The sequence below is a fragment of the Bradyrhizobium sp. SZCCHNRI3052 genome, from assembly GCF_032484895.1.
Classification (GTDB): domain Bacteria; phylum Pseudomonadota; class Alphaproteobacteria; order Rhizobiales; family Xanthobacteraceae; genus Bradyrhizobium.
The window spans coordinates 113938-171078 of the sequence record NZ_JAUETW010000005.1; the positions used below are offsets into that span (position 1 = coordinate 113938).

Consider the following 57141-nt stretch of genomic DNA (forward strand, 5'->3'; position numbering starts at 1 on the left):
TGCGCCGTCGCTCGAACGGCTCGTCGCCGATGCCGAAAAACTCGCCGGCAAGAAGATCGATGTTTCCATCGACGTCTCCCAAGTCTCCAAGCTCGACACGTTCGGCGCCTGGCTGATCGAGCGGCTGCGCCGCAGCTTCACGACCGGAACCGTCGAGGTCCGGATCGATGGGCTCTCTGCGAACTACGCCAGCCTGGTCGACGAGGTTCGACGCGTCAGCACCGCGCCCAATGGCGACGCGACGATGGTGACCATCACCGGCATGCTCGGCCAGATCGGCCTCAGTGTCGCCGGCATCTTCGGCACGATCGCCGCGCTGATCGACATGCTCGGCGCCGTGATCGTCGCCAGCGGCCGGGTCCTCATTCATCCCCGCAGCTTCCGGCTGACCTCGACCATCCATCATCTCGAGCAGGTGTGCTGGCGCGCGGTGCCGATCATCGTGCTGATCACCTTCCTGATCGGCTGCATCATCGCTCAGCAGGGCATCTTCCATTTCCGAAGGTTCGGCGCCGACATCTTCGTCGTCGACATGCTCGGCGTGCTGGTGCTGCGCGAGATCGGCGTGCTGCTGGTGGCGATCATGATCGCGGGCCGGTCGGGTAGCGCCTACACGGCCGAGCTCGGCTCGATGAAGATGCGCGAGGAGATCGACGCGCTGCGCACCATGGGCTTCGATCCGATCGAGGTCCTGATCCTGCCGCGCATGCTCGCGCTGGTGATCGCGCTGCCGATCCTGGCCTTCCTCGGCGACATCGCCGCGCTCTATGGCGGCGGGCTGGTGGCCTGGTTCTATGGCGGCGTCGATCCCGAGGCCTTCCTGCTGCGCCTGCGCGATGCGATCTCGATCGATCATTTCAAGGTCGGGCTGCTCAAGGCGCCGGTGATGGCGGCGGTGATCGGGATCGTCGCCTGCGTCGAAGGACTGGCCGTGCAGGGCAGTGCCGAGTCGCTGGGGCGCCACACCACTTCGTCGGTGGTGAAGGGCATCTTCTTCGTCATCGTGATGGACGGCGTGTTCGCGATCTTCTTCGCCGCGGTCGGGATGTGAACTGAGATGATGCAGGAGGTCGCCGATCCGATCATCCGCGTGCGTGACGTCACCGTGCAGTTCGGCAAGACGCGCGTGCTCGACGGGCTCGACCTCGACGTCAAGCGCGGCGAGATCCTGGGCTTCGTCGGTCCCTCCGGCGCCGGCAAGTCGGTGCTGACGCGCACCATCATCGGCCTCGTGCCGAAGCTGTCGGGCAACATCGAGGTGTTCGGCGTCGATCTCGACGCCGCCGATCGTGCCGGCCGCCGCGCCGTCGAGCGGCGCTGGGGCGTGCTGTTCCAGCAGGGCGCGTTGTTCTCCTCGCTCACGGTGCGGCAGAACATCCAGTTCCCGGTCCGGGAGTATCTCAAGGTCTCGCAGCGTCTGCTCGACGAGATCATGATCGCAAAGCTGGTAATGGTCGGATTGCGGCCCGATGTTGCTGATCGTTTCCCGAGCGAGCTGTCGGGGGGCATGATCAAGCGCGTGGCGCTGGCACGCGCGCTCGCGCTCGATCCGGAGCTGGTGTTCCTCGACGAGCCGACCTCGGGGCTCGACCCGATCGGCGCCGGCGATTTCGACGAGCTCGTCCGGACCCTGCAGCGCACTTTGGGACTGACGGTTTTCATGGTAACCCATGATCTCGACAGCCTGTATACGGCGTGCGACCGCATCGCCGTGCTGGGCGACGGCAAGATTATCGCCGCGGGATCGATGGCCGACATGCAGGCCTCGGAACATCCGTGGCTCCGACAGTATTTCCACGGCAAGCGTGCCCGAGCCGTGATGGGGTAGCGCGACGCGCCCCAGGGACGATTTTTGTGAGCGGGAGTGGGGACTGCCGCGACAAAGTTGATGGGGTGGGTGCCGCTGTCCGGCGCCAACCGACAGTGCACGGAAGCGGGGGCCGGATGACCGCCGCGACGTGCCGGTACCGGAGTTGGTAATGGAAACGCGGGCGAATTACGTCCTGATCGGGTCGTTCACGCTGGCAGTGATTGCCGCGGCGATCGGGTTTGTCCTCTGGTTTCAGAGCCTGCACACGACCAAGCAGCGCAGCCCGCTGCGGGTCGTGTTCGAGGGGCCGGCCGCGGGTCTGCGCAACGGCGGCAGCGTCAACTTCAATGGTATCCGGGTCGGTGAGGTCATCTCGGTCAAGCTCGACAATCCGCGCCGCGTCGTCGCGCTGGCGATGGTCGAGAACAATGCGCCGATCCGCAAGGACACCCTGGTCGGGCTCGAGTTCCAGGGCCTGACCGGCGTCGCCGCGATCTCGCTGAAGGGCGGCGAGGAGGCTGCGCCGCCGCCGCCGCTCGACGAGGATGGCGTGCCGGTGCTGCGTGCCGATCCGACCCGGCTGCAGGACGTGACCGAAGCGATCCGAGCCACCTTGCAGAACATCAACAAGGTCGTCGCGGACAACCAGGACGCCGTGAAGAACTCGATCAAGAATCTCGAGGTGTTCACCCAGTCGCTGGCCCGCAATTCCGAGCGCATCGATGGCGTCATGAGCCGCGTCGACGGCATCATGGGCAAGGCCGATACCCTGATGCTCGGTCTCAACACGCTGGCCGGCGGCAAGGATGGCGGCGAGCTGCTCCTGACGGTGAAATCGATTCGGGAGCTCGCCGAGGATCTGGACAAGCGCTCCGGCGCGCTGATGGCCGATGGACGGCGTACGCTGTCCGACATCAGCCGCGCCGTGAACAATTTCGACCGCAATCCGACCCGGGTCCTGTTCGGGGCCAGCAACGCCAGCCCGAGCAACGCCCAGGCCTCGCAGCCCGCGCCCGCGGCGCCGGCGGCGACGGGGCGGCGGTGACGCGAGCGAGTTGCGAATAGGGAAGTAGCGAATAGGGGCGCGCGGCAGCGGACTGCGCTCCATCGCTGTCGCTATCCACCGCTGCTGGCTGGCTACGGAGCACGTCGCACGCCGTTGTGCCGGCGATGCGGGGCCCGGAACGGCCAAAGCCGAAAGCGCCTTCATTGCATCTCTAAACGCGAAGCGGAGGCCTCGTGGCCTCCGCTTGTTCTTCTTGTCGCAGCGCTGGTTCTACTGAACCCTTCGCTACTCGCTACTCGCTACTCGCTACTCGCTACTCGCTACTCGCTACTCGCTACTCTCCCATTCGCTCCCATCACGCCAGCCTTCCGGCGGCGTGGGCGAGCAGAGTGTAGACCAGCCCGGTCTCCGAGGTGAGCTGGGCACGCAGCGCCTGCGGATTGCGGTCGTCGCGTGCGACCTCGTCGAGCAGCCGCTCGAACTCGGTGATGTAGCGGTCCACCGTCTGCTTGAAGGTGCGGTCGGCGCGGTACTTGCGGGCGACCTCGTCGAACGCCTTCTGGCCGGCCGGGGTGTAGAGACGCTTGGAGAACGCCTTGGTCTCGCCGCGCTGGTAACGGTCCCACATCTCGGCCGCGAGATTGCGGTCCATCAGCCGGGCGATGTCGAGCGACAGCGACTCCAGCGGATTGCCCGACTGCTGCGCCGGACCGCGGCCACGCGGCGGCTGGGGCTGGCCGGCGGTGCTGTTGTCGGCCCGGTTGAGCAGGTCGGACAGCCAGTTGTCGCTGCGCTGATCGGCGACCGGACCCATCGGCGGCGCCTCGACCCGGCGTGGCTGCGGCGGCGGGGCCGGCGGCTGCATGCCGAGATCCGGCGGCGGCAGGTTGGCGACGCTGGTCGCAGCCGGCTCGCGCAGGCGCATGTCCGGCCGGCCGCCGACGGCTGCGGCGACGATCGGCTCTTCCTGACGGATCACGGCCGCTGGCGCCGCGACCGCGGCGGGACGCGACGCGCTGACCACGTCGAGACCGCGGCCGTGATGCGCGACGATCCGGTTGAGCTCGGCCAGCGCCTCGATCTGGTCGACGATGACCTTGCGCATCTGCGCCGTGCTCTCGGCGGCCTCCTGCGGCATCTCCAGCACGCCGCGGCGCAGCTCGTTGCGCGTCGCCTCGAGCTCGCGATGCATCTCGGCGGTCATCTGCTTCATGCTCGACACCAGCGTGGCGAACTTCTCCGCCGACTGCTTGAACATCGCATCGGCTTCCTGCGTGCTCTGCTGGTAGATCTCCTGCATCTGCGACGTGGTGAGGCGGCGTTCCTCCTCCGCGTTGGCGCGGATGGCCTCGAACTGGCGGCTGAGCGCGGTCGAGCCGGCCCCCGCCGTTTCCGCCACGACCCGGGCGATGTCGCGGGCGCGCTCCTCGGCGGCCGCCAAGGACTCGTCGAGCAGGGTGGTGAAGCGCGTCAGACGCTGGTCGAGATCGGCGGTGCGCAGATCGATGGTGGTGACCAGCGATTCCAGCGTCGTCTTGCGATCCGAGATCGAGACGGTCGCATCGCGGTTGCTCTGCTCGACGATGGCCGCCGCCTCGATCAGCGCCTTGCCATGCGCGTCGAACTGGCCGGACAGCGAATTGAGATCCTCCAGCGCCCGCGAGGTCTTGGAGTTGAACACGTTGAGCTGGTCCTCGAGCGTCTGCGTCGCGGTGCCGTTGCGCGCGGTGACGTCGTTCATCGCGGTGACGAAGTCGGCCACCCGGGTGACCAGCGCCCGCTCCAGCGAGTTGAGGTTGTCGTGGGCGCCGGTCAGGACCTCCTGCAGCAGGATGTTGCCCTCGCGCAGACGTTCGAACAGGGCGACCGTATCGGTGCGCAGGATCTTGCTCGTCTCCTGCATCTCGGTGACCGCGGCCACCGAGACCTGGCGCGACTGCTCGATCGCCGCGCGCGAGGCCTGCTCCAACTCCTTGAGCGACTTGGTGATCGCGGTGGTCGCGAGCTCTCCCGCCGAGGTGATGGTGCGGGCGACCTCGGAGCCGTTGCCATTGACGCTCTGGGCGAAGTTCTGGCCGCGGACCTCGATCGCCTTCAGCGCGTCGGTGGTGACGCGATCGATCTCGATCGTGAGCTGGTTGGTCTTCGAGTTGAGTGCCTCCACAAGGGTGCCGCGCTTGCCGTCGAGCATCTGCGACAGCCGCTCGCTCTGCTGCTGCACATAGGTGACGATCTCGTCGGTCTTGCCGGTCATGGCCGAGCCGAACGAGTTGCCGGCGGCGAGCACCGAGCGCTCGATCTCGGTCGAGGTCGACTTGACCCGCGTGGAGACCTCGTTGGAGGCGGCGACGAGCGCGCTCTGCGCATTGAGCGCGCTGCTCTGGATCGCATCGGTGGTGTTCGCCGCGACGGAATTGATGACGCGCTCGATCTCCGACGACATCGCCTTGAGCTGGCCCGCGGTGTCGGTGGAGGTGGCGGTCAGCAGGTTCTGTGCCTCGCGCGCGCCGCCGACGATCACCGCGACCGTCTCGGTCGTGGTCGTCGTCAGCACCGCCTGGGCTTCGCGTGCGCTGCCGACCAGGGTGGCCGCGGTGTCGGCCGACGTGGCGGTCAGCGACATCTGCGCCTGGCGCGCGCTGTTGAGGATCGAGGTCGCGGTATCGGCGCCGACGGACGACAGCGTCCGCTCGACGTCGACGGCCAGCGACTTGACGTGCTCGGTTGCTTCCGTCGAGGCGGTGACGAGCTTCGACTGGACGTCGCGGGCGCTGTCGACGATCGCTGCGGCGGTGCTGGTTCCGACCGCGGCGAGCGTGCGCTCGACGTCGGCCGCCAGCGACTTGACGTGATTGGCCGCTTCGGACGAAGCGCTGATCAGCGTGCTCTGCGCTTCCCGGGCGCCGCCGGTGATCGTTTCCGCGGTGGTCGTCCCCGCGATCGACAGCGAGCGCTGGACGTCGACGGTCAGCGCCTTGACCTGTTCGGCCGCTTCGCTCGATGCCGCGAGCAGGGCATGCTGGGCATCACGGGCGCCCGCCGTGATGGCTTCGGCGGTTTCCGTCCCGGCACTGGTCAGCGAGCGCTGCACGTCGGCTGCGAGCGACTTCACGTGCTCGGCCGCGTTGGAGGAGGCGGACACCAGCGTGTTCTGGACCTCGCGTGCACCGGCGAGGATCGAGGCTGCCGTGGCCGAGCCGGCGGCCGTCAGCGCCTGCTCGACGTCGACGGCGAGCGACTTGACGTGGGTGGCGGCATCGGAGGAGGCGGACACCAGCGTGTTCTGGGCCTCGCGCGCACCGGCGAGGATCGAGGCTGCGGTGGTCGAGCCTGCCGCCGTGAGCGTGCGCTCGACGTCGGCCGACAGCGACTTGATCTGGTCGGCGGTCTCGCCGGAGGCCGCGACCAGCGTGGCCTGGGCCTCGCGCGCACTGGTCAGGACGGCCTCGGCCGCGCTGCTGCCTGCGCTCGACAGGGCACGCTCGACCTCGGCGGAGGTGTTCTTCAACTGCGATCCGACGTCGGTCGAGACGTTGAGCAGCGCCTGCTGTGCCGAGCGGGCCCCGGTCTGGATGGTCTCGCTGGTGTTGACCACGAGGTTGGTCAGCGCCCGCTCCGCATCTTCCACATGCGACTTGATGCTGGCGGACAGCAGCTCGGCGCGGGTCATCAGTTCGTCGCTCGCCTGGCGGCCGCTGCTCTCGATGCGGCCGGCCACCGCCTCGACGCGCGAGCCGAGCAGGTCCTCGAACTGCGACACGCGATGGTCGATGTCCTTGGCGATCGAGCCGACGCGGGTCTCGATGCCCTGATGGATGTCCTGGAAGCGCGCGGTGACGGCTTCGGTCAGCTCGTAGCTGCGGCCGTCGATGATGTTCGACAGGCTGTGGATGCGCTGATCGATCGCTTCGAGCGCCTTGTCGGTGCCGTCGGTCAGCGAGGAGGTCAGAATGTTGAGGCGGGAATCGATCGACTGGATCGCCTGCGCCGAGCCGTCGGTCAGCGAGGAGGTCAGCACGGTCAGCCGCGAGTCGATCGCGTGCAGCACCTGCGCAGCGCCGTCGGTCAGCGAGTTGGACAGAGTGCCGAGGCGGCCTTCGATCGTCGAGGTCACCGAGGTCGCACGGTTGTCGAAGTTCTCCTCGAGCGACTTGAGGCGGCCCTCGACGCTGTCGTCGAAGGTCTTGATCTTCGCATCGAGCGAGGTGTCGAGGGTGGTGATGCGGGCCTGCAGATTGGTCTCGAACTGGTTCAGCCGCTGATCCAGCGTCGCCGTGATCTCACCGCTGTTGGACGACAGCCGCGTATCGAACGTATCGACATAGGACTTGAGATTGTCGGAGATTTCCTGGGTCCGCTGGCCCATGCGCTCGACGATCTCGCCGCCATAGGTCTTCACCGTGCGGTCGAATTCGGTGATGTGCCGGGTGATCAGCGCGCCCAGCGTCGAGCTGTCGCGTGCGAAGCGCTCGGCGAGCTCGGTGCCCTGGTTCTTCACCAGCTCGTCGAAGGCGCTGATCTGGATCGACAGCGTGTCGTGGGTGCTCTCGGTCTGGCTGACGACCTTGGCGACCAGCGAATTGACGGTCGCATCGAGCGACTCGCTCGCCTTCTCGCCTGACGTGACGATGTGGCCGGACATGCGCTGGCTCGCCTCGTCGATCTTGGTGACAAGATCGCCGCTGCGCAGCTCGAGCTCCAGCAGGAGGGACTCGCCGGACGCCTTGAGCTGGTCGTGAACCTGCTCGGTTCGCACCGAGATGCCGTCGACGATGGCCGCCGTGCGCTGCTCGAACTCGCTGGTGATGCGGTCGATGCGCTCGTTGAGCATCTCGTGGACTCGGTCCGACAGGTCGGCAAACTCGTCGTGGACGTGGCCGGTCTTGAAATTGAGGCTGGTGGTGAGCCGCTCCGAGGCGTCGAGCACGGCGCGGGTGGTCTCGGCGCTGGCCTCTTCGAGCCGGTCGAGCAGATCGCCGCCGCGCTCGCCGAGCGCGAGGATCATGTTGTCGCCGGCGTTGCCGAGCGCGGCCGTGATGTGGGCGCCGCGCTCTTCCAGCGCGCCGGTGATGCTCTTGGCGACCTCGTCGACCCGCGAGGCGATTGCGTCCGAGATCAGCGCGATGTCGTGGCGAAGGTCGATCTGGACACCCGAGATGGCGCTCCGGACCTGCTCGGCCTGGCCGACGAGGTTGTCGCGCTGATGGGCGATGTCCTGGAGCAGGGCGCGGATGCGCACCTCGTTGTCGCTGTAGGCGCGCTCGAGCGCCGCAACCTCGTTGGCGACCAGCATCTCGAGCTCGCCGGCACGCGCGATCGCGCGCTCGACGCCGTCGCCCATCGCCGCGACCTCGCGGCGGATGGCCTGGCCGACGGTCACGATGGAATCGCTGACGGCGCCTTCCGGCTCGGAGAAGCGGATCGCGACCTGCGCCATCGACTGCGCGATCATGCGCAGCTCCTGGCCGCGCCAAGCGAGGCTCGCGAGGAAATAGAACAGCAGAACCGGGGCAAAGAACACTGCGGCGAGGCCTGCCATGACCAGCACGCCGCCGCTCTGGCCGATCAGGGTCTGCAAAGCGGGCAGGAAGCCGATGGTCAGCAGGACGCAGCCGACGATCCAGATGCCTGCAAAGGCGGTTGCCAGCGTGTAGACGCCGCGTGACGGGCGGCCCTTTTGGATCGCCTGCAGCAATTGGCCGATGGTCTCGCGGTCGTCGTTGGCCGGGCGGCGCGCGGCGAGCGGCGGCGGCTCGATCTCGTCAAGGCTGCTGCGGTCGATGCCCGGACGCGAGTCGAACGAATCCAGACTGGACACGCCGTTCGGCATGACGGGCGGAGCCCCGTCGGCGTGGACCGAGCTCTGCGAGTCCGTGGGCGCGGACGAATCGCTGATGTTCAAAGCCTCCTGAATGGCGGACAGCGCAACTTCAGTCGGGTCTTTGACCTTTTTCGGAGTGTTCGCCATGTTGAGTCCGAGCCCTCGTCTTAATTTCGATCCGGCGAGCCGCGTACGAGTGCCCTCTCGCAACGCTCGAACCGGACGTCATCCCTCGCAGGCACCAGGGGTGGCAAATTCCGCCAGGTGACCCACTCCATCCGGGCATCATCCTATTGGCTGTGCCTGTTGAAAGAAATGGCCGTGGTTAAGAGATTCTTAATCATCGTTAACAGCAGCCGCCGTTAACACTCTAGAAGTTCTGCGAATTCCCGTTTCTGCCGTGATTGGGGCGGAGCCGGGCCCAAATCGCGGCAAACCCGCGGCAATTGGGCCGGTAACAATGCATTAACCATTGTCGTGCTTGGCTTACCACAGGCGCGCGCGGCGCGCCCGGACCGGATTGCCGCCATGATTCCCGACCTTTCACGGATCGAATGGATGCCCTCGCCCCCGCTGGTTCCCGATGACGGGCCGATCAGCCTGGACCTGCTGCGCCGGATGACGCTCGGCGACAGCGCGCTCGAGCGCGAGGTGCTCGCCATGTTCTCCAGCCAGGCCGTCCGCCTGCTGGAGCGGTTGCAGGTGATGCCCGAGGACGCCGCCACCGTCGCCCACACGCTGAAGGGCTCGGCCCGCGCCGTCGGCGCGCTCGACGTCGCCGACGCGGCGGAAGGGCTCGAAGCGGCGCTGCGGGCGGGCGACCCCGCCGATGCGCTGGCCTGGCTCGGCACGGCGATCGCGCAGGCCCGCGCGGCGATTTCGGAGATGCTCGGCGCGGCCTGAGCGGCCGGCGGCAGCACTAGCGCGGAGCGGAGCGGTCCGTTATAGGACAGCCCGACCTCATTCCCTGCGCAGCACGAGCACACATGGCCAAGATCACCTTTGTCGACCATACCGGCGAATCCAGAACCGTTGAGATCGAGAACGGCGCGACCGTGATGGAAGCGGCGATCCGTAACGCCATTCCCGGCATCGAGGCCGAATGTGGCGGCGCGTGCGCCTGCGCGACTTGCCATGTCTATGTCGACGAAGCCTGGCGCGAGAAGGTCGGCCCGCCGACCCCGATGGAAGAGGACATGCTCGATTTCGGCTACGATGTCCGGCCGAATTCCCGTCTTTCCTGCCAGATCAAGGTCTCCGACGAACTCGACGGCCTCGTCGTCTCCACCCCCGAGCGTCAGGCCTGACCGTTCGCCTCGCGCCCTCATCGTCGCGCTTCGGCTGATCGCCGCCAGGCCTATGCCGGCGGCGCGATCGCCATGCCGCGGCGGACCCAGGGCTGTAGCGCAGCAACGAGATTCGGCGTCAGCGGCGCCGGTTTGCGCGTCACCTCGTCGATCAGGACCATGACCGCGGTGGCCGACGCCACGCAGCGCCCGTCCGAGAACACGACCTGCTCGCAGGTCACCGACGTGCGCCCCAGCCTCACGACCCCCAGTCCCAGCTCGATCGTGCCCGGCCAGCGCAGCTCGGCCCGGAAATGCATGTCCAGCCGCACCATGATCCAGGCCAGCCCGTCCTGGGTCAGGCCATGGCGCGGGTCTTTCATCAAGGTCACCCGGCCGGTCTCGAAATAGGTCGCGTAGACCGCATTGTTGACGTGCTGGTTGGGATCGAGGTCGCCGAAGCGGACATTGTCCGTCAGCCGGTAGGGAAAGTCCTCCAGGCGTGGCGCGTGATCGCGGCGGGCCGTCTCTGTCACCGATTGATCTCCATCATTCATGTCCCCTTCAAACCCGGCTAAGCCCACCGCTGCAAGCCGCGCGCGAGGCAGGGGCGGCTTTTGTGCCTTCCCTGCGACCACACCAATGGCTACAAATTCGGAACCGCCATCTGCCGCCATCCGTCGAGCGGCGCCTCCAACGAGAAGAGCGACATGAGCGAAGCGATCAAGACCGATGTGCTGATCATTGGCGCGGGCCCTTGCGGACTGTTTGCCGTTTTTGAACTGGGGCTGCTCGACATCAAGGCGCATCTGATCGACATCCTCGACAAGGTCGGCGGCCAATGCGCCGAGCTGTATCCGGAGAAGCCGATCTACGACATTCCCGGCGTGCCGATGGTGACGGGGCAGGGCCTCACCGATCAATTGATGGAGCAGATCAAGCCGTTCAGTCCGACCTTCCATCTCGGCGAGATGGTCGAGAAGGTCGAAAAGATCGGCGATCCCGGTTTTCGCGTCACCACCGATGCCGGCAAGGTGTTCGAGTGCAAGGTCGTGGTGATCGCGGCCGGGGGCGGCTCGTTCCAGCCCAAGCGCCCGCCGGTGCCGGGCATCGAGGCCTATGAAGGCACCTCGGTATTCTATGCCGTGCGCAAGATGGAGCAGTTCCGCGACAAGAATGTCGTCATCGTCGGCGGCGGCGACTCCGCGCTCGACTGGACGCTCAACCTGCACCCCATCGCGAAGCGCATCACGCTCGTTCATCGCCGCGACGACTTCCGTGCCGCGCCCCACAGCGTCGAGCAGATGCGCGCGCTCGTCGCCGGCGGCAAGATGGATCTGCGCATCGGCCAGGTGACGGCGCTCGAAGGCGCCAATGGCCAGCTGTCGGCTGCGACGATCAAGGGCAACGACAACGCGGTCGAGACCGTCCCCTGCGAGATGATGCTGCCATTCTTCGGACTGACGATGAAACTCGGTCCGGTTGCCGAGTGGGGCCTCGCGCTCGAGCACAATCTCATTCCGGTCGAGACCTCTGCCTTCGAGACCTCCGTGCCCGGCATCTTCGCGATCGGCGACATCAACACCTATCCCGGCAAGATCAAGCTGATCCTGTGCGGCTTCCACGAGGGCGCGCTGATGGCGCAGAAGGCGCACCGCTACGTGTATCCGGAGAAGCGGCTGGTGTTCCAGTACACGACGTCGTCGTCGAGCCTGCAGAAGAAGCTCGGCGTCAACTAATTTGTCGGCGGTATGGAACCTTCCGCCGCCGGACCAACTCAAATGTGAAGAAATGTTTCCTGCGCGTGCCGGTTTCACCGGCGCGCCAGACCTGTTATGGGGCTGGAACGATGCATGAAACGGCCGTACTGTGCGGCCATTCATTTTGTGACTTGGTCAAGGTGAGATGATGATGCGCAATGCGTTTCCCCGACTTCGGCTGGTGCCTGGTGTGACGAAGCTCGCGATCGGCGCGCTCGTCGTTGCCGGTGCTCTGCTGACGCGGCCTGCGCTCGCGGCTGAGCCGACCGCGGCCGGTCTGTGGCAGAAGGTCGAGGATGGCAGGCCCGTCGGCTGGTTTCTCTTCATCGACCACGACGGCGTGTTCGAGGGCGTGATCGCCAAGACGTTTCCGCGTCCCGGCGACAATCCGAACGAGGTCTGTTCGAAGTGCAGCGATGACCGCAAGAATGCGCCGGTGCTCGGCATCTCCTTCGTGCGCGACATGAAGCGCGAGGGCCTGAAATACGAAGGCGGCAACGTGCTCAATCCGCGCGACGGCAACATCTGGAAGGCCAATATGCGGGTCAGTCCGGACGGGCAGACGCTGATCCTGCACGGCTATCTCGGCATCTCGCTGTTTGGCAAGGACGAGACCTGGACCCGCCTGCCGGACAGCAACATGGCGCAGATCGATCCTGCGATCCTCGCCAAATATCTGCCCTCGCAGGCGACGACGGCAACCGGCCCCGCCACCAAGCAGGCGCCTCCGATGATGAAGAAGCCGGCTGCAGTCAAGTAGACTGCTTCCGAACTGCGACCGTCCTCGCTCCTGGCCGACAAGGGATCGCGATCTCGGACACCGCGTCGGCGAAGAGCTTGATCCAGACCAACCGCACCAACCGCGTGGTCGAGGACAAGGTCTCCATGATCATTCGAGCGTTGCTTGCCGGTGATCGTGCAGGCCATTGGCCGCAGCGGTCGGAATTCGACGAGGGAGCGATGCTGATGCTGCGTTGGATCATCGCGGGGAGCGCGGCCATCTCCATGATCCCGATCGCCGCTGCTCAGACCTATGAGTCCAATTATCCTGTCTGCCTACAAAGGTGGGAATGGGGTGGTAGCACCTATGTCGAATGCACCTATACGTCCTGGGATCAGTGTCGAAGGGCAGGCCGGGGCCTCGCGGCCATGTGCGTGAACAACCCATATTGGGTACAAGGACAATCAGGATCGCTTGGCGGTGGTCGCCGTCGATTTGCGCGCTGAGCGTTGGGACGTCGAGGCCGACACGTTCTTTCGAGGCGGCCCGGCTCTCCATCCGCTCCCAACTCCCCATGAGGCTCTGCAATCTCGCCGCTCCACAGCCTTTGTTCCTGAGCGCCCGCTCACGGAGGGCGTCCCGAAAGACGGTATGCGGAGCGGAGCGCTTCAGGCCGTTCTTCCTCTGCGATCCCTACCCGAATGGCCGACTACTGCCTCACCATGCCCGCCGGCGGCAGCGGCTGGCTGGTGACGTTGGGCTCGGCCGCATCGAGGTTGAGCACTTGCGCCGCGGCCGGAAAGGCGGCGTCGGCCATCGCGGCATGGCCCTCCGCCGTCGGATGCACGGCGCCGCCATAGACCGCGGACAGCACGCCCCAGCTCGCATCGTGGATGTCGGAGGGCTGCATCGCCGCCGGCAGCCCTTGCGGATAGGTCATCGCCGAGAAGTAGCTGTCGTTGGCATCGCGGATCCAGCGCGCGCGCGGCAGATAGGGACGATACTCGCTGGCGCCGCGGCCGCACAGCAGCGGCTCGTTGGCGGCGCTGACGATGTTCGGATCGAAGCTGGCGCCGTCGGCCGAAAAGCATTCGCGGTCGAACGGCGGATCCTGCGTCGAGCGGGCGCAGAAGCCGTGATCGGCAAACGCGGCCTGATGCGCATCGACGAAGGTCATGCGGTCGGCCTGCGGATCGCGGCACAGGACTCCCGCGGTACATTGCGCCAGCCCGCGCAGTGACGGCAGGAACTCGTTCTCGACGAAGCCCGCGACCTTGGCGAGCCGCTGCGGATTGGCATTGAACGATGGGTGGACCTCGAAACCGGCCGGACCACCCGGGCAGGGCGTGCCGGGGCCGCTCAGTGCCGGGTTGCCGTAGGAGGTGTAGATGACGTGCGAGAGGTCGCCGACCAGCGGCTTCAGCGCCTCGCGCAGCTTGGCAAAACCCTGCGGCAGGTCGCGCGCCAGCTCGCTGCGCGATTCCTCGACCGAGCCGATCACGCCCGAGCGCTTGAACAGCGTGCGTTCGGTCGGCGTATCGACGATGACGTCGGCGACGAGACCGGAGAAGTTGATGTCGTTGGCGCCGATCGACAGCAGAATCAGATCGAGCTTGCGGTCCGGCTGGCGACGCTTGGCCGCGGTCAGCGCCTCGCGCAGCTCGCCGAGCTGGCCGTTGACGCTGCCGGCGCAGGTGGTCGCGGCGCGGCCGGGCGTGCATTCGCGCGCGCGCTGGCTGCCGAACAGGCCGTCGGCGATGGTGGCGCCGGTGCAGGCGAGCGGCAGGTAGGTGACCGCGACGTGCGGATAGCGCACCGCGAGCGCCAGCGCCGTGCGGGTCTGGTAGCTGTAGAGCGAGCGATGGCAGGCCGCGTTGAGCCAGACCGCGCTGTGCTTCTGCCAGTTCTGCAGCGTGTCCGGCGCCTCGCAGGCGCGGCCGCCTTTGAAGCCGGCCCGGCTCGGCCGATAATATTGCGCGGTCGGGCCGCCGAGATAGGAGCGGAAGCAGAAGCCGTCGTCGGCGAGCGCGATCGGGCGGTCGGGATTGCCCTCGCCGGAGGCGATGCTGTCGCCGAGGCCGGCGATCAGGATGTCGCGGACCTGGATTCCGGTCGACACCTGCTGCGTGCCTTCCGGGCTGGCGACATCGACGGATGCGACGGTCTGGCGGCCGTAGCGGACGCGCAGGTTGACCGGTTCGGCGCAGTCGAATGTCGAGGTCTGCGGCCCGTCGCCGTCGTCGAACGACCACGCGCAGGTGGCGCCGACCGGGACCGGGCCGGTCAGGCGCACGGTGATCGGATGGTCGATCGGCGTGAGATAGCTTTCCTTGACGTTGTCGCGCGTGCACGGCTCGTTGATGCGGCCGGCGAGGTCGATGCAGAGCCGGTTGACGACGTTCCGGGCCCAGCCGCGGCCGTCGCTCTGCACCGCCAACGCCTGCTCGGCGGCGAGAATGGAGCGGTCGCGCGTGCTCTCGGTATGCAGCAGGAAGTCGCGCTCCTCCCGGAAGAGACGGAAGCGGTTGCGCACCTCCCAGCTGATCTGCAGCGGCGCTGCGCCGAACTGCGCGGCCGCCTCGGTGGCGGCGAGAGGGGCGAGCAGGCCGGCCAGGACGCAGGCGGCGAGCAGCGGACGAAGGGGCATTCGGGTCATGCGCAAGGATTCACGTCAGGGATGGGGCGGAAATAAGAGGATCGCACGCGAGTTCAACCGGTCGAGGGTCGAACCGTCGCGTCATCCGCGAGACGATTGCTGCTCAGCGCTGGGAGTGGCGCTTGATGCGCTGGGGAACCGCGGCGGGCGCCGTGGCCGCGGCGCGCTTGGCGGCGACCTCGTCCTCGCAGGCTGAGTTCAGCCGGCGCCGCTCCTGCCACGGCTTCACGACGTTCAGCCAGAGTTCCCTGATGCCCATGATGGAGATCGCCGTCGCGAACGGGATCACGAAATACAGCACGCGGAAAACGAGCAGGGTGGCCAGCAACTGCTCGCGCCCGAACTGCGGCAGCGCCACGAGCATCGCGGCATCGAACACGCCGATGCTGCCGGGCGCGTGGCTGGCGAAGCCGAGCAGGGTGGCGAGGATGAACACCACCGACAGCGACAGGAAATCGATCGGCGGAGCGGCGGGGACGAGGAGGTACATCGCCAGCGCGCAGAAGCCGAGGTCGACCACTCCGATCAGGATCTGCACGAGCGTGAGCTGCGCCGAGGGCAGCACCACCTTCCAGCCGTTCTGGCCGAGCTGGCGCCGGTTCTTGCCGGCGGTCAGCCAGCCGAGATAGGCGAAGATCGCCCCCAGGATGCCGATCGCGATCAACTGGTTCACCGCCGGGGGCAACTGGTCCATCGCGGTGGCGGCGGCCGGATGCAAGGTCATACCGATGCCGAGTACGAACAGATTGCCGAGCCAGAAGGTCAGGCCTGACAGGAAGCAGATCTTGGCGACGTCGATCGCGGACAGGCCGTAGTCGGAGTAGATCCGAAACCGGATGGCGCCGCCGGTGAACACGGTGGCGCCGATGTTGTGGCCGATCGAATAGCTGGTGAAGGCGCTCATCGCCGCGATGCGATAGGGCACGTGTTTCTTGCCAATCGTTCGCAGTGCAAAATAGTCATAGAAGGTCAGCGTGCAGAACGCGCCGACCACACACAAGGCCGCGAGGGCGATGTGACCGGGCGGGATTTCGGTGAGCGCGGTCAGGATGACGCCGGCATCGACGCCCTTCAGCGTGCGCACGAGTGTCGTGATCGCGAAGGCGATGATCGCAAGGCTCGCTGCAATCCCCAGCCGCTTCCAGCCGATCCATTTCTTGAAGCCACGCCCAAGCGTGGTCAGCAGGCGCTGCATTCATCCTCCCGGCGGGGCGGTACTAGATCTTGGAAAAGAGGCGAAACCATTGATCGATGGGGCGGGCAATTCGTGACAGCCTGTTCCTTATGCTAAAATGCGCGCCTTGTGCAGTCCTTGACACAGCTCAGCTCCGACCCATGCGGCGCGGGTCTGTCACACTCCGGTCACATAGCTGGCGGCCCGTCCGCCTCAATTCGGTCCAACTGGTCGCCCGCGCGGTTCACGAGAACCCTCGCCCCTGCGGTTCGGCAGGGCCGGTACGCCGGAACAACCGCCGTAGCCGCCGGTTAGCGCACAGCGAACATGGCGACGATCGGTCGGGGGAGGGACCTGCCATGTTCCGAACCGAGAGGACGTGAAACAAATGGGACTGTTCACCAAGGACATCAAGACGATGAACGATCTGTTCGTTCATCAGCTGCAGGACATCTATTACGCCGAGAACCAGCTCGTCAAAGCGCTGCCGAAGATGGCGGACAAGGCGACGGATCAGAAGCTCAAGCAGGGTTTTCTGACCCATCTCGACGAAACCAGGACGCATGTGAAGCGGCTCGAGCAGGTGTTCGAGATGCACGGCATTGCGCCCAAGGCGGTCGACTGTCCGGCGATCGACGGCATCATCGAGGAGGCCGAGGAGGTCGCCGGCGAGGTCGCAGACAAGACGGTGCTCGACGCCGCCCTGATCAATGCCGGTCAGGCGGCGGAGCACTATGAGATCACCCGCTATGGCAGCCTGATCGCCTGGGCCAAGCAGCTCGGCCGTAGCGACTGCGCCGCCGTGCTGCAGAAGACGCTCGACGAAGAGAAGGCGACCGACATGAAGCTGACCAAGCTCGCCGAGAGCGGCGTCAACCTGCGTGCTGCGAGCTGATCGCGTCACCAGAGCCGATGAGACAAAACGCCGCGCGGACATCCCGCGCGGCGTCGTCGCATCCGGATGCCGCGCGTCAGCTCTTACGCAACGCGAAATTGGCGCCGCAGAACGCCATCAGGGCGCCGAGGCAGAGCGCGGCGAGGCCGGCCAGCACACCCGAGGCCGATGGCACCGGGCTCGGGCCGGAGATCGCTTGGCCGATGCCGGCCAGCATCAGCACGCCGACCACGACCAGGAAGTTGCGCATCCGCTGCGGGATCTCGCCCGATACCGCGCTGTGCATGATGTTGGCGATGAAATAGCCCGAGGAGAAGCCGACGGTGGCGATCAGCCACCAGGCGATCGCCGATCCCGCCGGCATGAAGGCGCCGCTCTCGGTCTGCCACAGGCCGCCGAGATCGAGGCCGTAGCGGGCGCCGAGCATGTGCACCGCCAGCGCCAGCAGCACGCCGGCGGCCATCGCTCCGGCCAGGATCAGGTGGCGCGGAAAATAGATCGTTTCGCTCATGCTCCGTTTGTAGGATAAGGCGCGCGCCACACGCAACAGGACCGATCCATTTCCGAGCGCACCACCACGGCCGGCGATGATGCGATCCGCTACGCCTACAAGGCGTCGCTGATCGGGGCCGCGCACCAGTTCGAGCTGACCGGGCAGGGGCTGTCGTGGCGGTTCGCCGGCCGGACCGGCCTGTGGCCTTACGCCGACATCGCCGCGATCCGGCTGTCCTACCGACCGGTGTCGATGCAGGCGAGGCGTTTTCGGGCCGACATCACCCATCGCGATGGCCGCCGCCTCAGCATCATCTCCGTCTCGTGGCAGACGGCGGCCCTGATGGCGCCGCAGAGCGAGGCCTATCGTGCTTTCATCCTCGGCCTGCATGCGCGGCTCGCCTTCAGCGGCAGCAACGCGCGGCTGACTGCGGGCCTCGGCCGCTTCACCTACGGCGCGGCGCTCGCCGCGATTGCGCTGCTCGCCGTGGCGATGGCCGGGCTTCTGGTGCGCGCGCTCGTCATCGCCGAATGGTCGGGCGCGTTGTTCCTGATCGGCTTCGCCGCGCTGTTCGCCTGGTATGTCGGCGGCTTCATCACCCGCAACAGGCCGCGCAGCTACACGTTCACGGAGATTCCGGCCGCGCTGCTGCCGTGATCACGCAACCTCATCGCCGGTCACCGAATGTGATCATGCAGATTTCGCGCGCCATGCCAGACTGAGCGAGTCGCCTTCGGAGAGGACCGATGCAGGATCGCGCGCTGCGCAGACCGGATGACGCCGAGATCGCCGCGGTCAACGCGCGGCATTTCGCCGATACGCCGCTGCGGCCGGCCGATCTCCTGTTCGTGTTCGGGACCCGCGTCGACGAGGAGCTGCGTGCCGAGACGGCGGTGAAGCTGTGGCAGCAAGGCTACTTCCGCCACGCCATCGTCAGCGGTGGGATCACGCCGGGCGCTGATCTTTCGGAGTGTACGCTGATCAAGGCCGCCATGGTGGGGCGCGGCATTCCGGCCGAGCGCATCCTCGAAGAGCACCACGCCACGAATACCGGCGAGAACGTCGCGTTCGCTCTGCCGGTGATCGACGCCGCGCTCGGCCTCGCCAATGTCGGCAGCGTGATCTGCCTCGGCAACAGCTGGACCGCTCGGCGCTACGCGATGACCCTGCAGCGCCACTGGCCCGAAGTCGAGAAGATGCTGCTGACGGTCGATAGCTTCGGCGTACCGCGGCAGTTGTGGCACACCCATCCGGAGTTCCGCCGCCGCGTGCTCAGCGAATGGGACAAGATCGCGCCGTACAAGGCGAAGGGCTTCATCGCGGAGTGGCCGTGACGGGGTCACTCGCGGAATGCTAACGCGCATTGCGAAGCAGAAGCCTCTCGTGTCAGGAGCGCACGCGGATGGAGGCATAAGCCTCATCGGTCCAGCCAAACTCGCGTACGCAAACTATGTCGCAACCTTCCAGCTTGGCGATCGCAGTCGCTTCGACCGTAAAGTCTTCGCCCGCAAGTAACGTTGGACCGCGAGGAGCTGGAATTTTCCTCAGCGTGTGAGAAATCGCGCGGCTGGTCACGACCCCATCAGGGAATTTCAGGACAACGGCATATCTGCGCACTTGAGGGTTCGCAGAGAATTGCTTGGCCAGCTTCGGGCCAATGGCCTTCTTTATGGACGGAGTATCAGCCGCAACGTCATAGATAATAGCGGGCTTTAGTGGCATCTTGTCTCGTGCCAGATAGCACCAATTTGCGTCCCATCCGTATCATGCCACTGGTCGAATGTCGCGTTTGAATCTTATGGGGGGTCTTCGGGCGGCGACGAGGATGTCCGCTCGCGGGCTTGATCGGGAGTCGTCGTTTTGGGGACGGTGCCTTCGACCCGTTGGGTAATTCGTCAGCCTAGGCATGTTGAAAAACGAAGCAGGCATATCAATGCGTACCGCCCGACCACGCGATGATGCTCTCGACGAGAACGATACCGATAACAAGCTCATTGGGGTTTACAGCAGCGCTGCCGAGGCGGATGCCGCAAGAAAGCGCAAGCTTCAATTCGAGGGCTTTCGCGACTATCCCGATTGTTTCGTTGTCGACGAATATGTAGTCGATAGGGACGCTTGGAGCGAAGGGTTCGTCACCGGTGCCGCCGGCTGAGTGAGTCCGTGGGGTGGGCAAAGACGTCGTGTGGCGCAAGCCACGCGATGTTGTGCCCACCAAGCAACTTTTCGCGCAAGACGGTGGACACGGCGCGTTCAGATAGCACGGACAAACAGGCTGTCTCGGACGCGCCTTTGCCCACCCTACGCACTGTGGTGTTTGTCGCGAACCAAGTTCAATGACTCAATTTTTTGATGCAGATCGGTTGGCCATTGGGGACAGGAGTGCAATCCCAATCCGGACCAAATCCGGTATTCGGCTTAGAATTCGGAAACCAGTAGAAGCTGGAAACGAGAAGGCAAAGCAGAGCGAGGATGAACAGAATACCCAATACGTCACCGCGCCTTGGATAAGGCAGAGGCCATCTCATGAGAGTGTCCTCAGTCCGCATTTCGGTCGGGCAATAGGATCGAGAAACACCCAATGCGATAGCAATAGCTGCGAAGAGGGAATTGTTCTACGCGCAGTATGCGTTGGAGGAGGCCGCCACTCACGGCCTCACCACCAGCACCGAGCACTTCGCGTAGCGCACGACATGCCCGGCATTGCTGCCGAGGAAGTAGGTGCGCATCGCCGGGCGGTGCGAGGTCATCACGATCAGGTCGGCGTTGACCTTGGCCGCCTCCTCGAGGATCTCGTGATAGATGCCGCCCTGGCGTACCGTGTAACTGATGCGCTCGGCCGGGATGCCGGATTCGCGCGCCACGATCGACAGCGCTTCCTCGGCGGTCTCGCGCTGCTGCGCATCGAAATCGGCCGGGACGTATTCGGCGAGCATCACCGGCGTCATCGGCATCACGTTGAGCAGATGCACCGTGCCGCTCCAAGTCTGCGCCAGCGTGGCCGCGGTGGCGATGGCCGGCTTGGCGAGGTCGGTGTCGGCCAGATCGATCGGCACCAGAATCGAGTTGAACATCGAAGGTCCTCCTCTCTGTCCGCCGGCATTACGCGCCGGACCCGACCTGCCTGTCAATCGACCGAGCCGTGCTTGAGCAGCTTGGGCGTGACGAACCTCAGGAGATGGCCGCGGGTGAAGCTGATATCGCCCCAATCGTCGGTGTCGAAATCGAGCACCGCGAGTCCCGCGGTCGGCATGTTGCGCATCAGCTCGTGGCGGGCCTCGGAATCGCCCTCGCCGGTCAGCGCCAGCGCCAGCTCGTGCATGCCCGGATTGTGTCCGACGAGCAGGAGCTGCTTCGGATCATGCGCTGCCGCGAGCCGGATGTGATGCAGCATCTGCATCGGCTCGGCGCCGTAGAGCTCGGGAACGGTCTCGACCTGCGGGGCCGGGACGCGGTCCTTCATTGCCGCAAGTGCGAGGTCCCAGGTCTGCTGCGCCCGAACCGCGGTCGAGACCAGCACCAGCTCCGGCGCGGGCGGGTGGCTGGCGATGAAATCGCCGATCATGGCGGCATCCTGGTGCCCGCGCTCGTCGAGACGGCGGTCCTGGTCGCGGCCGGTCGGCGCGTCAGTCTCGGTCTTGGCGTGGCGCAGCAGCATCAATCGGCGCATGGAATTCCGTCTCGAATCGTTCAGGCTGGGTCAGCCTGTACCACGTCTCTTTATCGCCATTAAAAGCGTCATGACGTCCGGCGCAGGGTTCGCTAAGAAAACGCCATGAGCGAGACTTCCACAAGCGTGAACGATGACGCGGATGCCGCAGGTGCACACGGCCGCACCAGGCTGAATTTCGACCTCGATGTCGACGTCTGCGTCGTCGGGGCGGGATTGGCCGGCTTGACGGTGGCGTTGTGCGCGGCCCGGCAGGGGGCGAGCGTCGCGGTGCTGGAAGGCCGCCAGGTCGGATGGAACGCATCCGGTCACATGATCGGGACGGTCATGCCCGGGTTCGACCTGCCGCTGCCGGATCTGATCGAGCGCGTCGGGCTCGCGCATGCCCGGGCGCTATGGGCGTTGTCCTGGTCCGGTGCCGAGTTCATCCGCGCCCAGGCCACCGCGGCGATGCCGGGCATCGGACTCAGCGAAGGCGCGCTCGAAGTCTCGAATGTCGACGCCGGCGACGCCTTGATCCGCCGCCTCCAGATGCTGCACGAGGATTTCGACACCGAGGTCGAGGGCTGGCAGGTCGAGCGCGTCAGGACCGAGCTCAAGACCGACCGCTACTTCCATGGCGTCCATTACCCCAAGGCGTTCCAACTCGACGGCCGCAGGTACGTTCACGCGCTGGCGCGGCTCGCGCACCGGGCCGGGGCAAGGATCTTCGAGGACACGCCGGTGGTCAGCATCGACGCGTCGGGCGTGCGCAAGCGCATCGTGACGCCGTCGGCGCGGATGCGCGCCTCGCACATCGTGCTGGCCGGCAACATCCATCTCGGCGCGCCGCTGCAGAAGCTATCCGATACGCTGTTGCCGGTGTGGCGCTATGGCGGCGTCACCGCGCCGCTCGGCGAGCGGCTGGCTGATGCGATCGCCTTCCGGGGCTCGGTCAGCGACACCGACGGCATCGATCATTTCCGCGTCGTCGACGGCGACCGGCTGATGTGGGCGAGCCCGGAGACGACCTGGGACGCCCGGCCCAGCGGATTTGCCGCGGCGCTGCAGCGCCGGATCCGCACGGTGTTCCCGCAACTCGGCCGCGTCGAGATCGCCGAGACCTTCGGCGGCGTCACCGGCCAGACCGTGCACGGCATGCCGCAGATCGGCCAGCTCCGCAAAGGCCTGTGGGTTGCGAGCGGCTTCGGCCGGCAGGGGCTCAACACCTCGGCGATGGCCGGGCAGTTGATCGCGCAGGCGATCCTCGCCGGCGACGACCGCTGGAAGCTGTTCTCGCCGTTCGAATTGGTCTGGGCCGGCGGCGTCAGCGGCCGGGTCGCCGGCCATGTCGTCAATCTGTGGATCCGGGGCCGCGCCGCCGCGGCCGGGACGCTGGCGCGGCACCGCGAGCGCGTCCGCGCGCAGGAGCGTGTGCGCGAGATCAGGGCGGCCGAAGCGCGGCGCCGGGCGGCCGAGCGGCCCGGCTCGCGGCTGCCGCTGCGGCCGCAGCCGTCCGATCTGAACCACCGTCCCGACGCCGGGGAGGGCTGACACCTCGCAAGAAAGTGAGCCGTCGCGCCCGCGCCCGACGTAACTTCGCGGGATCCCGTCCGTAGATCCGGTAACCCATCACCGCACGGAGACGTCCATGATCGACCGCCGCATGATGTTCACCACCGCCGCCGGACTGTTCGGCTTCTCCGCCCTGCGCTGGCTCGGCGGTTCCGCGCCGGCCCGCGCCGCCGAGAAGTTCGAGATCGAGAAGACCGAGGCCGAGTGGCGCGCGCAATTGACGCCGCAGCAATACGAGATCCTGCGCGAGGAGGGCACCGAGCGGCCCTGGACCAGCCCGCTGCTGAAGGAGCATCGCAAGGGCACCTTCGCCTGCGCCGGCTGCGACCTGCCGCTGTTCTCCTCCGACACCAAGTTCGACAGCGGCACCGGCTGGCCGAGCTTCTTCAAGCCGCTCGACAATGCCGTGGCGACCCGCCAGGACAAGACCTACGGCATGGTCCGCACCGAGGTGCATTGCCGCCGCTGCGGCGGCCATCTCGGCCATGTGTTCGACGACGGCCCCAAGCCGACCGGCCTGCGCTACTGCATGGACGGGCTCTCGCTCACGTTCCACCCGGCAAATCCGTCGTCGACCTGACAGGAATTTGCGCCAGGATATTCCGGCTCGTCCGTTCAAGGCTCGATGGGGGTCTTCAGGACGCGCCGGCAGCCGTGACGAGCGGCCGTGCCGGAGCGCGATTTGGCGCGTCCGGCCCGGCAAGAACTGCCGGCTCGGCAATTGTTCACCAGTTTTGACGCCGCTTTTTTTACGTTGTTGTTTTCCAACACGCTGATTTCACAGCATTTTCGCATCTGGCACAGCGATTGCGACAGCTCTCCACGAAACGCGGTGCGGGCCGACCCGCCACCGGCATCACAGTGGAGAGATTGGTATGGGTATCTTCGACGCGATGAACACTTCGGTGAGCGGTCTGTCCGCTCAATCATTCGCGCTGCAGAATATTTCCGGTAACATCGCGAACGCGTCGACCGTCGGCTACAAGGGAATCGGCACCAGCTTCGAAGACCTCATTCCCAACGCGACCAACCCGACGCGCCAGAATGCCGGCGGCGTCACGGCCTTCGCCAAGGCCACCATCACCACCCAGGGCACCGTCTCGACGTCCTCGGTCGCCACCAACATGGCGATCAACGGCGACGGCTTCTTCAACGTGCAGAAGGCCTCCTCGGTCGTCGATAACGTGCCGGTCTTCACCGGCGTCACCAACTACACCCGCCGCGGCGACTTCCAGCTCAACGCCAACGGCAACCTGATCAATGGCGCCGGCTATTACCTGATGGGTGTCGCGGTCGATCCGAAGACCGGCAACGCCACCGGCAACGTGCCGACCGTGCTGCAATTCGCCAACAATTTCGTGCCGGCGCAGGCGACCACCGCAATCCAGTACGCCGCCAACCTGCCGACGCAGCCGAAGACCGCCGCCAGCGGCAACGCTGCGACCGGCACGCTGGTCGCGGCCGGCGGCCTCAACTCGGCCGACCTCTCCAACGTGCCGCTGCCGGTCGGCACCAATTTCTACGCCGACTCCACCGTCACCGGCGCCACCGCCGTGAACAAGGTGCCGGCGCAGATCACGACCTCGACATTGTTGAGCGGCGCCAGCGGCGACTCGATCTCGAGCAATTTCACCACCGGCGACACCATCACCATGACCGGCAGCGCCGGCGACGTCGTCACCTTCACCTTCGTCGCCTCCGGCGCCTCGGGTACCCAGATCAATGTCGGCGACTCCGTCGGCACGCTGCTGGCGAAGATCGCGGCCGTCACCGGCGTGCAGCCGACCATCACCGCCGGCAAGATCACGCTGCATTCCGGCAGCGGCGAGGACTGGAACTTGAGCAGTGCCTCGCCGGGTTTCACCGCGCTCGGCCTCACGTCACCCGTGGCACTGACGCGCACGGCGAGTCCCGGCACCGGCATCGTGATCGGCAACGATCTCACCAACTTCAACAACGAGACGATCTCGGGCGGCGCGGTCACGGCCTACAATTCGTCGGGCACGCCGGTGAACGTGCAGCTGCGCTGGGGCAAGGTCGACAGCTCGACGCTCGGCACGGGCCACAAGGACACCTGGAACCTGTTCTACCAGACCAACTCCAGCGCCACTGGCTCGACCGTGGCCTGGCAGAACGTCGGCACCAATTTCACGTTCGCCTCCGACGGCTCGCTCGTGTCGCCGACGACCTCCAACATCTCCATTCCCAACGTCGTGGTCGACGGCACCACGCTCGGCACCGTCAGCCTCAACATCTCCTCGGGCGCGCTGACGCAATATGCGAGCACGATCGGCTCGGCGACGATCAACCAGATCAATCAGAACGGCTTCGCCGCCGGCCAGCTGCAGTCGGTCGCCGTCAACAACAGCGGCGTCGTCACCGGCACCTTCTCCAACGGCCAGACCATCAACCTGGCGCAGGTCACGCTGTCGCACTTCAACGGCACCAACTACCTGAAGGCGCTCGACGGCGGCGCCTACGAGGCGACCGACCAGTCCGGCCAGGCCATCATCGGCGCGACCGGCAAGATCTCGGGCGGCTCGCTGGAAGGCTCCAACACCGACATCGCCGACGAGTTCACCAAGCTGATCGTGACCCAGCAGGCCTATTCGGCCAACACCAAGGTGATCACGACGGCCAATTCGATGGTGCAGGATCTTCTGAACGTGCTGCGCTGATCGCGCTGAGACGTGGCAGTTGAATTGACATAAGGCTACCGAACATGGGTTTGAGTTCTGCCCTCGCCACCGCGATGTCCGGCCTGCGCTCGACGCAGGCCGCGCTCTCGATCATCTCATCGAACGTCGCCAACGCGAACACGCCCGGCTACGTCGCGCAGAACCCGAACCAGATCGAGGTCGCCAGCGGCGGCTTCGGCTCGACGGTGACGACGACGGGCGTCAACCGTCAGCTCGACTTGTTCGTCCAGAACCAGCTCCGCACCGAGACCTCGGGTGGGACCTATGCCAATCAGATGGCCAACATCCTGAGCCAGCTGCAGACCGTGTACGGTACGCCCGGCGGCAGCGGCACGCTCGAGACGGCGCTGAACAATTTCACCACGGCGCTGCAGTCGCTGTCGAACAATCCGAGCAACCAGTCGGCGCAGTCGGTGGCGCTGTCGGCGGCGCAGGGCGTGGCGCTGCAGCTCAACGCGACCACCAAGGGCATCCAGACCCTGCGCACCAATGTCGAGCAGGACATCGGCAATTCGGTCACGCAGGCCAACGCGGCGATCAAGCAGATCGCGACGCTCAACACGCAGCTGCAGGGCCTCGACAGCTCCGACCCGCTGGCGGCGACCCTGCAGGACCAGCGCGACAACGCGATCAACACGCTTGCCAAATATGTCGACATCCGCGTCGTGTCGGATCCGACCAACGGCACGAGCGTGTTCACCAATTCGGGCATCCAGCTGGTCGGCGCAGGCCTCAGCTCCGAGTTCACCTTCTCGTCGCCGGGGACGCTCGACGCCACCTCGCTCTACAACAGCGATCCGACCAAGACCGGCGTCGGGCAGCTCAACATCAAGCTGTCGAACGGCGTGTCGCTCGACGTCGTGTCGAACAATCTCCTGAACTCGGGTCAGATCGCGGCCGACCTCAAGCTGCGCGACCAGACCCTGGTGCAGGCGCAGACCCAGGTCGACCAGCTCGCGGCGACGATGGCCTCGGCGCTGTCCGACAAGACCACGGCGGGTACCGCGGTGGCGGGACCTCCGGCCGGCTTCGACGTCTCGACCAGCGGGCTGCTGGCGGGCAACACCATCAACCTGACCTACACGGATTCGAGCAACGTCCAGCGCCAGGTCAAGATCGTCAACGTCAACGATCCCGCGGCGCTGCCGCTGAAGAACGCCTCCGGCGCCAACCCGTCCTATGTCGGCGTCGACTTCTCGCTCGGCATGGCCTCGGTGGTGTCGCAGCTCAACAGCGCGCTCGGTGGCGCGCATCTGCAGTTTTCCAATCCCTCCGGCACCACGCTGCGGATCACCGATGACGGCACCAGCCAGGCGGCGGTCAAGGCGGCCTCGGCCACCACCACGGTGCAGACGCTCGCCAGCGGCAACGCGCAACTGCCGGTTTTCACTGACGGCGGTGCGCTCTACACCGGTGCGATCACCTCGACCGGCTCGCAGATGACGGGGCTCGCGGGGCGGCTCAACGTCAACCCGGCATTGCTGAACGATCCGACCAAGCTGTCGACCTATTCGACCTCGCCGCAGACCGCGGCCGGCGACGCGACGCGACCGGACTTCCTGTTCGCGCAGCTCACCTCGGCGACCTTCAGCTACTCGCCAACCACCGGCCTCGGCTCGGCGGCGCAGCCATTCCAGGGCACGGTGTCCGGCTATCTGCAGCAGTTCGTCAGCCAGCAGGGCAGTGCCTCGACGCTGGCGACCCAGCTCAGCCAGGGCCAGGCCGTCGTGGTCAGCACGCTGAAGGAGAAGTTCCAGGGCACGGCGGGGGTCAACATGGACAGCGAGATGTCCAACCTGATCCAGGTCCAGAACACCTATGCGGCCAACGCCCATATCATGTCGGTCGTGCAAAGCATGATGCAGAGCCTGCTCCAGGCATTTTAGTGAGGCGCGTGTAAGATGTCGATCAGCAGTGTCAACTACGGAAATTCTCTGCTCGGCCTGTCCGTGCGGAACATCTCGAACCAGCTCGCGGACCTTTCCACGCAGCTCTCGAGCGGCGTCAAGGCGAACAACTACGCCGGCATGGGCCCCGACGAAGGCTTCGCGATCGCGGCGCGGGCGCAGCTCTCGAACATCTCGGCCTTCACGCTGACGATGACCCACGTCAATACCGTGATCGGCGCGGTCAATACCTCGCTGCAGTCGCTGTCCAAGATTCATGACCAGGTCCAGAGTGGCGCCTCGGCGACGCCGCAGAACCTGACCAGCACCGGCCAGACCACGGGACAATTGACGGCGCTGTCCAACCTGTCGGCCATCACCGGCATCCTCAACACCCAGGTCGGCGATCGCTACATCTTCTCCGGCAGCGCCACCGACCGGCCGGCGATCGCATCGGCCGACGACATCCTGAACGGCACCACGACGCAGGCCGGCCTGAAGCAGGTCATCGCCGAGCGGCAGCAGGCCGATCTCGGGCTCAACGGTCTCGGGCGTCTGAACCTGTCGGCGTCGGCCACGATGCCGATCACGCTGGCGGAGGACGTCGCCGGCTCGCCGTTCGGCTTCAAGCTGAGCGGCGTCACCTCGTCGCTGACCAATGCCACGGTGACCGGACCGTCCGGCTCGCCCCCGGGCATCTCGGTCGATCTCACCGCCGGCAATCCGAATGCGGGCGACCAGATCAGCTTCACCTTCAAGCTGCCCGACGGCACCTCGGAATCGATCAAGCTGACGGCGTCCACCACGACGCCGGCGCCGACCAATACGTTCGCCATCGGCGCCACGCCGGCGGCCACCTCCGCCAATCTCAATGCGGCGCTCAACACGGCGCTGTCGACGCTGGCCAACACCTCGCTGACCGCCGCCTCGGCGGTCGTCGCCGGTGACAACTTCTTCAACACGGCGAGCGCCGTGTCGGGAACGGTGGTCAACAACAAGCTCGCAACGCCGGCGCCGATCACGGGAGCGACGCTGCTGTCGGGCGGGGCGGGCTCCGACTCGATCGCGACCAGCTTTGCGACCGGCGACACCATCACGGTCAATGGGCAGACGCTGACCTTCGTCGCCTCCGGCGCCAACGGCAACAACCAGATCAATGTCGGCGACAGCGTGCAGACGCTGCTGTCGAAGATCGATACGCTCAGCGGCACGTCGACGCCGTCGACGGTCAGCGGCGGCGTGATCACCTTGCGCACCAACGACGCCGCCGGCTTCTCGGTGTCGAGCTCGAACGCGGGTGCGTTCGGGGCGCTCGGCTTCTCCGGCACCGTGACGGCGCCGACGCCGCCGTTGCGCGTCTCCGGCTCGCCGCTGGGGTCGGCGACCAGCCTCGTCAACGGTTCGGCCAACACCGTCGCCTGGTACACCGGCAACAGCGGTCCCGGCTCGGCGCGGTCGAGCGCGAGCATCCGGATCGACACGGCGCAGAGCATTCAGTTCGGCGCCCAGGGCAACGAGTTCGCGATCCGCAACCTCGTGCAGCAGACCGCGGTCTATGCCGCCGTCAACACGCCGCCAGCGGGAGCAAATGCTCCGCAGCAGATCGGTGCGCTCAGCCAGCGCATCGCCGCCAACCTGACGCCGCAGCTCGGCCAGCAGGCGATCTCGGATATCCAGACCGAGTTCGCCAACGCCCAGACCACGATGAAGGACGCCACGGCGCGCCAGACCCAGGCCAAGGCGGCGATGCAGGCCATGGTCGACCAGACCGAGGGCATCTCGCAGCAGGAGGTGGCGAGCCAGATCCTGCAGCTGCAGACCAACCTCCAGGCGTCCTACCAGACGACGGCGATGCTGGCCCAGTTGACGCTGGTGAAATATCTGTAGCGCCCCGGGGGCGGCGGTTAGGTTTTCGTTAACCACGTCTCTTTAGCTTTTGTTCAGATCTGGGGCGAGAGCCTCTTTGTCTGGAGGCGGACGTGAGTGACGGAACCGACGAGCGCATTCATCTGGTGGTCGCGACACCATGCTTCGGCGGCCAGGTGTCGAGCATCTATGCGAGCTCGATCTTCGCCCTGCAGCGCGAGTTGCGCGCCGCGTCCAACGTCGACCTCACCGTCCACATGCGCGACGGCGATGCGCTGATCACCCGTGCCAGGGCCAATCTCGTTACCCTGTTCCTCAACGATCCCTCGGCCACGCATCTGCTCTTCGTCGATGCCGACATCGGCTTCACGCCGAAGCAGGTGTTCCGGCTGATCGCGTCCGGCGGCGACATGGTCGCCGGCGTCTATCCGGTCAAGAAGGTCAACTGGAACAAGGCGCGCCGCGCCATCAATTCCAACCGCATGGACGTGCCGGCGGCATCGCTCGACTACGTGCTGGAGATCGACAATCCGGACCACGTTGCGGTGGTCAACGGCTTCACCCGCGTGCGCTATGCCGGCGCCGGCTTCCTGATGGTCCGCCGCCGCGTCATCGAGACGATGATCGCGCATCCGGCCTACGCCCCGCTGCAGTTCTTCCGCGAGCATTCGCAGGATGCGCTGGCCGGCAGTCCGAACCGCTTCGCGCTGTTCGAATGCATGATCGACCCGGCGACCGGGACCTATCTCAGCGAGGATTTCGCGTTCTGCAGGCGATGGACCGATCTCGGCGGCGAGATCTGGGCCGATCTCGACAGCCGGCTCGATCACGTCGGTCCGTCCGTGTTTCACGGCAATGTCGCCTCGCAATTCGCGTCGGCGGTGGCGGTTCCCACCGCCGCCGCGGCCGACGCAGCCTGACGATCCGCGCGATGACCCCGGCGGTAACCCGGTCGCAGATATCCCAATCATCCCGGATCGACCGGCGCGAGCAGGGCGCCGCGACCGGACTGCGCGATCTCTTTGCCTTGCTCGGCGATCTCCTGATCGATGGCGGCGATACCCGCCTGGCGCTCGATCGCCCCTGGGGCCGCAACGTCTATGGCTGCGGGCCGTCGCCCGAACCCGATGTGCTGAGCTTCGCATCGAGCACGGCTTCGCCGATTTCAGAACGCGCCTATGCGCGCGTCGAGCTGGCGCGCGAGCAGCTGATGCATGCGGCGATCTCGCTCGGCCTCGACGCCGCGCTCGACCGGCGCACCGAGGAGATGCGCTGCGAATTGCGCGGATATCTCGGCCTTGCCGACGAGATCGACATCGTGTTCTCGCCGTCCGGCACCGACTCGCAACTGCATGCGCTGGCGCTGGTGCGGGCGGTGCTGGGCGAGGCCGTCACGAGCATCGTCGTCGGCAGCGACCAGACCGGAAGCGGCACCGCCGCGAGCGCCCGGGGACACCATTTCAGCACGCGGACGGCGAACGGTCTGGCGGTGCGGACGAACACGCCGATCGAGGGGCTCTCGGGCGACGCCGTGTCGCTGCCGCTGCTCGACGGCGCATCGATGCAGCCGCGCGTTGCTATCGATGCCGAGATGCTCGACAGCGTCGAGGCGCTGGTGCGAAGGGGCCGTGGCGTCCTGCTGCAGGTCATGGATTCCTCCAAGCTCGGCTGGCGCGCGCCGGACATGGCCTGCCTGGGCGAGGTGGCGCGGCGCTGGCCGGGGCGCGTGCAGGTTGTCGTCGATGCCTGCCAGATGCGGCTCGGCGCGGCGCGGCTGCGCGATCATCTCGAACGCGGCCATCTGGTGCTCGTCACGGGCTCGAAGTTCTTCGGCGGCCCCGCCTTCAGCGGCGCGCTGCTGGTGCCCGCGGCCGCATCGGCTGCGCTGCGCCGCGGACATCCGATCGCGCCCGGCCTGTTCGACTATGTCAATCGCAGCGATTGGCCGCTCGCCTGGACGGATCTGCGCGCGCGCACGGCGCCGCGCGCCAATATCGGCCAGTGGCTGCGCTGGGAGGCCGCGCTGGAGGAGATCGCCGCGTATCACGCCGTGCCCGAGACGTTCCGCCGGATGGCGATCCGGCAGCTCGGCGAGTCCATCGAAAGCCTGCTGATGCTGTCGCCGGTGCTGCGTCCGATCGCCGCCCGCGCGCCTGCGCCGGATGGGAGCGATGGCGAGTTCGGCTTTCCCACCATCTTCCCGTTCGCGCTCCAGCGTGACGGCGGCCCGCTCGGCCTCGGTGAGACGCAGGCGGTGTATCGCGCGCTGCAGCGCGATCTCGGCAGCCGCTTCACTGGACGCGCAGCCGAGATTGCCGCGCGCCAGTGCCTGATCGGCCAGCCGGTGCGGATCGAACGCGCGGGCGAGGCGCAGTCGGCCGCGCTGCGGCTGTGCATCGGCGCGCGCCAGGTGACGGACGCATGGTGCGACGACGTCACCGCGGCCCGGGTCAATCTCGAATCCGACATCGACCGCGTCGCCGACATCGTTGCCAAAACAGAGCTGCTCGTATCGGATCTGAGCAGCCAGGATCTCAGGGACATCTGCAATGCCGACTGATTTGCTCGCGCTGGCCGACGCCACCGACGCAGGATGTGCCGACCGGATCGGCATGGCCAAGCTCGCCAAGGCCGCCTTCGACGGCCAGGACCTGAAACCGATGTGGGCCGCCTTGCTCGCCAAGCTGCTCGACGGCCGCGCGGAGCCGGGCGAGGGGCTCGATCTCGCGCTGATCGCGCAGCTCATCGGCGAGAAATCGTCCGGGCTCGCGATCCAGCACGACGTTCTGCAGTCGCAGCAGCTCTACCGCGTTGCCTGCAACAGCGCGACGCCGCGGCTGCGCGTGCTCGCGCTCGCGGCGGCCACCGACATGGGCAGCAACACGCCGATCGAATTCCTGCTCGAGGACACCGACTTCGAGCTGCTGCTGCTCTATGTCGTTCCGGGCGCGGACCTGCTGGCGCCTTTGCCCGCTCATGACGTCGCCATCGTCATCGCGTCCGATTCCGAGGATTGTCAGCACGCGCTGCGCGAGATCGATGCCGTCGCGGCGCGCTGGCCGCGTCCGCTGCTGAATCCGCCGGAGCGGATCTGGCATCTCGATCGCGACAAGCTGCATGCGCGGCTCGCCGGCATCGACGGGCTCACCATTCCGGCGACCATTCCCGTCGACCGCGAGCGCCTGATCGGGATCGCCGACGAGCGCGAATGGATCACGGACGTCGACCACTCGCTCGTCTTCCCGGTCATCGTGCGGCCGCGCGGTTCGCATGCCGGCGTCGGCCTGGAGAAGGTCGACGAGCCGCTCGAGCTGTCGCTCTATCTCGACGAGCGCAGCGAGCAGGAGTTCTTCGTCTCGCGCTTCGTCGACTATGCCAGCGAGGACGGTCAGTTCCGCAAGTACCGCATCGTGTTCGTCGACGGCACGGCCTACGCCTGCCACATGGCGATCGCGCGACGCTGGGACATCTGGTACCTCAACGCCAACATGGCCGGCAGCGAGAGCAAGCGCCTCGAAGAGGCGACCTTCATGCAGACCTTCGACATCGGCTTCGGCCGCCGTCATCGCAGCGTGCTCGATGCGATCGCCGCGCGCGTCGGTCTCGACTATTTCATCATCGACTGCGCCGAGACCAGGGACGGCACGCTGCTGGTGTTCGAGGCCGACAATACGGCCGTCGTCCACAACATGGATTCGCCGGAGGTCTTCCCCTACAAGCCGCCGCAGATGCAGAAGATCTTCGCGGCCTTCGCGGCCATGATCGAGAAGCGCGCCACGTCGCGGGCGGAGCAGGCGGCGTGACCGTCGGGCTGCGCATCGATCCTGCGTCGCGGACGGCGGAGACGCTCGATCCGCAACATTGGGACGAGATGCGCGCGCTCGGTCATCGCATGCTCGATGACATGATCGACTATGTCGCCGATATCCGCGACCGGCCGGTGTGGCAGCCGATGTCGCCGGCGACACGGCAGAGCTTCCGCAGCGCGCTGCCGCATGCGCCGACCGATCTCGCCGAGGTCTATCGCGATTTCAGCGAGCTCGTCGTTCCCTACGCGACCGGCAACGTGCATCCTGGATTCATGGGCTGGGTGCATGGCGGCGGCACCGTGGTCGGCATGCTCGCCGAGATGCTGGCTGCCGGATTGAACGCCAATCTCGGCGGCCGCGACCACGCGCCGATCGAGGTCGAGCGGCAGGTCGTCGACTGGACGCGTCAGTTGTTCGGCTTTCCGGCAAGCGCCAGCGGCATCTTCGTCACCGGCACCTCGATGGCCAATCTGATGGCGGTGCTGGTCGCTCGCCGCAACGCGCTCGGCGCGGCGGTTCGCTCGGCGGGTCTCGGTGAGGAGGGGCGGCGCTTGCGCGCCTACACGTCGAAGGCGGCGCATGGCTGCATCGCCAAGGCGATGGACATCTGCGGACTGGGCAGCGACGCGCTCGGCTGCATCGCGGTGGATGCCGCACATCGCATCGACGTCGGCGAGCTGCGGACCGCGATCGCGCGCGATCGCGCCGCGGGACTGCATCCGTTTCTCGTCGTCGCCTCGGCGGGCACCGTCGATATCGGCGCCATCGACGACCTCGCTGATATTTCCGAGCTCTGCCGTGCCGAGGGGCTCTGGTTTCACGTCGACGGCGCCTTCGGTGCGCTTGCGATGCTGTCAGCGGAGCTCGCACCGAAGCTCGCCGGCATCGAACAGGCGGATTCGATTGCGCTGGATTTTCACAAATGGGGGCAGGTGCCCTACGATGCGGGCTTCCTGCTGGTGCGCGATGGCACCAAGCATCGCGACGCCTTCGCCTCGCCGGCCGCCTATCTGCGCCGGGAAACCCGTGGTCTCGCGGCGGGCGCCGAGTGGCCCTGCGATCTCGGTCCTGATCTGTCGCGCGGCTTCCGGGCGTTGAAGACATGGTTCACGCTGAGGACGTTCGGCACGGATGCGCTCGGCGCCGTGATCGCGCGAAGCTGCGAGCTCGCGCGCCATCTGGAGGCGCGGGTGCGCGCCGAGCCCGAGCTCGAGCTGCTGGCGCCGGTCAATCTCAACATCGTCTGCTTCCGCTATCGTGCCGACGATGCCGATGCACTCAACGGCGAGATCGTCGCCGACATCCACGAATCCGGCCTCGCCGCGCCGTCGACCACGATGCTCGACGGACGGCTGGCGATCCGTGCCGCGATCGTCAATCATCGCACCGGGACGAGCGACATCGACCGGCTGATTGCGGCGGTCCTCATGTTCGGCCGCCAGCGCGCGGCCGGTCTCACGCCGTTGATCGAGGTCGATGCGCCGCCGCTGGCGCTCTGAGCGCAAACCGTATCTCGGCGTCGTCCGCTGGTTGATGACGACCGCCGGCAGAATGTCGCCGCGCGTCGAAACCTTTCCAAAGGTGGTTGACGCGTTGTGAACGACGGGCGCGTTTGTTGAATCAACGAGCCTTTTCAAAGGGCGTTCTTGCGCGATGACGCGGCAATGAGCCGCGCCGATGCGCCTGTTCCGCTGATTGAGGCGGCTGCGCACCACAACCCTTCAGCGTTTGTTAGCCACTGCCATTCACCGTGACGCCCGTCGTCCGGGGTCGTTCAAATCGACCTGGGCTGCACCCCGATCTCGAAGGGATCGGGGTTTATTTCACACCAGAAGGGTATGAAAATGTCAGGTATCGTCCTCTCGGCGTCGGTGCGCCAGAATTTGCTGTCGCTTCAGTCGACGGCTCAGCTCCTCGCCACCACCCAGAACAATCTCTCCACGGGCAAGAAGGTCAACTCGGCGCTCGACAATCCGACCAACTTCTTCACCGCCCAGGGTCTCGACAACCGCGCTTCCGACATCTCCAATCTGCTCGACGGCATCGGCAACGGCGTGCAGGTGCTGCAGGCCGCCAACACCGGCATCACCTCGCTGCAGAAGCTCGTCGACAGCGCCAAGTCGATCGCCAACCAGGTTCTGCAGAGCGCGGTGGGCTACTCCACCAAGTCGAGCGTGACCTCGGCGGCTCTGACCGGTGCGACCGCCACTGACCTGCTCGGCTCCAGCTCGACGGCTGTGACCGGCTCGGTCGTGAACAACGACAATACCTCGAGCGCGGTGGCGATCACCGGCTCGACCAAGCTGTCGGGCACGGCGGGCACCGCGTCGAACAACCTCGCCTCCGGCATCACCTCCGGTGAGACGCTGGTCGTCAACGGCACCACCTTCACCTTCATCACCGGCACGTCCTCGACGGGCACCAACATCGGCATCGGCGACAGCGTCAGCAACCTGCTGTCGGCGATCCAGACCCAGACCGGCGTGACCGCGTCGATCACCGCGGGTGCGATCACCCTGACGCCGCCGGCGGCGGGATTGACGCTCTCGGGCAGCACCGGCACCTTGGGCAAGCTCGGGCTGACTGCTGTCGGCGACGGCTTGTCAGGTCAGACCTTGACGGTCGGCGCCACAGGAGGTGGCACGGCGACAAGCATCACGTTCGGTCTAGGGACAGGACAGGTCAAGTCGCTGAACGATCTCAACGCGAAGCTCGCAGCCAACAACCTGCAGGCCTCGATCGATTCGTCGACCGGCAAGATCACCCTCAGCACGACCAACGACGCGGCGTCGGCCACGATCGGCGCGATCGGCGGTACGTCGGCTGCATCCAGCCAGGCCTTCAACGGTCTGACGGCGGCGGCTCCGGTGGCGGATGTGACCGCGCAGACGCAGCGCGCGAGCCTGGTCTCGCAGTACAACAACGTGCTGGCGCAGATCAATACGACTGCGAGCGATGCGTCGTTCAACGGTGTCAACCTGCTGAACGGCGATACGCTGAAGCTGACCTTCAACGAAAACGGCAAGTCGACGCTGTCGATCACCGGCGTGACCTTCAACTCCGCGGGGCTCGGGCTGACGACCCTGACCTCGGGCACCGACTTCCTCGACAACAACTCGGCGAACAAGGTCATCGGCGTGCTCACCACCGCCAGCTCCACGCTGCGCAACGAGGCCTCGACGCTGGGTTCGAACCTGTCGGTGGTGCAGGTTCGTCAGGACTTCAACAAGAACCTGATCAACGTGCTGCAGACCGGCTCGTCGAACCTGACGCTGGCCGACACCAACGAGGAAGCGGCCAACAGCCAGGCGCTGTCGACCCGCCAGTCGATCGCGGTGTCCGCGCTGTCGCTCGCCAACCAGTCGCAGGCGAGCGTGCTGCAGCTGCTGCGCTGATCCGCAAGCATCGCATCTCGACGACCAGGGCGGCGGGGGAAACCCCGCCGCCTTTTTATCGGAGGAAAGGTCCGACATTGCTGCGGCGTAGCTTGGCGAGCGCGCAAAAATCGGAAAGCCCGGTCTCGCGACTGGCGAGCCGGGCCTTTCGATGTCGGGTGAGGAGACGAAAGCTCAGGCCGCCGAGCTCACCGGCTTGTCCTGCTGTTCGGCTTCAGCCTGCTCGATCAGCTTCTTCTCGTAGGCGACGAGCTTCTTGGCTTCCTTCAGCGCCTGGTAGAGATCGCCGTTGAGGATATGACCGTTGATCGCCTCGATAATCGGCCAGGCGCTCGGCACCGTGGTGATGATGTCGCGCAGCAGGTTGAAATAGGTGCCGTGATCCGCGTCTGCCCCCGGCGAGATGTACATCAGCTGGACCGCAAGATAGACGAGCTTGGCCGGCGTGTCGGCCGTCTCCGGCGTCAGGATGTCCTTCTCGCGCAGGATCGGAATGTTCTCGCCGTCGATCAGGAGGCGCGCGCGCTGATCGGTGTTGGTGATCACGCAGGAGCCGATGATGATGCGCTCATGCGGCTTCAGTTCGACTTTCAGGGCCATTCTCATTCTCCGTTGCCGCAATCGGCGTGGCGCCGAACCTGCTGCGTCGAGGCCGATGACGGGTCCAGCTGCCAGTCTAGATCGCGCGGGGAGTCTGCGCGCTCGATCGGTCGGTGCGCAGCAATCCTTTCCGATCATGGTTAACGGACGGTAAACGGCCGCGCCCGCCTGGCGAATATACGGTGTTTTCAAGGTGATCCGCGGCGAATCGCCGATGCGCGGCCGTGCCGATGCCACGCATCGGGGACCGCGAGCGGTCGTGACTTCACTGTTTGTTAGCCGCTCGCATTTACCTTAACGCCCGTCGCCCGGTGGTGCAGTCACCGACGGGCTTCGCCTTGATCCTGAATGGATCGGGCCGTTTGTTTCACACCAGAAGGGTATGAAAATGTCAGGTATTGTTCTCTCGGCGTCGGTGCGTCAGAATCTGCTCTCGCTTCAGTCGACGGCTCAGCTCCTCGCCACCACCCAGAACAATCTCTCCACGGGCAAGAAGGTCAACTCGGCGCTCGACAATCCGACCAACTTCTTCACCGCCCAGGGTCTCGACAACCGCGCTTCCGACATCTCCAATCTGCTCGACGGTATCGGCAACGGCGTGCAGGTGCTGCAGGCCGCCAACACCGGCATCACCTCGTTGCAGAAGCTCGTCGACAGCGCCAAGTCGATCGCCAACCAGGTGCTGCAGAGCTCCGTGGGCTACTCGACCAAGTCCAGCGTGACCTCGGCGGCTCTGACCGGGGCGACCGCCACCGACCTGCTCGGCTCCAGCTCGACAGCTGTGACCGGCTCGGTCGTGAACAACGACAATACCTCGAGCGCGGTGGCGATCACCGGCTCGACCAAGCTGTCGGGCACGGCGGGCACCGCGTCGAACAACCTCGCCTCCGGCATCACCTCCGGTGAGACGCTGGTCGTCAACGGCACCACCTTCACCTTCATCACCGGCACGTCCTCGACGGGCACCAACATCGGCATCGGCGACAGCGTCAGCAACCTGCTGTCGGCGATCCAGACCCAGACCGGCGTGACCGCGTCGATCACCGCGGGTGCGATCACCCTGACGCCGCCGGCGGCGGGATTGACGCTCTCGGGCAGCACCGGCACCTTGGGCAAGCTCGGGCTGACTGCTGTCGGCGACGGCTTGTCAGGTCAGACCTTGACGGTCGGCGCCACAGGAGGTGGCACGGCGACAAGCATCACGTTCGGTCTAGGGACAGGACAGGTCAAGTCGCTGAACGATCTCAACGCGAAGCTCGCAGCCAACAACCTGCAGGCCACGGTCGACTCGTCCACCGGCAAGATCTCGATCACCACGACCAACGACGCGGCTTCGGCCACGATCGGTGCGATCGGCGGTACGTCGGCTGCATCCAGCCAGGCCTTCAACGGTCTGACGGCGGCGGCGCCGGTGGCGGATGCGACCGCGCAGACGCAGCGCGCGAGCCTGGTCTCGCAGTACAACAACGTGCTGGCGCAGATCAACACGACCGCGGCCGACGCCTCGTTCAACGGTGTCAACCTGCTGAACGGCGATACGCTGAAGCTGACCTTCAACGAGAACGGCAAGTCGACGCTCTCGATCACCGGTGTGACCTTCAACACTGGCGGTCTTGGCCTGTCGAACCTCACCTCGGGCACCGACTTCCTCGACAACAACTCGGCGAACAAGGTGATCACCCTGTTGAACTCGGCGAGCTCGACGCTGCGGTCGGAAGCCTCCACGCTGGGTTCGAACCTGTCGGTGGTGCAGATCCGTCAGGACTTCAACAAGAACCTGATCAACGTGCTGCAGACCGGCTCGTCGAACCTGACGCTGGCCGACACCAACGAGGAAGCGGCCAACAGCCAGGCGCTGTCGACCCGTCAGTCGATCGCGGTGTCCGCGCTGTCGCTCGCCAACCAGTCGCAGGCGAGCGTGCTGCAGCTGCTGCGCTGATCCACAAGCATCGCATCTCGACGACCAAGGCGGCGGGGGAAACCCCGCCGCTTTTTTTTCGCCTGGTTTGGCCGTCCGGCCCGTATCAATACTGGTCTGGAACCGGACGCGAGTGGAGCCAAGGATCGCAACCAGTCGTTAAGCAAGAAATTTAAAGTGCCATTAACCATGTTTTAAAAGTGGGTGGACTAGAACCCCCTGGTGAATAACTAGGAAGGTTTCACACACATGTCCGGTATCGTTCTCTCGGCTTCGGTTCGCCAAAACCTGCTGGCGCTGCAAAACACCGCATCGCTGCTGGCCACGACTCAAAACAACCTGGCCACCGGCAACAAGGTCAACACGGCGCTCGATAACCCCACCGAATTCTTCACCTCGCAATCGCTCAACAACCGCGCGAGCGACATTGCGAATCTGCTCGACAGCATCGGCAACGGTGTCCAGGTTCTCCAGGCTGCGAATACCGGTCTCACCTCACTTCAGAAGCTTGTCGACAGCGCCAAATCGATCGCAAGCCAGGTGCTTCAGGCGCCGACGGGATACACCACCAAGTCGAGCGTGACCTCCGCGGTCATCTCAGGGGCGACGGCGAACAACCTGCTCGGCAGCTCCTCAAACAATTTCGTGACCGGCAGCACGGTCAACAACGACAACCTCAGCTCGGCCGTTGCGATCACCGGATCCACCAGGCTGTCGGGTACGGCGAGCTCGACCTCGAACGACCTGGCGAGCAGCGTCACCACCGGCGATACGCTCGTGGTCAACGGTGTCGTGTTCACCTTCGTGGCCGGCTCGGTCTCGGCCGGTACCAATATCGGCGTCGGCGACACCGTCAGCAACCTCCTGGCTGCCATCGATTCGGTGACCGGAGCCACCGCAACGCCGTCCACGGTGGCAGCGGGCAAGATCCAGCTGGCGACAGGCACGGCGCAGGATCTGACAGTATCGGGCACGGCCCTGGCCAAGCTCGGATTGACCGCCGGCACGACCACACGAAATCCGCCAGCCTTGACAGGACAGACGCTGACAATTGCCTCGACAGGGGGCGGCATCGCAACGAACATAACGTTCGGCACAGGTGCTTCGCAGATCTCGACGCTGGCACAGCTCAATACGGCGCTCGCGGCCAACAACCTGCAGGCCAGCCTGAGCACGACGGGCCAGCTTACGATCCTCACCACCAACGAAGCGGCATCGTCGACGATCGGCGCGGTCGCCGGCTCTTCGACCGCGGCCAGCATGGCCTTCAACGGCGTGACGGCCTCGACCCCGGTGGCCGACACCAACTCTCAGACGACGCGTGCCGGCCTGATCGCGCAGTACAACAACGTCCTGGCGCAGATCAACACCACGGCGCAAGACGCCTCGTTCAACGGCATCAACCTGCTCAACGGCGACACGCTCAAGTTGGTGTTCAACGAGACCGGACGGTCCACGCTGAACATCACCGGCGTGACCTTCAACAGCACCGGTCTCGGCCTGTCGGCGCTGGTGGTCGGAAGCGACTTCCTCGACAGCAACTCGGCCAACAAGGTGCTCACGACCTTGAACAGTGCATCGACCGCGATCCGCTCTGAAGCGTCGTCGCTCGGTTCGAACCTCTCGATCGTGCAGATCCGTCAGGACTTCAACAAGAACCTGATCAACGTGCTGCAGACCGGCTCGTCGAACTTGACCTTGGCCGACACCAACGAAGAGGCTGCCAACAGCCAGGCGCTGTCGACCCGTCAGTCGATCGCGGTCTCCGCGCTCGCGCTGGCCAATCAGTCGCAGGCGAGCGTGCTGCAGCTCCTGCGCTGACGCGCGAACGTACCGGAATAACATCTCATCGAAGCGGCGGGCCATGCCCGCCGCTTCTGCGTTAGGCTATGCCGAGCGTGCCGGCACTGGTCTTCGTTCGATGTCGGGGCAGTGAGTCAGCTCTGTGAGAACGCCGTTGTTCGTGTAGTTCGCGCCGCCCGGGCGGGATGAACAACGTACGAGCTTCGTCCGGACATTTTGAATCACCGCGTTCGCAAGAAATTAAGAGGTGCACCAAACAAAGCGATTTGTGGTGCTCCGTGACGCTACGAAACAAATTCCGCTAACGGCCGCTAACCATATTTTAAAGGCACACAAAGTACAAAACCTGAGCAGTTTGGTCGTGTCCCTGCGTCAGTCCGGAGTAGTTGATGTCATATGCCGCTCAAGCCTATGCCCGCACGTCGCAGACGACGGCATCACCACGGGAGATCGAAGCTCAGGCTCTGTTGAAAGCGGCACGGCAGCTGCAGGAAGTCCAGGCCAATTGGAACGGCCCTGATCGCAACATGTACAAGGCTCTTCTCTTCAATCGTCGCTTGTGGACGATCTTCATGAGCGCGATGGAGGCGGACGACAATCCGAATCCGCTCGACATCCGCCAGAACATAGCAAATATCGGCGTGTTCGTGATGAAGCAGACGATCGAGATGCAGATGGACCCGGATCCGGCGAAGCTCAAGTCGCTGATCGACATCAACTGCCACATCGCCGCGGGGTTGTCCGGGCGGAGCTGACCGTCGGGGGCAGGGCGGGAGGCGCGTCGTCGTGACCGATATCGCCAGCATCCTGTCTGCGTCCTACAAGTCGAACCTGCGCAGTACGGCGCGAAGCAACAGCAGATACGTGGCCGTCTATCCGACGCTCTATATCGGGGCGGCTGGAGCGGAAGACATGCCAACGGGAAGTCGTTCCCGGTCTCATGCGTTCAGGATCGGCGATACGAAGTTCACGCCGGCCGGCAACGCCAAGGCCCAGATCAAGAACGTGGTCACCGACGCCGCCTCGGGCCAGACCTATCTCGACACCGCCTACGCGATACGGAGCCGTTGATCCGCCAAAGCTGCGGGGCTCGATACGGCAACGCCGCCCGGTGGGGCGGCGTGCGGGCGGCGGAATGAAGCGGCCCGGTTCCGCGGGGGCTCAGGCAGTGCGATCGGTCGCCACGACGCGCGGCACGTCCGCCCTCTGCATATCCTTCTGCAGGTCGAGCGTGTTGAAGTAGGCCCGGCGGCGCAGCACGGCCTCATCTGGATATTGGGTCACGACCTGGTCGGTCTTGCGGTTGACCACCTGGAACACCAGAGCGGCAGCGGCGCGATCGTAATAGGCTTGGCGTGACACGGACAGATCGTTTGCGATGTTGACCGGGATGTCGTTGCGCACGGGGACGCCGGGCTCGGCCGCGGTCACGGTCTGGCTGGGAGGAAGGTCCGTCGGAACAGCGCTCACCACCGCCTGGCTCGACGGCGGAATTATCGGAACGGACGCAGGCGTCCCTACCGGTCTTACGCTGAAATCGGAACTCATGGCAGCCTCCTCATGGCCATCGAGTCAATTCCCAACCCATCCCGCTTGCAACTATGCCGATGACCAATCAACGTTATGTTAGGAAATAGGATGAACACCGCGTTGTGATTCGCGCCGGCCTTTTAAGCTTATCCGAGCGTTAAACGGCGGCGGCCGCGCGGCCCTCGAGGCGGCGCGGCGCTGCGATGCAGATGGGGGCTGGCGGTGAGGCTCAGAGCGTTCGGCTGACGGCGAGCGGGGTGAGGTGCCGTGCGCCCGGGGCGGCGCGGCGGCCGCCGGCGGTATAGGTGCTGGGGATGTTCTTGCGCTGAACCTCGGCATTGACGCCGCGCACGATCTTTTCCGAGATCGCGTGCGCCGTCGCCAGCACGGTCAGGTTCACCTGCAGCATGGCGCGAAAGGTGTCGTGGTGGCGATGCAGGGTGGCGAGCAGCTCCGGCGCGGTCTGCTTCATGAAATTCTGGCTCGCCTTGAGGCGGCCCACGGTCGTGACGTAGTGGCGGGACAGCTCGGTCTTCTTGGGGCCGAACGCCATGCCTTCGCGCAGCTTGCCGGCGCGGACCAGTTCGGTCTCCTGCTCGATGACCGCGATCAGCTCGCTCATGACGCTCACCATCTCGTCGGCGAGCGCGCGTGCCTCTGCGGCGCTGGTGGCGGCCGTGTAGGTCGTCTTCTTCGCTTGTCCCTGTGCGGTCATTTCATAACTCCCTTCGGCGTGAGCGTTTGCCGCCCACGCGCTCGTCACGCGAACATCTACGCTTTGCCGTTGGCGCCGGAGCTGCTGCCGGCCTGTTGCAGGATGAGAGTGCGGAAGACGTCGTTTGAGATGCCGACGCCGCCGGCCTTGGCGAAGTTCTTGGAATATTGCTCCGTCAGCATCGAGCGCCAGACGCCGGTGCCCGGCGTGTCGCCGAACGGACCTTCGCCCTTCATGCCGCTGGTCATCTGCGAGAACATGCTGTTGAGGAACATGGCTTCGAAGTCGGTTGCCGTCGCCTTGGCCCTGGCCTGTGCCTTGGGCGAGACCTTGGTCAGAGCCGCCGCGAGATCGAGATCGGTGCGCGGCGCGGTGACGGCCGCGGCCGTCGGCATGCTGAGAGCGACGCGGCCATGATAGGAGTCGATGAAGGACGTCGCCATCACATCACCTCGATGTCGGCTTCGATCGCGCCGGCCGCCTTGATGGCCTGCAGGATGCTGATCAGGTCGCGGGGGCCGATGCCGAGGCCGTTGAGGCCGTCGACCAGTTGCTGCAATGACACGCCGTCCCTGACGACCGCGAACTTCTTGCCTTCCTCGGTGACGCCGACGCTGGTGCGCGGCGTGACCACGGTGCGGCCGCGCGACAGCGGATTGGGCTGGCTGACCTGCGGACTTTCGGAGATCGTGACGGTGAGGTTGCCCTGGGCCACGGCGACGGTCGCCACACGCACGTCGCGACCCATCACGATGATGCCGGAACGCTCGTCGATGACGATCTTGGCGGCGAGATCCGGGTCGACCTGCAACTGCTCGATCTCGGTCAGCAAGGCGACGACGTTGCCCTTGAACTCCGGCGGGATACTCAGCTGCACCGTCGACGGATCGATCGGCTCGGCAGTCTTGACGCCGAGGAAATCATTGACCGCGGCCGCGATGCGCTTGGCGGTGGTGAAGTCGGCGTTGCGCAGCGCAAGCCGCACGTTGGGCAGCCGGTTCAGCGCGAACTCGATCTCGCGCTCGATGATGGCGCCGTTGGCGATGCGGCCGACCGTCGGCACGCCGCGCACGATCTTGGCGGCCTCGCCCTCGGCCTGGAAACCGGAGATCGCGAGCGAGCCCTGCGCCACCGCATAGACGTTGCCGTCGGCGCCGAGCAGCGGGGTGACGAGCAGGGTGCCGCCCTGCAGGTTCTTGGCGTCGCCGAGCGCGGAGACCGTCACGTCCATGCGCGTGCCTTGCGTGGCGAATGGCGGCAGGTTTCCGGTGACCATGACAGCGGCGACGTTGCCGGTGCGGATGGTGGCGCCGCGGATGTTGACGCCCATGCGCTCGAGCATCGCCTGCAGCGACTGCTTGGTGAACGGAATGTTGTTCAGCGTATCGCCGGTGCCGTTGAGGCCGACCACGAGGCCGTAGCCGATCAGCTGGTTCTGGCGCACGCCCTCGATATTGGCGAGATCCTTGATCCGCGAGGTCGCATTCGCAGACATGACGGTAGATGCCAGCGCCAGCACCGCGGCGCAGGCGACCTGAAACAGGCGCGTAGTTCGGACGCGTCGCATCCTATGCTCCCCTCGAACTCTTCAAGTGATCACTCGGCCACTCCCATGACCGCATGATCGGCATTAACTATGCGAGGGCCGTGCCACAGCGATGCTCCTGGCTAACTCATTGAAAGAGTGTGAAATCGACTCGAAGCTTTGTCGCGATCCAGGGTTACTCCGGGGGAACGAAGCTGCCGCCCCGGCAGAATTTGCCGGGCCGTTTACGCACCGTTAACCACGGCGGAGCCAATCTCCCGCTCGACACGCGAAGCTTGCGGGAGCCATCGATGCGCATCTACGGACCGAACGGCACGACCCTGGGCTCGTCGACCAGCTCCACGCGGAAGACCTCGTCCAGCGGCTTCAAGCTGCCTGACGTCGGCACCACGCAGGACACGCGCGCGACCCTCGCGCCGAAGCAGACGGCGAACATCGATGCGCTGCTGGCGCTGCAGGGCATCGAGGAGGAGCCGGCGGAGCGCCGCAAGCGCTCGGTCCAGCGCGGCAAGCGCGCGCTCGACGTGCTCGATGATCTCAAGCTGACGCTGCTGTCCGGCAAGCTCGACACTGCGATGGCGCTGCGGCTTCGCGATGCCGCGGCCGACCTGAAGCAGACCTCGGGCGACCCGGGACTGGATGCGATCCTCTCCGAGATCGAACTGCGCGTCGAGGTCGAGCTCGCCAAGGCCGGGCGGAGCTGAGACGCTTCGCGCGTTCAAGCCGCCTTCGACGGCTGTTGCGCGTCGTAGCGCCGCTGCGCGGCGGTGACCTCCTTGAGATGACGCTCGGCCCAGTCGCGCAGCGGATCGACCGCGGCTGCGAGCGTCAGCCCGAGCGGCGTGATCGAATATTCGACGGTGACCGGGACGGTCGCGATCGCGCGCCGCCGCACCAGGCCGTCGCGCTCCAGGCTCTTCAGCACCTGGGACAGCATCTTCTGCGAAATCCCTTCGATCGACCGCCGCAACTGATTGAAGCGCAAGGGTTCGTTGCGCAGCAGGATCAGGATCAGCACGGCCCATTTGTCGCCGACGCGGTCCAGGATCTGTCGCGTTGGGCAGTCGGCCGAATAGACGTTCGCGGCTCTCATCGGTTACTCCGGCGTGACCAGGTGATCTTAAAGTGCGCTCTTAACACCAGCATTCATTCCGTTATCTAGTCACTATCGGATACCAAGGCGGCTTCGTCCAGACCTCGGATCCGACCTCGTGATCTCGAACATAGGAGTTTCCCCATGAAGATCGCCGTCGCCGGCGCCTCCGGCCGTGCCGGGTCCCGCATCACCGCCGAGTTGGCCAGCCGCGGCCACCAGGTCACCGGCATTGCCCGCAACCCGGACAAGATCGAGAAGCACGCCAACGTCACGGCGGTGCGGGGGGACGCCAACGACCGCGCCGCGCTGGCGAAACTCTGGGCCGGCCATGACGTCGCGATCAGCGCGATCCATTTCTCGGCCAGCGATGTCGAGACCCTGATCGGGGCGGCCAAGGACCCCGGCGTATCGCGTTACCTCGTGGTCGGCGGCGCCGGCTCGCTCGAGGTCGCGCCGGGTGTGCGGCTGGTGACGACGCCCGGCTTTCCGGCCGCCTACAAGGCCGAAGCGGAGAAGGGCGCCGCGTTCCTCGACCGCCTGCGCCAGGAGAAGGAGCTCGATTGGACCTTCCTGTCGCCCTCTGCGATGATCGATTTCGGCCCCCGGACGGGCAAGTTCCGGCTCGGAACGGATCAGCTGCTGGTCGATGCCGACGGCAAGAGCTTCGTCACCTTCGAGGACTTCGCGGTCGCGATGGCCGACGAAATCGAGCGTCCAGCCCACCGGCGGGCCCGTTTCACGGTCGGTTACTGAGGCCGTCCACGGCGTCCCGCCGGCTGGGGCCGAATTTGCCTGTGCAACGGCCCGAACGGCGGGGCGCCCGTGCCGATGGAAATATTGTCTGTCACATGAGGCCGCTATATAACGCGGCCGCGAACGGGCGTATTCCGTCCGCCGGTGCCGAAACCGGCGCCAGCACGTACAGATGGGCTGACCTTGGAAAAGTTGAAGAACTACAAACCTTCCGAAAAAGAGCCTTTCATGAACGAACGCCAGCGCGACTATTTCCGCGCCAAGCTGCTGGCATGGAAGGAGGAGATCCTGCGCGAATCGAAGCTCACCCTGCAGGCTCTGCAGGAGGAGAACGTGAACCATCCGGACCTCGCCGACCGCGCGTCGTCGGAGACCGATCGGGCGATCGAGCTTCGCGCCCGTGACCGCCAGCGCAAGCTGATCTCCAAGATCGACGCGGCGCTCCAGCGCATCGAGGACAACACCTACGGCTATTGCGAGGAGACCGGCGAGCCGATTTCGCTGAAGCGGCTCGAGGCCCGTCCCATTGCGACGCTGTCGGTGGAGGCGCAGGAACGCCACGAGAAGCGTGAAAAGGTCTATCGCGACGAGTAGGTCGCGACATTGACCTGAACGAGCGGGGATTGCGGCCGCTTGCCGGGTGCGGCCGCAGCGTCTGTTGCCGAGACGGCGCCGGTGTGCGCGAGGTCGAGTGTCTGGTCACCTGAGCGGTCTGCGGGCCGGCAATGCCGGCACGACCGCGCGCGCTGTTGGTTTTCCAAGCGTCCGGAACTTTTTCGCGTCTGCTGAATTATCGGCGGTTCCATCTCGGAACGCCGCGGGGAATCATGGGCGAGCCGGACATAGCCAGGGGCGCGCTGGCAACGATGCAGCGTTCCTATGGCGCCTTGAGCATCAAGGGGCGCCTCCTTCTCCTGGCCGGCATTCTGTTCCTGCCCTGCGTCGGGCTGATCGCCTATGTCATCGTATCGATGGCGCAATCCGCCGACGCCTCGATCCGGCGCGGCCTGTCCTATGCCGCGCAGACGATCTCCGGTGCCGTCGACGCCGAATTGCGGCGTTACATCGCGCTCGCCGAGGTGCTGGGCAAGTCTCCGGATCTCAGTGCCGCCGATCTCAGCAACTTCGAGGCGGAGGCGCGCCGCGTCGGTGCGGTCAGCGGCGAAGGCTGGATCATCGTGTCGGACGCGAGCGGCCGCATCCTGCTCAACACCGGGGCGACGCCGGGCAAGCCGCTCGGCGAGCGCGCGCCCGAAGGCTGGGGCTCGCAGGAGCGCGCTTTTCAGTCCGGAAGGCCGTCGATCTCCGACATCTTCACCGGTCCCAATTCCGGCGCGTGGGTGGCGACCGTCGATGTCCCCGTCTTCAAGGACGGCAAGCCGTTCCGCTGCCTTTCGATTGCCATGCCAGCCGCGAACTACACCCGGCTGCTGGCCCAGCAGCAGCTGCCAGCCGACTGGCTGGTCGGCATCATGGACGGCCAGGGCCGCTACATTTCGCGCATCCCGAAGAACGCCACCTCGACCGGGCAGCCGGCGTCGGCCGGATGGCGGGCGACTGCCAAGGCTGAGGGGATCGCGGAGTTTCCGTCGATCGAGGGCGATCGGATCATCAACGCCAATGCGCGTCCCCAACTGAGCGACTGGACTGTCGGGGTCGGCATCAAGCAGGCGGCTTTCGCCCAGGCGATCTCCTCGACGGTGCAGACCGCAACCATCGCGGCGACGACGATCTGTGCCCTGGCGCTGCTGCTGGCGGCCGGCATCGGCCGAAGCATCGCCCGGCCGCTCGAAAGCATCGCCGTCAAGCGCGCCATCCCCGGCGAGGCCGCGCCCTCCGATCCCCCGGAGGTCCGGGCGCTCAACGCCCGACTAGCTGCGGCCGAAAAGGCGCAGGCGGAGAGTGCACGCGTCATCCAGGAGAATTTCGGGATGCTCGCCCAAGCCAGGGACGATGCGTCGCGCACGGCCGGGCAGCTCAAACTCGCCGCGAAATACGGACGGCTTGGCACCTTTACCTGGGACGGCAGATCCGGCGCCAGCCACTGGTCCGATGAGATCGAAGAGCTCTATGGACTTGCGCCGGGCACGTTCCCCGGGACCTATGACGCCTGGCTGGCGCTGGTGCATCCCGAGGACCAGGCGCGTGCCGACCGGGACAACAAGCAGGCGCTGACAACCGGGGAGCTCGATTCGGAATGGCGGGTGCCGCTGCCCGACGGCTCGATCCGCTGGATCGAGGCGCGCGCCCGCATGTTGGGTGGCGAGGGCGGCGGCGATCCGTACATGATCGGCGTCAACATCGACGTCACGGCCGCGAAGGAAGCCGACCGCAAGCGCGAACTGCTCGTGCATGAGCTGGCCCATCGCGTCAAGAACAGCCTTGCCGTGGTGCAATCGCTGGCGCATCAGCTGCTGCCGCGGCACGACGCCAAGGTCCGCGATTTCACGTCGCGCCTGCATGCGCTGGCGACGGCGCACACGAGCCTTGCCGAGAACGACTGGCAGGGCGCCGATCTCGCCGCCCTCATCAGGAGTCAGGTCGTGCCGTTCGCCAGCACACCGGATCAACTCGCCACCAGCGGCCCCGCCATCCTGGTTCCGGTCGAGCTGACGACGCAGCTGGCTCTCGTCATCCACGAGATGGCCTGCAACGCCAGCAAATATGGCGCGCTCACCACGCCCGACGGCCACGTCGATGTCAGCTGGTCGTTGGCGCAGGACGCGCTGCATGTTCGCTGGCAGGAAAGCGGTGGCCCGCCGGCAACGGAGCCGCCAGTGGTCGGCTTCGGCAGCCGGCTGCTGACCCGCACGGTCAGGCATCTGCAGCGGACGTTTGCCGAGAGCGGGCTGACCTGCCAGTTCGAGCTGCCCTGGCTCAAGACGCCTGGCGAGAGTTCGGTGGCCGCAACGGAGGCGAGCTGAGCGCCGGTGCGCGAAACGCTGCGCGGCTGGAGTTCGCGCTCCAACGAGGACGCGATCGTCGCCTCTGCGGAAAGTCTGCTCGAACTCGGCATCGTGAGACGTGAAATCGGTTGAACGAGCCGCTTGCGCTGCGGCCGCGCCGTCTCAAATTGTTGATGAAGCTGAGATGGGAGCCCAAAACTCGTTTATAAACAATCCGTTCACCATAGATCCTGCGATGCCGGTTCGGACCGCGGGCCAAGGGAGTTGAAGGGCCATGGGAGCAGACGAGATACTATCCGCTGCGCGACTGATCGTAGATGCCCGCAAGCAGCGGGCGCCCTTGGGGGCTCTGCCGCCTCAGCTTCAGCCGAAGGATGAAGCAGCCGGCTATGAGATCCAGCGCGAAGTCCATTGGCTGCTCGCCGAACAGGCCGGTGACTTCGCCGGCTACAAGATCGGCTGCACCAGCAAGGTGATGCAGGACTATCTTGGCATTCCGCATCCCTGTTCCGGCGGAGTGTTCGCGTCCGGTATTCACCAGACAGGTGTCGAACTGCGCACGGCCGACTTCGTCCGCGTGGGCGTCGAATGCGAGATCGCCGTGCGGCTCAAGCACGACCTGCTGCCGTTGGACGCGCCGTTCACCATGGATCGTGTCGTCGAGGCGATCGGCGACTGTCACGCGGCGATCGAGATCGTCGACGACCGTTATGTGCAATGGCAGACGCTGGGCGCGCCGATGCTCGTCGCCGACGATTTCTTTGCTGCCGGCTGTGTCCTCGGCCCGGCGCTCCCACGCGCTGCCGTAGCGGACTTGGCCGCGGTGCAGGGCCGTGCCATCGTCAACGGCACCTTGGTCGGCGAGGGCACTGGCGCGGATGTGCTGGGACATCCGGTCCATGCGCTGGCCTGGCTTGCCAATCATCTCGCCGCCAGTGGTGACGGGCTCGAGGCCGGGCAGCTCGTCCTGACCGGCAGCCTGGTCAAGACGATCTGGCTCAAGGCCGGCGACCGGGTACGGATGGAGCTGGACGGCCTCGGTGTGGTCGAGGCGACGTTCGGGTGAGCCGAGGTAGGGCCGGAACGTCTTGAGCTGGGGTCCGTCAGCTCGGGTGTGACAGCTAAAACGAACGCGGCCTCCGGCAGGGGAGCTACCGGAGGCCGCGTATACATCACCCGCCGCGCCTAGGTTCGCATTGGGCAATGTGGGAGCTCGTTTTCAGAGAAGGGCGGCGGCTGCGGGGGTCATGCGCCGTGACCCATATCGCGCTCGGCCATCCCTTGTCCGACCCTCCCGCGCGGGGAGGGATTTCGGTCGTGTCCTGGTCCTCGTTTCGATTTGCGCCTTGCGAGGTCATCGCATGGGCGGCTTCCCGAGCGACCGGGCGGCGCTCCGCCCGGTCATTGATGCTGAGGTTTGCCTCAGAACGGCAGCAGGATATCCATCACCTGCTGGCCGTAGCGCGGCTGCTGGACGTCGGAGATCTGGCCGCGGCCGCCGTAGGAGATGCGGGCCTGGGCGATCTTGGTGGAGTCGATGGTGTTGTCGCTCTGGATGTCCTCGGGCCGCACGATGCCGGCCACGATCAGCTCGCGGATCTCGTAGTTGACCCGGATCTCCTGCTTGCCTTCGACGACGAGGTTGCCGTTCGGCAGCACCTGCGTCACGACCGCGGCGACGCTGGTGGTCAAGGACTCCGACCGCTGGATCGTGCCCTTGCCGTCCGAGGACGAGGTGCCGTCGGCAGTCAGGATGCGGCCGGGCAGCACCTTCTGCGCCTGCACGCCGAGCGTCTTCGCGCCGATGAAGTCGGTGATGCCCGAATCCTCCTTGTTGGTGCGGCTGCGCTGGGTCTCGTTGGCGAAATTGGCCTTGTCGGAGATGCTGACCGTGACGGTCAGGAGGTCGCCGACCTGACGGGCGCGCTGGTCCTTGAAGAAGGCGCGCGAGCCGTTGCGCCACAGCGAGTTCGGCGCGTAGGACACGGTTTCGGGCTTCGGCATCGGCATCTGCACCGGCTTGTAGCCCGGCTGCGTGGTCGGATTGTCGATCTCCGTCAGCTTCGGCCGCTCGCCAATCTGGCTGAGACGGTCGATCGAGGAGCATCCGCCGGCGATCGACAGCACCGCGAAGGAAACCGAGATCAGCGCGACCCGGCGCAGGCTCGAGACGCCCCGATCATCAAACTTGAACTTCGACATGAAACTTACTCGGCTTTCGGGGTGGCGGAGGTGGGAAGGCGGCTGGCGACGGCGACGGGTGCGGCGATGTCGGCTTCGGAGGTCTGCGCCGGCTTGGCGACGGCGATGTCGACGGAGACCTGGCCGCGACCCGAGACGCGACCGGTCACGGTGCGCTTGGACTGCAGATTGAGCACGCTGACGACGTCGCCTTCGGTGCCCGACTCCAGCGCCTTGCCGCGCGTGGTGAGATAGATGCCGGCGGTCTGGAAGATCAGCGTGACCGCCTGGTCGCGCTGCACGAGGTCGGGCTTGGCGAGGTCGGTGGTCTTCAGCGCCTGGCCCGCGCGCGCCGGGCGGCGCATCTGCATGCCCACTGCGAGCTCGCGCGTGGCGGGGTCGCCGCCGCCGAGCTCGGCGCGCGGCCGCCGCTCGGTCTGCAGGTCGCCTGAGCGGATCATCTCGTTGCGGTCGATGTTGCGGGTCAACACCACGGCCTCGACGGTTTCGATCGCCGTGCCGGTGTAGCGCAGCTTGGTCGGGCTCGCGCCATTGGCATGGCCGAGCTCCAAGGTGATGTCGAAGCGGCCGCTGCGCGGGTCGAACCGGACGCTGGTCGGCGCCAGCGTGCCCGACGTCGAGGCCTCGAATTTGAGGTCCTGCACCGGCTGGTCGAAGCTGATGCTGAGGTTGGCGGCATCGCCAAGTCCGTTGCGGTGATCGAGCGCCTGGGCCACCGTCGTGCTGATCTCCTTGGCGTCGACGGCGCGCGCCAGCCGCGTGACCGCGACCTCCTTGATGTCGCGGACCTCGACGCCGATCACCTGGTGGGTGCGCAGGGTTGCGATCACCTGCGCGGCCGGCAGCACGCCGGTCGTGCCGAGGTCGGGCGCGCGGTAGACGGCGATGTTGGCCGCGACGCCCGCATTGTCGATCAGGTCGCCGACGCGAACGATGTCGCCGGTGACGTTCACGGTGGAGCGCAGTACGGGCGCCTTGATCTGGTCGTCGGCCTCGCCGGCCAGCGCCGATAGCGCAGTCGAGGCGAGCAGGGCGGCCGCAAGCAGGAAGGGACGGACGGTGCGGGTCATGATGGCGATCTCCCTTCGAACCTCAGCGGAACAGCGCAGTGGTCGACTGCAGCATCTGGTCCGCGGCCGAGATGACCTTGGCGTTCATCTCGTAGGCGCGCTGCGCGGCGATCAGCTCGCTCATCTCGCTGACGACGTCGACATTGGCCTGCTCCAGGCTGCCCTGGGTGATGCTGCCGAGACCATCCTGGTTGGCGACGCCGTCCTGCGGCGGCCCGGAGGAGGGGGTGTCGGTGAACTGGTTGTTGCCGACCGGCTGCAGGCCGGCCTTGTTGATGAAGCGGGTGACCTGGAGCTGGCCGATGATGTTCGAGGTGGTCGAGCCCGGCAGCGTCACCGAGACCTGGCCCTGCGCGTTGACGGTGATGCCCGAGGCGTTCTGCGGGATCGTGATGGTCGGCTGCACCGGGTTGCCCTGGGCGGTAACGATCCGGCCCTGATTGTCCATCTGGAAGGTGCCGTCGCGGGTGTACTGGAAGGTGCCGTCGGGCATCAGCACCTTGAAGAAGCCCTCCCCCGAGATCGCGAGGTCGAGATCGTTGCCGGTCTGCGACAGCGTGCCCTGCGTCATCGAGCGCGGCGTGCCGACGGTCTTGACGCCGCCGCCGATGTCGATGCCGACGGGCAGGATCGTGCCCTGGTCCGACGACTGCGCGCCGACGCGGCGCATGTGCTCGTAGATCAGGTCCTGGAACGCCACCGTCTGCTTCTTGAAGCCGGTGGTGCGCAGGTTGGCAATGTTGTTGGAGATCACCTGAACGTTGAGTTCCTGTGCCGCCATTCCGGTCGCAGCGGTGTGAAGCGCCTGCATGTCACGTCTCCTTCAAGATCTGTCAGGCCGGAACGTCGGCGAGTTTCTCGATCGCGTTCTTGCGCAGGTCGCTCTGGACCTGGAGCATGTTGGCGACCTGGGTGTAGGCGCGCATCACTTCGACCATCTTGCTCATCTCGCCGACCGCGCTGACGTTCGACTTCTCGATGTAGCCCTGCTGGATGGTCGACTTGGTGTCCTGCTGCGGGATGGCGCCGCCGGCGGCGGCGTAGAGGTTGTTGCCCTGCTTCTGCGCGGCCTGCGGATCGGCGAAGTTCACGATGCGCAGCTTGCCGCGGATCGAGTCGGTGCGGTTGACGCCCTCGACCACCGTCACGGTGCCGTCGGGCGAGATGTTGATGTCGTGGTCGGTCGGCTGAAACACGATCGGACCGCCGGTGCCGAGCACGAGGTCACCGGCGGCGGTGACAAGCTGGCCGAGATTGTTCATGTGCAGATTGCCGTCGCGGGTGTAGCGCTCGCCGGCCGCGGTCTGCACCGTCAGGAAGCCGTTGCCCGTGACGGCGACGTCGAGCGCGTTGCCGGTGCGCTGCATCGAGCCCTGCGAGAAGTCGCGATAGGTGCCGCGGTCCTGGACATAGGACACCCTGCGGGCGGCGCCCGGAAAATTGTCTTCATGCGCGCCGGAGGAGAGATACTCCTCGAACAGCTGCTGATCGGCCTTGAAGCCGTTGGTGTTGACGTTGGCGACGTTGTTGGCAACGACGTCGAGTTGCCGCTCCAGCACCATCTGCCGCGACAATCCGATGAGAAGCGCGTTCTCCACCGGTCGATCTCCCCTTTTGACGAATCCCGTTCGCGGCACCTCTCCCAAGGCGGTCTCGACCGGGTCTTCAACGAACCGTTCAGCTCTCCCAAGCCGGCGGGTTCGCAAGGGGTACAGCGAAAGCCGTGCCACTATGAAAATCGTATTCCTATCAATGAATTAGAGTTTCGATGGCGTCCGAAACGCCCGGCAATAACGTCTCGCTAACCATAATTGCCCGGCAAGATTTTCCCACCGCCTCGGCAAAAGAAAGCTTCCGTTAACCATTGTTACCGTAGCGTTCACTCAACAAAGCGCAGATGCGCTGGGAGCGTTGGTTTCGCGTCATTAAGCTTTCTGGCGGCATCGGCTCGATTTTCCGGAAGGATCCGAAAGCCATGGCCGAGAACGACGCCGGAGCAGGCGAAGGCGAGGAGCAAGCAGGCTCGCCGAAGAGCAAGCTCAAGCTGATCATCATGGTCGTCGGCGCGCTGGCGCTGCTCGGCGTCGGTGGTGCGGCCTATTTCTTCTTCTTCAGCCACAAGAACGACGAGCATCACGCCGAGGCGGCGCCGCCACCGAAGCCGCCGGCCTTCGTCGAGGTGCCGGACCTTCTCGTCAACCTGGTCGGCAATCCCGGTGACCGCGTCCAATATCTGAAAGTGAAGATCGTGCTGGAGGTGAAGGAGGAGAAGCAGGTCGAGTCGATCAAGCCGACGCTGCCGCGCGTCACCGACATCTTCCAGACGTACTTGCGCGAGCTCCGGCCGAGCGACCTCAACGGCTCGGCGGGCCTGTTCCGGCTCAAGGAGGAGCTCACCAAGCGGGTCAACGTCGCGCTGGCGCCCAACCAGGTCAACGCGGTGTTGTTCAAGGAAATCGTGGTCCAGTAAGGCAAAGAAGCTCAACGATCATGGCGGGCAACGATCAAGTCGACCAGGATGCGATAGCCGCGCAATGGGAAGCCTCGCTCGACTCGGAGGATCCCACGGAGGCCGCGGAAGCCGCAGCAGCCAATGAACTCACCGAATCGATGGCCCTGCAATGGGCCGCGATGGTCGAGGACGGCAGCCGCGATTTCGGCGCCACCAAGAACGGCGGCGAGCGGGTGCTGTCGCAGGAGGAGATCGACAATCTCCTCGGCTTCACCGCCGGCGAGGTCAGTCTCGACGACCATTCCGGCATTCGCGCGATCATCGATTCGGCGATGGTCTCCTACGAGCGTCTGCCGATGCTCGAAATCGTCTTCGACCGCCTGGTGCGGCTGATGACGACGTCCTTGCGCAACTTCACCTCCGACAACGTCGAGGTCTCGCTCGACCGCATCACCTCGGTGCGCTTCGGCGACTACATGAACTCGATCCCGCTGCCCGCCGTGCTCAGCGTGTTCAAGGCGGAGGAGTGGGAGAATTTCGGGCTCGCCACCGTCGACTCGACCCTGATCTATTCGATCATCGACGTGCTGCTCGGCGGCCGCCGCGGCAACACCCAGCTCCGCGTCGAGGGTCGCCCCTACACGACGATCGAGACCAACCTGGTCAAGCGCCTGATCGAGGTGGTGCTGAGCGATGCCGAGCAGGCGTTCCGGCCGCTGTCGCCGGTGCGCTTTACCATCGACCGGCTCGAGACCAATCCGCGTTTCGCCGCGATCAGCCGGCCCGCCAATGCCGCGATCCTGGTGAAGCTGCGGATCGACATGGAAGACCGCGGCGGCAACATCGAGCTGCTGCTGCCCTACGCGACGATCGAGCCGATCCGGCCCGTGCTGTTGCAGATGTTCATGGGTGAGAAGTTCGGCCGCGATCCCGTCTGGGAAGGCCACTTCGCCACCGAGATCGCCAAGGCCGAGATCGCCGTCGACGCCGTGCTCTACGAGGCCGACGTGCCGCTGAAGCAGCTCATGAAGCTGAAGGTCGGCGACACCCTGCCGCTCGACATCCGTCCCGATGCGCTGGTCGCGGTCCGCTGCGGCAGCACCATGCTGACGGAGGGGCGGATGGGGCGGGTCGGCGACCGCGTCGCGATCCGTGTCACCAAGAATTTGCGCAAGCCGAATACGACGCTTGCGATGTTCGAAGGCGCCGAAGGCCAGAACAAGTTGATGGAGGCCCAATGAACCACTCCCTCGGATTGATCATCGAAAGTCTGGTGGCGGTCTTGTTGGTGCTGACCATCGGCTATTGCATGCTGCTGAATTCCAGGCTCAAGCGGCTGAAGGCGGACGAGCATTCGCTCAAGGCCGTGATCGCGGAGCTGATCACCGCGACCGAGATCGCCGAGCGGGCGATCGGCGGCCTCAAGCTCGCGGTGCGCGACGTCAACGACAATCTCGGCAATCAGCTCGCCGCCGCGACGCAGATGTCCGACCAGTTGCGCAAGCAGCTCGCCGAGAGCGACGGCGTGGTGCGCCGGCTGTCGCGCATCGCCAGCGCCGCGCGACCCATCACCTCGCCTGAAGCCGCGCCGGAGCCGGCCCCTGCGCCTGCGCCGGTGCCGGCGATCACGACCGAGCCGGTGCGCGTCTCCAGTGCCAAGGCGGTTGCCGCCGCGGCCCAGGCATTCTCCGAACGTCGAAGGACTGGTGGCCTTGCCGCATGAATGCGTTTCGTAACATCCGCGTCATTCCCGTCGTCCTGATCGCGGTGGCCTGCCTTGCGGTCCTGAAGGTGGCCGGCCTCGTGATCGATGGCGGCTACGTTTTCGACTATGACCCTCACCCGACCAAGCGGTCCTGGGCCCAGGAGAACCTGGGCTATCCCGGCCGCGAGGACAACGACATCGTCACCGGCTCCACGCACGGCGCGCCGAAGGAGAAGAAGGAGGAGGCGCCCAAGCCCGCCGCTCCCGACACCAAGCCCGAGGGCGTGGTGATCAAGCCCGAGGAGAACCAGCAGCAGGTGTCGCCGGCGGAGAAGGCGATCCTCGAG

Annotated in this window: 53 protein-coding genes (2 of these 53 cut by a window edge); 35 read left to right on the forward strand and 18 right to left on the reverse strand. The window is 65.8% G+C overall.

Annotated features, from left to right (window positions below):
- From QW887_RS16325 to QW887_RS16335, 3 genes are all read left to right on the forward strand, one after another.
- A protein-coding gene (locus QW887_RS16325) for an ABC transporter permease (protein WP_315713623.1) crosses the window boundary here: on the forward strand, positions 1 to 1051 show its 3' portion. The gene continues 83 nt to the left of window position 1, outside the view; the window shows 1051 of its 1134 coding nt (coding positions 84-1134); its start codon lies off the left edge, out of view; its stop codon occupies positions 1049 to 1051.
- A gap of 6 nt (positions 1052 to 1057) precedes the next feature.
- Entirely contained in the window at positions 1058 to 1828 is a 771-nt protein-coding gene (locus QW887_RS16330) for an ABC transporter ATP-binding protein (protein ID WP_316194694.1), read from the forward strand.
- 151 nt (positions 1829 to 1979) lie between these two features.
- A complete protein-coding gene (locus QW887_RS16335) occupies positions 1980 to 2855 on the forward strand; it encodes an MlaD family protein (protein ID WP_316194695.1) in 876 nt (291 codons plus the stop codon).
- A gap of 316 nt (positions 2856 to 3171) precedes the next feature.
- Here the strand turns inward: QW887_RS16335 and QW887_RS16340 are convergent, their stop codons facing one another.
- A complete protein-coding gene (locus tag QW887_RS16340; protein ID WP_316194696.1) occupies positions 3172 to 8784 on the reverse strand; it encodes a methyl-accepting chemotaxis protein in 5613 nt (1870 codons plus the stop codon).
- Positions 8785 to 9165: 381 nt separating this feature from the next.
- Here QW887_RS16340 and QW887_RS16345 point away from each other — a divergent pair, with 381 nt between their 5' ends.
- Positions 9166 to 9540, forward strand: a complete 375-nt coding sequence (locus QW887_RS16345) for an Hpt domain-containing protein (RefSeq protein WP_315753165.1) — start codon at positions 9166 to 9168, stop codon at positions 9538 to 9540.
- A gap of 83 nt (positions 9541 to 9623) precedes the next feature.
- Positions 9624 to 9944 (forward strand): 2Fe-2S iron-sulfur cluster-binding protein, encoded by a 321-nt coding sequence (locus QW887_RS16350; RefSeq protein WP_315707114.1) that lies wholly within the window; start codon positions 9624 to 9626, stop codon positions 9942 to 9944.
- 50 nt (positions 9945 to 9994) lie between these two features.
- Here QW887_RS16350 and QW887_RS16355 read toward each other — a convergent pair whose 3' ends face one another.
- Complete coding sequence (locus tag QW887_RS16355) at positions 9995 to 10459, reverse strand: thioesterase family protein (RefSeq protein ID WP_315753164.1); 465 nt, start codon at positions 10457 to 10459, stop codon at positions 9995 to 9997.
- 174 nt (positions 10460 to 10633) lie between these two features.
- Here QW887_RS16355 and QW887_RS16360 point away from each other — a divergent pair, with 174 nt between their 5' ends.
- The 3 genes from QW887_RS16360 to QW887_RS16370 all read left to right on the forward strand — a co-directional run bounded on the left by QW887_RS16360 (position 10634) and on the right by QW887_RS16370 (position 12910).
- Positions 10634 to 11662 (forward strand): NAD(P)/FAD-dependent oxidoreductase, encoded by a 1029-nt coding sequence (locus QW887_RS16360; RefSeq protein ID WP_315712687.1) that lies wholly within the window; start codon positions 10634 to 10636, stop codon positions 11660 to 11662.
- Positions 11663 to 11834: 172 nt separating this feature from the next.
- Positions 11835 to 12443: a DUF2147 domain-containing protein gene (locus tag QW887_RS16365; RefSeq protein WP_315713622.1), complete on the forward strand. Its 609-nt coding sequence runs from the start codon at positions 11835 to 11837 to the stop codon at positions 12441 to 12443.
- A 77-nt stretch (positions 12444 to 12520) separates the two neighbouring features.
- On the forward strand, positions 12521 to 12910 hold the full coding sequence (locus tag QW887_RS16370) for a DUF3551 domain-containing protein (RefSeq protein WP_316175788.1): 390 nt from the start codon (positions 12521 to 12523) through the stop codon (positions 12908 to 12910).
- 203 nt (positions 12911 to 13113) lie between these two features.
- Here QW887_RS16370 and QW887_RS16375 read toward each other — a convergent pair whose 3' ends face one another.
- Positions 13114 to 15060 carry a hypothetical protein gene (locus tag QW887_RS16375; protein WP_316175787.1) on the reverse strand — a complete coding sequence of 649 codons (1947 nt, stop codon included), beginning with the start codon at positions 15058 to 15060 and terminating at the stop codon, positions 13114 to 13116.
- Positions 15061 to 15163: 103 nt separating this feature from the next.
- On the reverse strand, positions 15164 to 16255 hold the full coding sequence (locus QW887_RS16380; RefSeq protein WP_315712684.1) for a YbhN family protein: 1092 nt from the start codon (positions 16253 to 16255) through the stop codon (positions 15164 to 15166).
- Between the two features lie 367 nt (positions 16256 to 16622).
- Here QW887_RS16380 and QW887_RS16385 point away from each other — a divergent pair, with 367 nt between their 5' ends.
- On the forward strand, positions 16623 to 17129 hold the full coding sequence (locus tag QW887_RS16385; protein WP_316175786.1) for a ferritin-like domain-containing protein: 507 nt from the start codon (positions 16623 to 16625) through the stop codon (positions 17127 to 17129).
- Positions 17130 to 17205: 76 nt separating this feature from the next.
- On the opposite strand, the gene QW887_RS16390 is transcribed toward QW887_RS16385, so the two are convergent.
- Positions 17206 to 17640: a hypothetical protein gene (locus QW887_RS16390; RefSeq protein WP_315738812.1), complete on the reverse strand. Its 435-nt coding sequence runs from the start codon at positions 17638 to 17640 to the stop codon at positions 17206 to 17208.
- A 48-nt stretch (positions 17641 to 17688) separates the two neighbouring features.
- Between QW887_RS16390 and QW887_RS16395 the strand changes: the two genes are divergently transcribed.
- Complete coding sequence (locus QW887_RS16395) at positions 17689 to 18279, forward strand: hypothetical protein (protein ID WP_410052611.1); 591 nt, start codon at positions 17689 to 17691, stop codon at positions 18277 to 18279.
- Between the two features lie 89 nt (positions 18280 to 18368).
- The gene (locus QW887_RS16400) at positions 18369 to 18956 is read left to right on the forward strand and encodes a YdcF family protein (protein ID WP_316175785.1); all 588 of its coding nucleotides are present in this window, start codon (positions 18369 to 18371) and stop codon (positions 18954 to 18956) included.
- Positions 18957 to 19008: 52 nt separating this feature from the next.
- On the opposite strand, the gene QW887_RS16405 is transcribed toward QW887_RS16400, so the two are convergent.
- Positions 19009 to 19344, reverse strand: a complete 336-nt coding sequence (locus tag QW887_RS16405) for a hypothetical protein (RefSeq protein ID WP_315828157.1) — start codon at positions 19342 to 19344, stop codon at positions 19009 to 19011.
- 184 nt (positions 19345 to 19528) lie between these two features.
- On the opposite strand from QW887_RS16405, the gene QW887_RS16410 reads away from it, so the two are divergent.
- Entirely contained in the window at positions 19529 to 19774 is a 246-nt protein-coding gene (locus tag QW887_RS16410; RefSeq protein WP_316169651.1) for a hypothetical protein, read from the forward strand.
- Between the two features lie 493 nt (positions 19775 to 20267).
- Here QW887_RS16410 and QW887_RS16415 read toward each other — a convergent pair whose 3' ends face one another.
- Together QW887_RS16415 and QW887_RS16420 are read right to left on the reverse strand one after the other, a co-directional pair.
- Entirely contained in the window at positions 20268 to 20693 is a 426-nt protein-coding gene (locus tag QW887_RS16415) for a universal stress protein (RefSeq protein WP_315712676.1), read from the reverse strand.
- A 53-nt stretch (positions 20694 to 20746) separates the two neighbouring features.
- A complete protein-coding gene (locus QW887_RS16420; RefSeq protein WP_315768218.1) occupies positions 20747 to 21289 on the reverse strand; it encodes a histidine phosphatase family protein in 543 nt (180 codons plus the stop codon).
- A gap of 105 nt (positions 21290 to 21394) precedes the next feature.
- Between QW887_RS16420 and QW887_RS16425 the strand changes: the two genes are divergently transcribed.
- The 10 genes from QW887_RS16425 (at position 21395) to QW887_RS16470 (ending at position 36498) form a co-directional block, all read left to right on the forward strand.
- Positions 21395 to 22822: an FAD-binding oxidoreductase gene (locus QW887_RS16425; protein ID WP_316175783.1), complete on the forward strand. Its 1428-nt coding sequence runs from the start codon at positions 21395 to 21397 to the stop codon at positions 22820 to 22822.
- Between the two features lie 97 nt (positions 22823 to 22919).
- Positions 22920 to 23423 (forward strand): peptide-methionine (R)-S-oxide reductase MsrB, encoded by a 504-nt coding sequence (gene msrB / locus QW887_RS16430; protein WP_316175782.1) that lies wholly within the window; start codon positions 22920 to 22922, stop codon positions 23421 to 23423.
- 295 nt (positions 23424 to 23718) lie between these two features.
- Positions 23719 to 25521 (forward strand): flagellar hook-basal body complex protein, encoded by a 1803-nt coding sequence (locus tag QW887_RS16435; RefSeq protein ID WP_315712671.1) that lies wholly within the window; start codon positions 23719 to 23721, stop codon positions 25519 to 25521.
- A 44-nt stretch (positions 25522 to 25565) separates the two neighbouring features.
- Positions 25566 to 27428 carry a flagellar hook-associated protein FlgK gene (gene flgK, locus QW887_RS16440; RefSeq protein ID WP_315753154.1) on the forward strand — a complete coding sequence of 621 codons (1863 nt, stop codon included), beginning with the start codon at positions 25566 to 25568 and terminating at the stop codon, positions 27426 to 27428.
- 15 nt (positions 27429 to 27443) lie between these two features.
- A complete protein-coding gene (locus tag QW887_RS16445) occupies positions 27444 to 29315 on the forward strand; it encodes a flagellar protein (protein ID WP_316187530.1) in 1872 nt (623 codons plus the stop codon).
- 92 nt (positions 29316 to 29407) lie between these two features.
- Entirely contained in the window at positions 29408 to 30214 is an 807-nt protein-coding gene (locus QW887_RS16450) for a hypothetical protein (RefSeq protein WP_316187529.1), read from the forward strand.
- A gap of 11 nt (positions 30215 to 30225) precedes the next feature.
- Positions 30226 to 31854, forward strand: a complete 1629-nt coding sequence (locus QW887_RS16455; protein ID WP_316194697.1) for a hypothetical protein — start codon at positions 30226 to 30228, stop codon at positions 31852 to 31854.
- Positions 31855 to 31906: 52 nt separating this feature from the next.
- Positions 31907 to 33097, forward strand: coding sequence for a hypothetical protein (locus QW887_RS16460; protein ID WP_315713621.1), 1191 nt, complete (start codon positions 31907 to 31909; stop codon positions 33095 to 33097).
- A 68-nt stretch (positions 33098 to 33165) separates the two neighbouring features.
- Entirely contained in the window at positions 33166 to 34602 is a 1437-nt protein-coding gene (locus QW887_RS16465; RefSeq protein ID WP_316188188.1) for an aspartate aminotransferase family protein, read from the forward strand.
- Between the two features lie 345 nt (positions 34603 to 34947).
- Positions 34948 to 36498 carry a flagellin gene (locus tag QW887_RS16470; RefSeq protein ID WP_315715995.1) on the forward strand — a complete coding sequence of 517 codons (1551 nt, stop codon included), beginning with the start codon at positions 34948 to 34950 and terminating at the stop codon, positions 36496 to 36498.
- A 174-nt stretch (positions 36499 to 36672) separates the two neighbouring features.
- Here the strand turns inward: QW887_RS16470 and flbT are convergent, their stop codons facing one another.
- Positions 36673 to 37098 carry a flagellar biosynthesis repressor FlbT gene (flbT, locus tag QW887_RS16475; RefSeq protein WP_315715996.1) on the reverse strand — a complete coding sequence of 142 codons (426 nt, stop codon included), beginning with the start codon at positions 37096 to 37098 and terminating at the stop codon, positions 36673 to 36675.
- A gap of 388 nt (positions 37099 to 37486) precedes the next feature.
- Between flbT and QW887_RS16480 the strand changes: the two genes are divergently transcribed.
- The 4 genes from QW887_RS16480 to QW887_RS16495 all read left to right on the forward strand — a co-directional run bounded on the left by QW887_RS16480 (position 37487) and on the right by QW887_RS16495 (position 41890).
- Positions 37487 to 39037, forward strand: a complete 1551-nt coding sequence (locus QW887_RS16480; protein WP_316187527.1) for a flagellin — start codon at positions 37487 to 37489, stop codon at positions 39035 to 39037.
- A gap of 228 nt (positions 39038 to 39265) precedes the next feature.
- Positions 39266 to 40837 carry a flagellin gene (locus QW887_RS16485; RefSeq protein WP_316187526.1) on the forward strand — a complete coding sequence of 524 codons (1572 nt, stop codon included), beginning with the start codon at positions 39266 to 39268 and terminating at the stop codon, positions 40835 to 40837.
- A 371-nt stretch (positions 40838 to 41208) separates the two neighbouring features.
- Positions 41209 to 41574, forward strand: a complete 366-nt coding sequence (flaF, locus tag QW887_RS16490; protein ID WP_315715999.1) for a flagellar biosynthesis regulator FlaF — start codon at positions 41209 to 41211, stop codon at positions 41572 to 41574.
- Between the two features lie 31 nt (positions 41575 to 41605).
- The gene (locus QW887_RS16495; RefSeq protein WP_316187525.1) at positions 41606 to 41890 is read left to right on the forward strand and encodes a hypothetical protein; all 285 of its coding nucleotides are present in this window, start codon (positions 41606 to 41608) and stop codon (positions 41888 to 41890) included.
- 90 nt (positions 41891 to 41980) lie between these two features.
- Here the strand turns inward: QW887_RS16495 and QW887_RS16500 are convergent, their stop codons facing one another.
- The 4 genes from QW887_RS16500 to QW887_RS16515 form a co-directional block, all read right to left on the reverse strand.
- A complete protein-coding gene (locus QW887_RS16500) occupies positions 41981 to 42367 on the reverse strand; it encodes a hypothetical protein (RefSeq protein WP_315716001.1) in 387 nt (128 codons plus the stop codon).
- 211 nt (positions 42368 to 42578) lie between these two features.
- Positions 42579 to 43064, reverse strand: coding sequence for a hypothetical protein (locus QW887_RS16505; RefSeq protein ID WP_315716002.1), 486 nt, complete (start codon positions 43062 to 43064; stop codon positions 42579 to 42581).
- 56 nt (positions 43065 to 43120) lie between these two features.
- Positions 43121 to 43507 (reverse strand): flagellar assembly peptidoglycan hydrolase FlgJ, encoded by a 387-nt coding sequence (flgJ, locus tag QW887_RS16510; protein WP_316194698.1) that lies wholly within the window; start codon positions 43505 to 43507, stop codon positions 43121 to 43123.
- Positions 43507 to 44631: a flagellar basal body P-ring protein FlgI gene (locus QW887_RS16515; protein WP_315828149.1), complete on the reverse strand. Its 1125-nt coding sequence runs from the start codon at positions 44629 to 44631 to the stop codon at positions 43507 to 43509. Before QW887_RS16515 ends, flgJ begins: the two co-directional genes overlap by 1 nt.
- Positions 44632 to 44900: 269 nt before the next feature.
- Here QW887_RS16515 and QW887_RS16520 point away from each other — a divergent pair, with 269 nt between their 5' ends.
- Positions 44901 to 45314, forward strand: coding sequence for a flagellar assembly protein FliX (locus tag QW887_RS16520; protein ID WP_315738785.1), 414 nt, complete (start codon positions 44901 to 44903; stop codon positions 45312 to 45314).
- Positions 45315 to 45328: 14 nt separating this feature from the next.
- Here QW887_RS16520 and QW887_RS16525 read toward each other — a convergent pair whose 3' ends face one another.
- The gene (locus QW887_RS16525) at positions 45329 to 45703 is read right to left on the reverse strand and encodes a helix-turn-helix domain-containing protein (RefSeq protein ID WP_315716006.1); all 375 of its coding nucleotides are present in this window, start codon (positions 45701 to 45703) and stop codon (positions 45329 to 45331) included.
- A 144-nt stretch (positions 45704 to 45847) separates the two neighbouring features.
- Here QW887_RS16525 and QW887_RS16530 point away from each other — a divergent pair, with 144 nt between their 5' ends.
- The 4 genes from QW887_RS16530 to QW887_RS16545 all read left to right on the forward strand — a co-directional run bounded on the left by QW887_RS16530 (position 45848) and on the right by QW887_RS16545 (position 50431).
- Entirely contained in the window at positions 45848 to 46459 is a 612-nt protein-coding gene (locus QW887_RS16530; RefSeq protein WP_316194699.1) for an NAD(P)-dependent oxidoreductase, read from the forward strand.
- A gap of 228 nt (positions 46460 to 46687) precedes the next feature.
- Positions 46688 to 47053: an RNA polymerase-binding protein DksA gene (dksA, locus tag QW887_RS16535; protein WP_170323279.1), complete on the forward strand. Its 366-nt coding sequence runs from the start codon at positions 46688 to 46690 to the stop codon at positions 47051 to 47053.
- A gap of 233 nt (positions 47054 to 47286) precedes the next feature.
- Positions 47287 to 49383, forward strand: coding sequence for a sensor histidine kinase (locus QW887_RS16540; protein WP_316194700.1), 2097 nt, complete (start codon positions 47287 to 47289; stop codon positions 49381 to 49383).
- Between the two features lie 256 nt (positions 49384 to 49639).
- Positions 49640 to 50431: a 2-keto-4-pentenoate hydratase gene (locus QW887_RS16545; RefSeq protein WP_316187523.1), complete on the forward strand. Its 792-nt coding sequence runs from the start codon at positions 49640 to 49642 to the stop codon at positions 50429 to 50431.
- A gap of 356 nt (positions 50432 to 50787) precedes the next feature.
- Here the strand turns inward: QW887_RS16545 and flgH are convergent, their stop codons facing one another.
- From flgH to flgF, 4 genes are read right to left on the reverse strand one after another with little or no spacing between them, the layout of a single operon-like run.
- Entirely contained in the window at positions 50788 to 51567 is a 780-nt protein-coding gene (flgH, locus tag QW887_RS16550) for a flagellar basal body L-ring protein FlgH (RefSeq protein WP_315716010.1), read from the reverse strand.
- Positions 51568 to 51572: 5 nt separating this feature from the next.
- The gene (flgA, locus tag QW887_RS16555; protein ID WP_316175803.1) at positions 51573 to 52640 is read right to left on the reverse strand and encodes a flagellar basal body P-ring formation chaperone FlgA; all 1068 of its coding nucleotides are present in this window, start codon (positions 52638 to 52640) and stop codon (positions 51573 to 51575) included.
- A 19-nt stretch (positions 52641 to 52659) separates the two neighbouring features.
- Positions 52660 to 53448, reverse strand: a complete 789-nt coding sequence (gene flgG, locus QW887_RS16560) for a flagellar basal-body rod protein FlgG (RefSeq protein WP_315716012.1) — start codon at positions 53446 to 53448, stop codon at positions 52660 to 52662.
- Between the two features lie 22 nt (positions 53449 to 53470).
- On the reverse strand, positions 53471 to 54235 hold the full coding sequence (flgF, locus tag QW887_RS16565) for a flagellar basal-body rod protein FlgF (RefSeq protein WP_315716013.1): 765 nt from the start codon (positions 54233 to 54235) through the stop codon (positions 53471 to 53473).
- 377 nt (positions 54236 to 54612) lie between these two features.
- Between flgF and fliL the strand changes: the two genes are divergently transcribed.
- The 4 genes in view from fliL to QW887_RS16585 are tightly spaced (at most 20 nt apart) and all read left to right on the forward strand, a layout consistent with a single transcriptional unit that may run on beyond the window.
- Positions 54613 to 55107, forward strand: a complete 495-nt coding sequence (gene fliL / locus QW887_RS16570) for a flagellar basal body-associated protein FliL (RefSeq protein WP_315716014.1) — start codon at positions 54613 to 54615, stop codon at positions 55105 to 55107.
- Between the two features lie 20 nt (positions 55108 to 55127).
- On the forward strand, positions 55128 to 56330 hold the full coding sequence (gene fliM / locus QW887_RS16575) for a flagellar motor switch protein FliM (RefSeq protein WP_315716015.1): 1203 nt from the start codon (positions 55128 to 55130) through the stop codon (positions 56328 to 56330).
- Entirely contained in the window at positions 56327 to 56812 is a 486-nt protein-coding gene (locus tag QW887_RS16580; protein ID WP_315753139.1) for a DUF6468 domain-containing protein, read from the forward strand. The genes fliM and QW887_RS16580 overlap by 4 nt, the downstream gene beginning before the upstream one ends.
- Positions 56809 to 57141: the beginning of a flagellar protein FlbB gene (locus tag QW887_RS16585; protein ID WP_315716017.1), read on the forward strand. Its footprint extends 438 nt past the window's final position; the window shows 333 of its 771 coding nt (coding positions 1-333); it begins with the start codon at positions 56809 to 56811; its stop codon lies off the right edge, out of view. Before QW887_RS16580 ends, QW887_RS16585 begins: the two co-directional genes overlap by 4 nt.

Coding starts and splice junctions, on each gene's coding strand:
- QW887_RS16410 (WP_316169651.1), top strand. CDS start 19,529: ATGTTGAAAAACGAAGCAGGCATATCAATGCGTACCGCCCGACCACGC.
- QW887_RS16335 (WP_316194695.1), top strand. CDS start 1,980: ATGGAAACGCGGGCGAATTACGTCCTGATCGGGTCGTTCACGCTGGCA.
- flbT (WP_315715996.1), bottom strand. CDS start 37,098: ATGGCCCTGAAAGTCGAACTGAAGCCGCATGAGCGCATCATCATCGGC.
- fliM (WP_315716015.1), top strand. CDS start 55,128: ATGGCGGGCAACGATCAAGTCGACCAGGATGCGATAGCCGCGCAATGG.
- QW887_RS16465 (WP_316188188.1), top strand. CDS start 33,166: ATGCGCGCGCTCGGTCATCGCATGCTCGATGACATGATCGACTATGTC.
- QW887_RS16400 (WP_316175785.1), top strand. CDS start 18,369: ATGCAGGATCGCGCGCTGCGCAGACCGGATGACGCCGAGATCGCCGCG.
- QW887_RS16420 (WP_315768218.1), bottom strand. CDS start 21,289: ATGCGCCGATTGATGCTGCTGCGCCACGCCAAGACCGAGACTGACGCG.
- QW887_RS16340 (WP_316194696.1), bottom strand. CDS start 8,784: ATGGCGAACACTCCGAAAAAGGTCAAAGACCCGACTGAAGTTGCGCTG.
- QW887_RS16415 (WP_315712676.1), bottom strand. CDS start 20,693: ATGTTCAACTCGATTCTGGTGCCGATCGATCTGGCCGACACCGACCTC.
- QW887_RS16470 (WP_315715995.1), top strand. CDS start 34,948: ATGTCAGGTATCGTCCTCTCGGCGTCGGTGCGCCAGAATTTGCTGTCG.
- QW887_RS16530 (WP_316194699.1), top strand. CDS start 45,848: ATGAAGATCGCCGTCGCCGGCGCCTCCGGCCGTGCCGGGTCCCGCATC.
- flgH (WP_315716010.1), bottom strand. CDS start 51,567: ATGTCGAAGTTCAAGTTTGATGATCGGGGCGTCTCGAGCCTGCGCCGG.
- flgK (WP_315753154.1), top strand. CDS start 25,566: ATGGGTTTGAGTTCTGCCCTCGCCACCGCGATGTCCGGCCTGCGCTCG.
- flgJ (WP_316194698.1), bottom strand. CDS start 43,507: ATGGCGACGTCCTTCATCGACTCCTATCATGGCCGCGTCGCTCTCAGC.
- QW887_RS16330 (WP_316194694.1), top strand. CDS start 1,058: ATGATGCAGGAGGTCGCCGATCCGATCATCCGCGTGCGTGACGTCACC.
- flgG (WP_315716012.1), bottom strand. CDS start 53,448: ATGCAGGCGCTTCACACCGCTGCGACCGGAATGGCGGCACAGGAACTC.
- QW887_RS16365 (WP_315713622.1), top strand. CDS start 11,835: ATGCGCAATGCGTTTCCCCGACTTCGGCTGGTGCCTGGTGTGACGAAG.
- QW887_RS16375 (WP_316175787.1), bottom strand. CDS start 15,060: ATGACCCGAATGCCCCTTCGTCCGCTGCTCGCCGCCTGCGTCCTGGCC.
- QW887_RS16480 (WP_316187527.1), top strand. CDS start 37,487: ATGTCAGGTATTGTTCTCTCGGCGTCGGTGCGTCAGAATCTGCTCTCG.
- QW887_RS16455 (WP_316194697.1), top strand. CDS start 30,226: ATGACCCCGGCGGTAACCCGGTCGCAGATATCCCAATCATCCCGGATC.
- QW887_RS16505 (WP_315716002.1), bottom strand. CDS start 43,064: ATGACCGCACAGGGACAAGCGAAGAAGACGACCTACACGGCCGCCACC.
- QW887_RS16390 (WP_315738812.1), bottom strand. CDS start 17,640: ATGAGCGAAACGATCTATTTTCCGCGCCACCTGATCCTGGCCGGAGCG.
- QW887_RS16345 (WP_315753165.1), top strand. CDS start 9,166: ATGATTCCCGACCTTTCACGGATCGAATGGATGCCCTCGCCCCCGCTG.
- QW887_RS16380 (WP_315712684.1), bottom strand. CDS start 16,255: ATGCAGCGCCTGCTGACCACGCTTGGGCGTGGCTTCAAGAAATGGATC.
- QW887_RS16540 (WP_316194700.1), top strand. CDS start 47,287: ATGGGCGAGCCGGACATAGCCAGGGGCGCGCTGGCAACGATGCAGCGT.
- QW887_RS16385 (WP_316175786.1), top strand. CDS start 16,623: ATGGGACTGTTCACCAAGGACATCAAGACGATGAACGATCTGTTCGTT.
- QW887_RS16360 (WP_315712687.1), top strand. CDS start 10,634: ATGAGCGAAGCGATCAAGACCGATGTGCTGATCATTGGCGCGGGCCCT.
- QW887_RS16350 (WP_315707114.1), top strand. CDS start 9,624: ATGGCCAAGATCACCTTTGTCGACCATACCGGCGAATCCAGAACCGTT.
- flaF (WP_315715999.1), top strand. CDS start 41,209: ATGTCATATGCCGCTCAAGCCTATGCCCGCACGTCGCAGACGACGGCA.
- QW887_RS16425 (WP_316175783.1), top strand. CDS start 21,395: ATGAGCGAGACTTCCACAAGCGTGAACGATGACGCGGATGCCGCAGGT.
- dksA (WP_170323279.1), top strand. CDS start 46,688: ATGAACGAACGCCAGCGCGACTATTTCCGCGCCAAGCTGCTGGCATGG.
- QW887_RS16580 (WP_315753139.1), top strand. CDS start 56,327: ATGAACCACTCCCTCGGATTGATCATCGAAAGTCTGGTGGCGGTCTTG.
- QW887_RS16405 (WP_315828157.1), bottom strand. CDS start 19,344: ATGCCACTAAAGCCCGCTATTATCTATGACGTTGCGGCTGATACTCCG.
- QW887_RS16445 (WP_316187530.1), top strand. CDS start 27,444: ATGTCGATCAGCAGTGTCAACTACGGAAATTCTCTGCTCGGCCTGTCC.
- QW887_RS16515 (WP_315828149.1), bottom strand. CDS start 44,631: ATGCGACGCGTCCGAACTACGCGCCTGTTTCAGGTCGCCTGCGCCGCG.
- QW887_RS16520 (WP_315738785.1), top strand. CDS start 44,901: ATGCGCATCTACGGACCGAACGGCACGACCCTGGGCTCGTCGACCAGC.
- QW887_RS16545 (WP_316187523.1), top strand. CDS start 49,640: ATGGGAGCAGACGAGATACTATCCGCTGCGCGACTGATCGTAGATGCC.
- QW887_RS16460 (WP_315713621.1), top strand. CDS start 31,907: ATGGCCAAGCTCGCCAAGGCCGCCTTCGACGGCCAGGACCTGAAACCG.
- QW887_RS16525 (WP_315716006.1), bottom strand. CDS start 45,703: ATGAGAGCCGCGAACGTCTATTCGGCCGACTGCCCAACGCGACAGATC.
- QW887_RS16485 (WP_316187526.1), top strand. CDS start 39,266: ATGTCCGGTATCGTTCTCTCGGCTTCGGTTCGCCAAAACCTGCTGGCG.
- fliL (WP_315716014.1), top strand. CDS start 54,613: ATGGCCGAGAACGACGCCGGAGCAGGCGAAGGCGAGGAGCAAGCAGGC.
- msrB (WP_316175782.1), top strand. CDS start 22,920: ATGATCGACCGCCGCATGATGTTCACCACCGCCGCCGGACTGTTCGGC.
- QW887_RS16435 (WP_315712671.1), top strand. CDS start 23,719: ATGGGTATCTTCGACGCGATGAACACTTCGGTGAGCGGTCTGTCCGCT.
- QW887_RS16500 (WP_315716001.1), bottom strand. CDS start 42,367: ATGAGTTCCGATTTCAGCGTAAGACCGGTAGGGACGCCTGCGTCCGTT.